Origin of the sequence: Pseudomonas aphyarum (assembly GCF_028657055.1) — a bacterium.
In the GTDB taxonomy this organism is placed as follows: Bacteria; Pseudomonadota; Gammaproteobacteria; order Pseudomonadales; family Pseudomonadaceae; genus Aquipseudomonas; species Aquipseudomonas aphyarum.
On the sequence record NZ_JAMDGS010000001.1, the window covers coordinates 57,672 to 114,147 of the forward strand.

Annotated in this window: 59 protein-coding genes, 1 tRNA gene and 1 pseudogene (1 of these 61 running past the window's edge); 30 read left to right on the top strand and 31 right to left on the bottom strand. The window is 58.6% G+C overall.

The annotated features are described in order from the left end of the window. Positions 1–86 precede the first annotated feature (86 nt). Both M5G18_RS00215 and M5G18_RS00220 read left to right on the top strand, forming a co-directional pair. Positions 87–458, top strand: a complete 372-nt coding sequence (locus M5G18_RS00215; RefSeq protein WP_085604164.1) for a DUF6124 family protein — start codon at positions 87–89, stop codon at positions 456–458. Positions 459–634: 176 nt separating this feature from the next. Further along, positions 635–2,248: a hypothetical protein gene (locus M5G18_RS00220; RefSeq protein WP_273896707.1), complete on the top strand. Its 1,614-nt coding sequence runs from the start codon at positions 635–637 to the stop codon at positions 2,246–2,248. Positions 2,249–2,351: 103 nt separating this feature from the next. Here the strand turns inward: M5G18_RS00220 and M5G18_RS00225 are convergent, their stop codons facing one another. The 13 genes from M5G18_RS00225 to M5G18_RS00285 form a co-directional block, all read right to left on the bottom strand. Further along, positions 2,352–3,329 (bottom strand): LysR family transcriptional regulator, encoded by a 978-nt coding sequence (locus M5G18_RS00225; RefSeq protein WP_273896708.1) that lies wholly within the window; start codon positions 3,327–3,329, stop codon positions 2,352–2,354. 158 nt (positions 3,330–3,487) lie between these two features. Next, positions 3,488–4,435: a peptidylprolyl isomerase gene (locus M5G18_RS00230; protein ID WP_273896709.1), complete on the bottom strand. Its 948-nt coding sequence runs from the start codon at positions 4,433–4,435 to the stop codon at positions 3,488–3,490. After that, positions 4,432–4,899, bottom strand: a complete 468-nt coding sequence (locus tag M5G18_RS00235; protein ID WP_273896710.1) for a YbjN domain-containing protein — start codon at positions 4,897–4,899, stop codon at positions 4,432–4,434. Before M5G18_RS00235 ends, M5G18_RS00230 begins: the two co-directional genes overlap by 4 nt. A 29-nt stretch (positions 4,900–4,928) precedes the next feature. Further along, entirely contained in the window at positions 4,929–5,558 is a 630-nt protein-coding gene (locus tag M5G18_RS00240; protein ID WP_085604179.1) for a DNA repair protein, read from the bottom strand. Between the two features lie 16 nt (positions 5,559–5,574). Then, a complete protein-coding gene (locus M5G18_RS00245) occupies positions 5,575–7,272 on the bottom strand; it encodes a putative porin (protein ID WP_273896711.1) in 1,698 nt (565 codons plus the stop codon). Between the two features lie 39 nt (positions 7,273–7,311). Continuing rightward, the gene (locus M5G18_RS00250; RefSeq protein WP_179695186.1) at positions 7,312–8,016 is read right to left on the bottom strand and encodes an energy transducer TonB family protein; all 705 of its coding nucleotides are present in this window, start codon (positions 8,014–8,016) and stop codon (positions 7,312–7,314) included. Positions 8,017–8,019: 3 nt separating this feature from the next. Beyond that, on the bottom strand, positions 8,020–8,445 hold the full coding sequence (locus M5G18_RS00255; RefSeq protein WP_007955109.1) for an ExbD/TolR family protein: 426 nt from the start codon (positions 8,443–8,445) through the stop codon (positions 8,020–8,022). 11 nt (positions 8,446–8,456) lie between these two features. Then, positions 8,457–10,256: a DUF2341 domain-containing protein gene (locus tag M5G18_RS00260; RefSeq protein ID WP_273896712.1), complete on the bottom strand. Its 1,800-nt coding sequence runs from the start codon at positions 10,254–10,256 to the stop codon at positions 8,457–8,459. A 14-nt stretch (positions 10,257–10,270) separates the two neighbouring features. Further along, a complete protein-coding gene (locus M5G18_RS00265; RefSeq protein WP_273896713.1) occupies positions 10,271–11,866 on the bottom strand; it encodes a ShlB/FhaC/HecB family hemolysin secretion/activation protein in 1,596 nt (531 codons plus the stop codon). Positions 11,867–11,921: 55 nt separating this feature from the next. Beyond that, entirely contained in the window at positions 11,922–12,548 is a 627-nt protein-coding gene (locus M5G18_RS00270) for a transposase (RefSeq protein WP_074690888.1), read from the bottom strand. 295 nt (positions 12,549–12,843) lie between these two features. Next, positions 12,844–14,052, bottom strand: coding sequence for a DSD1 family PLP-dependent enzyme (locus M5G18_RS00275; RefSeq protein WP_273896938.1), 1,209 nt, complete (start codon positions 14,050–14,052; stop codon positions 12,844–12,846). A gap of 74 nt (positions 14,053–14,126) precedes the next feature. Next, positions 14,127–15,455, bottom strand: a complete 1,329-nt coding sequence (locus tag M5G18_RS00280; protein ID WP_273896939.1) for a D-arabinono-1,4-lactone oxidase — start codon at positions 15,453–15,455, stop codon at positions 14,127–14,129. Positions 15,456–15,531: 76 nt separating this feature from the next. Continuing rightward, positions 15,532–15,894 (bottom strand): c-type cytochrome, encoded by a 363-nt coding sequence (locus M5G18_RS00285; RefSeq protein ID WP_273896714.1) that lies wholly within the window; start codon positions 15,892–15,894, stop codon positions 15,532–15,534. A gap of 294 nt (positions 15,895–16,188) precedes the next feature. Here M5G18_RS00285 and M5G18_RS00290 point away from each other — a divergent pair, with 294 nt between their 5' ends. Then, complete coding sequence (locus M5G18_RS00290) at positions 16,189–17,814, top strand: NADP-dependent glyceraldehyde-3-phosphate dehydrogenase (RefSeq protein WP_273896715.1); 1,626 nt, start codon at positions 16,189–16,191, stop codon at positions 17,812–17,814. A gap of 46 nt (positions 17,815–17,860) precedes the next feature. Then, positions 17,861–18,901: an FUSC family protein gene (locus tag M5G18_RS00295; RefSeq protein ID WP_273896940.1), complete on the top strand. Its 1,041-nt coding sequence runs from the start codon at positions 17,861–17,863 to the stop codon at positions 18,899–18,901. A gap of 3 nt (positions 18,902–18,904) precedes the next feature. Here the strand turns inward: M5G18_RS00295 and M5G18_RS00300 are convergent, their stop codons facing one another. Then, positions 18,905–19,798, bottom strand: a complete 894-nt coding sequence (locus M5G18_RS00300) for a DMT family transporter (RefSeq protein WP_273896716.1) — start codon at positions 19,796–19,798, stop codon at positions 18,905–18,907. A 140-nt stretch (positions 19,799–19,938) separates the two neighbouring features. On the opposite strand from M5G18_RS00300, the gene M5G18_RS00305 reads away from it, so the two are divergent. Together M5G18_RS00305 and M5G18_RS00310 are read left to right on the top strand one after the other, a co-directional pair. After that, positions 19,939–20,376: an Lrp/AsnC family transcriptional regulator gene (locus M5G18_RS00305; RefSeq protein ID WP_007955121.1), complete on the top strand. Its 438-nt coding sequence runs from the start codon at positions 19,939–19,941 to the stop codon at positions 20,374–20,376. Positions 20,377–20,415: 39 nt separating this feature from the next. Next, a complete protein-coding gene (locus tag M5G18_RS00310; RefSeq protein WP_273896717.1) occupies positions 20,416–20,742 on the top strand; it encodes a YceK/YidQ family lipoprotein in 327 nt (108 codons plus the stop codon). 72 nt (positions 20,743–20,814) lie between these two features. Here the strand turns inward: M5G18_RS00310 and M5G18_RS00315 are convergent, their stop codons facing one another. Beyond that, positions 20,815–21,486 carry a Bax inhibitor-1/YccA family protein gene (locus M5G18_RS00315; protein ID WP_007955123.1) on the bottom strand — a complete coding sequence of 224 codons (672 nt, stop codon included), beginning with the start codon at positions 21,484–21,486 and terminating at the stop codon, positions 20,815–20,817. A gap of 122 nt (positions 21,487–21,608) precedes the next feature. Here M5G18_RS00315 and M5G18_RS00320 point away from each other — a divergent pair. Further along, positions 21,609–21,696, top strand: a tRNA-Ser gene (locus M5G18_RS00320). Positions 21,697–21,840: 144 nt separating this feature from the next. On the opposite strand, the gene M5G18_RS00325 is transcribed toward M5G18_RS00320, so the two are convergent. Continuing rightward, positions 21,841–22,206: a hypothetical protein gene (locus M5G18_RS00325; protein ID WP_273896718.1), complete on the bottom strand. Its 366-nt coding sequence runs from the start codon at positions 22,204–22,206 to the stop codon at positions 21,841–21,843. A 146-nt stretch (positions 22,207–22,352) separates the two neighbouring features. Here M5G18_RS00325 and sseB point away from each other — a divergent pair, with 146 nt between their 5' ends. Both sseB and M5G18_RS00335 read left to right on the top strand, forming a co-directional pair. Further along, a complete protein-coding gene (gene sseB, locus M5G18_RS00330) occupies positions 22,353–23,153 on the top strand; it encodes an enhanced serine sensitivity protein SseB (RefSeq protein ID WP_273896719.1) in 801 nt (266 codons plus the stop codon). Between the two features lie 145 nt (positions 23,154–23,298). After that, positions 23,299–23,844, top strand: coding sequence for an NADAR family protein (locus M5G18_RS00335; protein WP_273896720.1), 546 nt, complete (start codon positions 23,299–23,301; stop codon positions 23,842–23,844). Between the two features lie 86 nt (positions 23,845–23,930). On the opposite strand, the gene M5G18_RS00340 is transcribed toward M5G18_RS00335, so the two are convergent. After that, positions 23,931–24,371: a hypothetical protein gene (locus M5G18_RS00340; protein WP_064596053.1), complete on the bottom strand. Its 441-nt coding sequence runs from the start codon at positions 24,369–24,371 to the stop codon at positions 23,931–23,933. Between the two features lie 20 nt (positions 24,372–24,391). After that, on the bottom strand, positions 24,392–24,646 hold the full coding sequence (locus tag M5G18_RS00345; protein WP_273896721.1) for a hypothetical protein: 255 nt from the start codon (positions 24,644–24,646) through the stop codon (positions 24,392–24,394). Between the two features lie 70 nt (positions 24,647–24,716). On the opposite strand from M5G18_RS00345, the pseudogene M5G18_RS00350 reads away from it, so the two are divergent. Beyond that, positions 24,717–25,227, top strand: a pseudogene (locus M5G18_RS00350) (TonB-dependent siderophore receptor); the annotation flags it as partial. Between the two features lie 769 nt (positions 25,228–25,996). Here M5G18_RS00350 and M5G18_RS00355 read toward each other — a convergent pair. After that, the gene (locus M5G18_RS00355; protein WP_273896722.1) at positions 25,997–26,908 is read right to left on the bottom strand and encodes a LysR family transcriptional regulator; all 912 of its coding nucleotides are present in this window, start codon (positions 26,906–26,908) and stop codon (positions 25,997–25,999) included. A 66-nt stretch (positions 26,909–26,974) separates the two neighbouring features. Between M5G18_RS00355 and M5G18_RS00360 the strand changes: the two genes are divergently transcribed. Next, positions 26,975–27,592, top strand: coding sequence for a LysE family translocator (locus M5G18_RS00360; protein WP_273896723.1), 618 nt, complete (start codon positions 26,975–26,977; stop codon positions 27,590–27,592). 69 nt (positions 27,593–27,661) lie between these two features. On the opposite strand, the gene M5G18_RS00365 is transcribed toward M5G18_RS00360, so the two are convergent. After that, entirely contained in the window at positions 27,662–28,087 is a 426-nt protein-coding gene (locus M5G18_RS00365) for a cupin domain-containing protein (protein WP_207986066.1), read from the bottom strand. Positions 28,088–28,219: 132 nt separating this feature from the next. After that, a complete protein-coding gene (locus tag M5G18_RS00370; RefSeq protein WP_273896724.1) occupies positions 28,220–29,107 on the bottom strand; it encodes a transcriptional regulator GcvA in 888 nt (295 codons plus the stop codon). Between the two features lie 108 nt (positions 29,108–29,215). On the opposite strand from M5G18_RS00370, the gene gstA reads away from it, so the two are divergent. Next, positions 29,216–29,827 carry a glutathione transferase GstA gene (gene gstA / locus M5G18_RS00375; RefSeq protein ID WP_273896725.1) on the top strand — a complete coding sequence of 204 codons (612 nt, stop codon included), beginning with the start codon at positions 29,216–29,218 and terminating at the stop codon, positions 29,825–29,827. Between the two features lie 23 nt (positions 29,828–29,850). Here the strand turns inward: gstA and M5G18_RS00380 are convergent, their stop codons facing one another. Next, entirely contained in the window at positions 29,851–30,537 is a 687-nt protein-coding gene (locus tag M5G18_RS00380) for an alpha/beta hydrolase (protein ID WP_273896726.1), read from the bottom strand. Positions 30,538–30,714: 177 nt separating this feature from the next. Here M5G18_RS00380 and M5G18_RS00385 point away from each other — a divergent pair, with 177 nt between their 5' ends. After that, positions 30,715–31,311 carry a paraquat-inducible protein A gene (locus tag M5G18_RS00385; RefSeq protein ID WP_134023388.1) on the top strand — a complete coding sequence of 199 codons (597 nt, stop codon included), beginning with the start codon at positions 30,715–30,717 and terminating at the stop codon, positions 31,309–31,311. Continuing rightward, the gene (locus tag M5G18_RS00390) at positions 31,308–31,979 is read left to right on the top strand and encodes a paraquat-inducible protein A (protein ID WP_134023390.1); all 672 of its coding nucleotides are present in this window, start codon (positions 31,308–31,310) and stop codon (positions 31,977–31,979) included. Before M5G18_RS00385 ends, M5G18_RS00390 begins: the two co-directional genes overlap by 4 nt. 1 nt (position 31,980) lies before the next feature. Here the strand turns inward: M5G18_RS00390 and M5G18_RS00395 are convergent, their stop codons facing one another. Beyond that, entirely contained in the window at positions 31,981–32,730 is a 750-nt protein-coding gene (locus M5G18_RS00395; RefSeq protein ID WP_007955220.1) for an SDR family NAD(P)-dependent oxidoreductase, read from the bottom strand. A 164-nt stretch (positions 32,731–32,894) separates the two neighbouring features. Between M5G18_RS00395 and M5G18_RS00400 the strand changes: the two genes are divergently transcribed. Together M5G18_RS00400 and M5G18_RS00405 are read left to right on the top strand one after the other, a co-directional pair. Next, complete coding sequence (locus M5G18_RS00400) at positions 32,895–33,791, top strand: LysR family transcriptional regulator (RefSeq protein ID WP_273896727.1); 897 nt, start codon at positions 32,895–32,897, stop codon at positions 33,789–33,791. Positions 33,792–33,906: 115 nt separating this feature from the next. Further along, positions 33,907–34,899, top strand: coding sequence for a zinc-binding dehydrogenase (locus M5G18_RS00405; RefSeq protein WP_273896728.1), 993 nt, complete (start codon positions 33,907–33,909; stop codon positions 34,897–34,899). Between the two features lie 6 nt (positions 34,900–34,905). Here the strand turns inward: M5G18_RS00405 and M5G18_RS00410 are convergent, their stop codons facing one another. After that, positions 34,906–35,832, bottom strand: coding sequence for a LysR family transcriptional regulator (locus M5G18_RS00410; protein WP_273896730.1), 927 nt, complete (start codon positions 35,830–35,832; stop codon positions 34,906–34,908). Between the two features lie 102 nt (positions 35,833–35,934). Between M5G18_RS00410 and M5G18_RS00415 the strand changes: the two genes are divergently transcribed. From M5G18_RS00415 to phnE, 5 genes are all read left to right on the top strand, one after another. Next, the gene (locus M5G18_RS00415) at positions 35,935–36,774 is read left to right on the top strand and encodes a type 1 glutamine amidotransferase domain-containing protein (RefSeq protein ID WP_273896731.1); all 840 of its coding nucleotides are present in this window, start codon (positions 35,935–35,937) and stop codon (positions 36,772–36,774) included. Positions 36,775–36,882: 108 nt separating this feature from the next. After that, complete coding sequence (locus tag M5G18_RS00420; RefSeq protein WP_273896732.1) at positions 36,883–37,737, top strand: putative selenate ABC transporter substrate-binding protein; 855 nt, start codon at positions 36,883–36,885, stop codon at positions 37,735–37,737. Beyond that, entirely contained in the window at positions 37,734–38,531 is a 798-nt protein-coding gene (locus tag M5G18_RS00425; RefSeq protein ID WP_273896733.1) for a phosphonate ABC transporter ATP-binding protein, read from the top strand. Before M5G18_RS00420 ends, M5G18_RS00425 begins: the two co-directional genes overlap by 4 nt. Next, a complete protein-coding gene (locus M5G18_RS00430) occupies positions 38,525–39,352 on the top strand; it encodes a PhnE/PtxC family ABC transporter permease (protein WP_127797929.1) in 828 nt (275 codons plus the stop codon). Before M5G18_RS00425 ends, M5G18_RS00430 begins: the two co-directional genes overlap by 7 nt. Then, complete coding sequence (gene phnE, locus M5G18_RS00435) at positions 39,349–40,116, top strand: phosphonate ABC transporter, permease protein PhnE (protein WP_273896735.1); 768 nt, start codon at positions 39,349–39,351, stop codon at positions 40,114–40,116. Before M5G18_RS00430 ends, phnE begins: the two co-directional genes overlap by 4 nt. A 738-nt stretch (positions 40,117–40,854) precedes the next feature. Here the strand turns inward: phnE and M5G18_RS00445 are convergent. Together M5G18_RS00445 and M5G18_RS00450 are read right to left on the bottom strand one after the other, a co-directional pair. Beyond that, a complete protein-coding gene (locus tag M5G18_RS00445; protein WP_273896738.1) occupies positions 40,855–41,568 on the bottom strand; it encodes a peptidoglycan recognition protein family protein in 714 nt (237 codons plus the stop codon). 6 nt (positions 41,569–41,574) lie between these two features. Next, positions 41,575–42,108, bottom strand: coding sequence for a PAAR domain-containing protein (locus M5G18_RS00450; RefSeq protein ID WP_273896739.1), 534 nt, complete (start codon positions 42,106–42,108; stop codon positions 41,575–41,577). 336 nt (positions 42,109–42,444) lie between these two features. On the opposite strand from M5G18_RS00450, the gene M5G18_RS00455 reads away from it, so the two are divergent. The 9 genes from M5G18_RS00455 to M5G18_RS00495 all read left to right on the top strand — a co-directional run bounded on the left by M5G18_RS00455 (position 42,445) and on the right by M5G18_RS00495 (position 51,463). Then, the gene (locus M5G18_RS00455; protein ID WP_273896941.1) at positions 42,445–44,103 is read left to right on the top strand and encodes an ATP-dependent nuclease; all 1,659 of its coding nucleotides are present in this window, start codon (positions 42,445–42,447) and stop codon (positions 44,101–44,103) included. Next, the gene (locus tag M5G18_RS00460; protein ID WP_273896741.1) at positions 44,096–45,256 is read left to right on the top strand and encodes a UvrD-helicase domain-containing protein; all 1,161 of its coding nucleotides are present in this window, start codon (positions 44,096–44,098) and stop codon (positions 45,254–45,256) included. The genes M5G18_RS00455 and M5G18_RS00460 overlap by 8 nt, the downstream gene beginning before the upstream one ends. 48 nt (positions 45,257–45,304) lie before the next feature. Further along, entirely contained in the window at positions 45,305–46,621 is a 1,317-nt protein-coding gene (locus M5G18_RS00465) for an RES family NAD+ phosphorylase (protein ID WP_273896742.1), read from the top strand. Positions 46,622–46,855: 234 nt separating this feature from the next. Further along, positions 46,856–47,074: a hypothetical protein gene (locus tag M5G18_RS00470; protein WP_011333849.1), complete on the top strand. Its 219-nt coding sequence runs from the start codon at positions 46,856–46,858 to the stop codon at positions 47,072–47,074. A 222-nt stretch (positions 47,075–47,296) separates the two neighbouring features. After that, on the top strand, positions 47,297–47,653 hold the full coding sequence (locus M5G18_RS00475) for a DUF7079 family protein (RefSeq protein WP_273896744.1): 357 nt from the start codon (positions 47,297–47,299) through the stop codon (positions 47,651–47,653). Between the two features lie 356 nt (positions 47,654–48,009). Beyond that, the gene (locus M5G18_RS00480; protein ID WP_085690572.1) at positions 48,010–48,369 is read left to right on the top strand and encodes a DUF6124 family protein; all 360 of its coding nucleotides are present in this window, start codon (positions 48,010–48,012) and stop codon (positions 48,367–48,369) included. Between the two features lie 231 nt (positions 48,370–48,600). After that, positions 48,601–49,356: an SMI1/KNR4 family protein gene (locus M5G18_RS00485; RefSeq protein WP_273896748.1), complete on the top strand. Its 756-nt coding sequence runs from the start codon at positions 48,601–48,603 to the stop codon at positions 49,354–49,356. Positions 49,357–49,593: 237 nt separating this feature from the next. Next, positions 49,594–50,883, top strand: coding sequence for an OmpP1/FadL family transporter (locus M5G18_RS00490; RefSeq protein WP_273896750.1), 1,290 nt, complete (start codon positions 49,594–49,596; stop codon positions 50,881–50,883). Positions 50,884–50,947: 64 nt separating this feature from the next. After that, positions 50,948–51,463, top strand: a complete 516-nt coding sequence (locus M5G18_RS00495) for a hypothetical protein (RefSeq protein ID WP_273896752.1) — start codon at positions 50,948–50,950, stop codon at positions 51,461–51,463. Positions 51,464–51,509: 46 nt separating this feature from the next. On the opposite strand, the gene M5G18_RS00500 is transcribed toward M5G18_RS00495, so the two are convergent. The 5 genes from M5G18_RS00500 to M5G18_RS00520 form a co-directional block, all read right to left on the bottom strand. Further along, on the bottom strand, positions 51,510–52,019 hold the full coding sequence (locus tag M5G18_RS00500) for a flavin reductase family protein (RefSeq protein WP_273896753.1): 510 nt from the start codon (positions 52,017–52,019) through the stop codon (positions 51,510–51,512). A gap of 103 nt (positions 52,020–52,122) precedes the next feature. Beyond that, on the bottom strand, positions 52,123–53,151 hold the full coding sequence (locus M5G18_RS00505) for a methionine synthase (RefSeq protein ID WP_192564754.1): 1,029 nt from the start codon (positions 53,149–53,151) through the stop codon (positions 52,123–52,125). A gap of 27 nt (positions 53,152–53,178) precedes the next feature. After that, positions 53,179–54,162 (bottom strand): DUF1852 domain-containing protein, encoded by a 984-nt coding sequence (locus tag M5G18_RS00510; RefSeq protein ID WP_273896754.1) that lies wholly within the window; start codon positions 54,160–54,162, stop codon positions 53,179–53,181. Positions 54,163–54,347: 185 nt separating this feature from the next. Next, positions 54,348–56,039: an aspartate-alanine antiporter gene (gene aspT, locus M5G18_RS00515; protein ID WP_273896755.1), complete on the bottom strand. Its 1,692-nt coding sequence runs from the start codon at positions 56,037–56,039 to the stop codon at positions 54,348–54,350. Positions 56,040–56,064: 25 nt separating this feature from the next. After that, on the bottom strand, positions 56,065–56,476 hold the final stretch of the coding sequence (locus tag M5G18_RS00520) for a mechanosensitive ion channel family protein (protein WP_273896756.1). The gene runs 1,199 nt beyond the window's last position; only the last 412 of its 1,611 coding nucleotides appear in the window; its start codon lies beyond the right edge, outside the window; its stop codon occupies positions 56,065–56,067.

Consider the following 56,476-nt stretch of genomic DNA (forward strand, 5'->3'; position numbering starts at 1 on the left):
ATTCCCGGTCGGTCAACCCGCGTACAGCTGCCACCTGTTCGATTGACCGCGAACGGTTGCAGCTCCGTCTATCAAGGAGCTTCACCATGATCAAACCAACACCAAACCCACCCGAAACCGACACCACCTCGCCTTACGAATCCGTGGATTCAAAGACCTTCCACGAAGCCGCCGAACGCGCCCTCGATCACTACTTCAACCCCCTCCTCCCCAGAAAACCGCTGCTCAAACCCAACACCCGCTACCTCATCGCCCCCGGTATCGACAGCGAAGAACTGCTGGCCGACGCCTGCGAAACCCTGACCTCGGCCAAAACCATGGCCACCGACTTCGCCGGGCTGGTGGACGGCTCGCATCGGCATGTGCTGTTGGGCATTGCGCAATTGATCATGCTGGGGGAACTGGCAGTGAACCGGGCGCTGGATAATCTGGAGGTGGCGGCTGAGCCGCGCGTCTGAGTGGTGAAACCAAAACGGCCCTCTGCGGGCCGTTTTTCTATCTGTGGGAAGTGTATGGGCGACTCCGATTGATGACCGTCCGTCTTAAAACCAGCCTCACCTGTCAGATCTGACAGTAGCCGAAATGAATCGCACAGAGTTTTCATGGCACATCAATCCCCTAGGAGCTGCGTGCCATGAACAATCCTGCATCCAGCGGCGGCCCCATCGTCGCCCTGGCACTGACACCACCCTATATTCCAAGCCAGACCTACCCGATCATTCACCCGGTCGCCCAGGTTGGGCTCTCCCGGCTCAACTATTACGCGGACTCGAAGGGACTGTTGGTGTTGTTTGGGCCTTATCTGGGTCAGGTACGCAACGAGACTGGACGGATTTACCTCAATGGCTTGCCTGTGCCGACCCCGGCCAAGACCACAGTGGATACGACCTCACCGCTTGAGTTTCTCGTGCCACCGGGGTTGCTGTCAGACGGAGTAAACAATCTGAAAGTCAGCCTCCAGCGCCAGTCGGGCAACGAGGATTCGTCAGAGCTGTCCGTATTGCATTCCCTCGTTGCCCCTGCCGGTAATGATACGGATCCGAACCCTGGCAATTCATTGCTGAACATTGATGTCACCCCGAAGAGCATCGGCCCGGCCGAGGCTATAGCAGGCGTGAAGCTGACAATGAGTTACCCAGGCATGGCGCTGTATGATCTGCTGACCATCAACTATGGCGGTAAAACCCTTACCCATCAGCTCGTGCCAACTGCGCAGGATCCCAACCCCGAAACCAAACCAGTGGTCTTGACCTTCAACACTGCCGATTTCGCTCACGCCCCCAACAACCCACAGTTCATATTCAAGTACAACGTCATCAGTCAGATAGACGACTTTTCCGGCACGTCATCGAACGGAGTATTCAACCCGCAGGAGTTCTGGTCGAAAGATTGTGTGGTTGATGTGCATCTCGATTGGGCAGTGCTGGTGGAGGCAATCCTTCAGGAAATCCTTGGAGACAACGGTGACGATCCGGCCATTGTTGATCTGGGCAAAATGAATGGCGGGCCGTTGTGGGCGTTGATTCACTTGATCAATACGATTTGGCAGGCGGGGGATCAGATTCATCTAACGTTCGAAGCGTGGCTGAACGGCGTCATGGTCGCCACCCATGACGAGACTTTGCCAATCGGCAATGTACCGGGGCAGTTTTCCTGGCCAATACCCAATGTAAAGGTGGTTGCCAACAGTCAGGTGAGGGTCAAGTTCGAACAGATCAGGGGAGGCAAAGTCATTGGCGTTTCCAGGGAAGCCCAGGCACGAGTAGTTGGAGAGGGTTTGCCGGATATTGAGGATTTTGAATCCACACCCAGTCAGGGAGCCTCCGAGGTTGGGCAATCGGTTTCGACCAATAAAATCAAAGTAACCTTGACGGGAAAAGTTCATCCGAATGACTCGCTGGCCATTGCAAGGTTTACTGATCCCGTTGACGCAAATGGACAGGCGTTTTATGGGTATTTAGCGCAGCCTAATGGGCAAATTACCTCTCTATCTTATGAGGTGGAGCTGATTGGCAGGACTGCCAACAGACTGGTGATCTGGATTGCGGGTGGCAATATTTTTGGTAATGCCGCTCAAATGAATTTGGTTTTCAGGGATACCGCTGGGGCGACGCTTAATATCATTAACCTAACGGTCACCGCCTACCAGCGTCAGCAACAGATCGATACAGGGGTTCTGAACGGTATCAAGTCGATTGCAGTGGTAGTGAATGGTCAGGTAATCATCGATCGGATACAGTTTTTGTAGCCCTCGCATAGCTCTCACTCCAGCGTCCCAAGACAACGGAAAAAACGGGACCAAAAAACGGGACGGATTTATTCAAGCGAATAATCCGTCCTTCTCTATTCAGCTATTCAAACCACTCCCCCCGCTCGCTGAAAGTGCGCCTGATCAACTCAACCAGCACCTGCACCTCCCCCACCATCTCCGACTCACTATTCACCGCCAACCACGCCTGCAACCGCATCGTCTCTTCAAACAACCCCGGCAACGCCACCAACCCGCGATCGAACCGGCTCATGTACATCGGCAGCAAACCGATGCACGCACTGCACCGAATCATCTCCAGCATCAGCTCGTAAGACTGCATCTGAACCACCCCGGCCAACCGCTGTTCGACCAGTTCATTCCACGGCCGGAAGCTGTCGATCTGCCGGTCATGCTGCCATTGCACCAGCATGAAATCGGCGAGGTCGTCCGGGCTTTCTGGCCGCGCGGTAACGCGGGAGTAGCGTTTGGCGATGTGCGGCTGGTATTCCAGTTGCGCCAGGCGCTGTGGTTCGCTGGTGGCGAAGGTCGGGCCCGGATGCGGAGTTTCGCCGTGGGCGAGCCAGAGCACGATGTCGGCGCTGACGGCGCGCAGGGCGAGTTCGCTGTCGAGGGCGATGATTTCCAGGCGCACGCTGGCATTGCGGCGCAGCAGTGCGATGAGGTCGCGGCCGAGGATGTCGTGCAGGATCGATTCGGCGACGGCCAGCCTTATCAGCGGTTGCTCGATCACCGGGAGTTTGCGTTCGTGAGCCAGGGCGATCAGTTGCGCCTGCAATTGCTGGCCTTCGCGGGTCAGGCTGAGGGCGCTGCCCTGAAAGCTGAACAGCGCGCATTGCAGTTGCTGTTCGAGTTGCGCCAGTTGTTTGCGCAGCAGGGTCGAGCGCACGTTGAGGCTGCGGGCGGCCTGCATGAAGCAGCCGCAGCGGGCGCTGACCAGAAAATATTGCGCGACGTCGCCGTCGAGGGTCGCGGCTTGCGCCAGCCAGGGTTCGTCCTTGTCCCGGGGCCAGCGGAAATCGGCGCTGCTCTGTCGTGCTGCGGGTTCGGTGAATGACATCGATGACTCCCTGTCGATCTTTGTTGTTTGCCTTTGCACACATTCCCTGTGGGAGCTGGCTTGCCAGCGATGGCGGAGTATCAGCCACCAGTGATGTTGGAGCTGCCGGCCTCATCGCTGGCAAGCCAGCTCCCACAGGGACTTCAGTGATGCTGAAATCAGCGTTTTTCCTCCAGCACCTTGTTGAGCTCGGCCCCGTCGATGCTCAGCGTCGCGGTGTTGAGCATGCCGTCCAGATACGCCTGGGCGATCTGTTCCTGACGCTGGGCACGCAAGGCCTGGGTCAGTTGATCGCGCAACTCGTCGAGGGTCGCGGTGCGGGCCGGTTGTTGTTCGGTGAGTTTGATCACGTGGAAACCGGCGCTGCTTTGAACAGGATCAGAAACCGCGCCGACTTTGAGCCGCGCCACTGCACCGCGAACTTCCGGCACCAGTTGCTGCAACGGTTGCAGGCCGGTATCGCCGCCGCGTTCGGCCGTGAGGCGATCCTGAGAAAACTCCTTGGCCAGCGCTGCAAACTCCGCTGGGGTCGACTGGGCTTTCTTGCTCAACTCCGTCGCCTGTTTGCGCACGGCCTCAAGATTCTGCGGCTCATTCACCCCGAGGAAAATCTGGCTGACCCGATACAACGCCGGCGTCTGCCAATTGGCCTTACCGGCGTCGTACGCCTGCTGCAACTCGGCAGCGCTCGGATAATCCGCCGGCACTTGGCTCACCGACTGCAAATAGTCGCGGAACACGATCTGTTCGGTGGCCGCACGGGTCTGCCGTACCACATCCGGACGCTGCGCCCAGCCTTGGGCATCGGCCTGTTCCAGCACGGCTTTTTCGGCCAGGCGTGAGCGAATCCAGCGCTCCAGCGCCTCGCGATTGCCGCGCAGTTGCTCGCGAGTTTGCGGTGGAACAGCCGCCAGCAACGCCTGCAATTCCTCCGGCGAAACCTGCTGATTGCCTAATCTGGCCACTGCCGGTCCATTGTTCGCCGAAATCACCGGCGCCGGTTGCTGGGCGGCGACCGGGTCATTACCCGGCCGCACCACCAGCGCCACGGCCACCACCAACAGCGCCACCGCAGCGGCGCTGATTACCATGGCAGGTTTTGTCACAGCGCGACTTCCTCTTGCTCAACCTTTGGAGCCTGGGCGGCAGCGGAGTTCTGAGTGAAGTCACGCAGATAAACGATGAACTCTTGCAGCAGGCGATCCCACAGTTCCAGGTTGCCGCGCAGGTAATCGCTGCTGACGCCTGCGGCCACCACCACGTCCATTTCCATCACCAGAAACTCGCCTTGCAACGACAACCGGGCAAACCGGCGGGTCGCGTTCCACTGCTCGGCCACACCGGCCGGCAACTCGCCCTGCACGCGCAAGGCGCAGCTGAAGGTGAAGTCGACGTAGCTGCCCTGCTCGGCCACCGCCGGGTTGCCGAAACGCACCGCATAACCGATGCCCTGGCTGGCGCTGAGCAACTGGACGATGCCGTTCTGTTCGGTCTGGTTGACGCGGTAACCGGCAGCTTGCAGTACGTCGGTCAGGGATTGCGGGGATACGTGGGAGATCAATTGAGTCATTACTTCTTCCTTGTCCATGAGTCTTTTAATCAGTGCGCGATCGCGGCTTGCGGCGCATCGAATTGAGTCTTGTACAGTTCGTCGCCAAAGCCCTGAGCCAGTTCATCGAACTTGACCCGGGCACTGCCGGCGAAGGGCTGGCGGATCTTCATCACCTCGGCCACATCGATGTTTTCGTAGGCGGTGAGAATCTGCTTGGCAACGCCGTACATCTGCTGATTCTTGACCGAACATTGCTGCACTTGTGTGTCACGTTCAGTCAATTGCGCTTGAAGCTTAGACCGTTCTGCCTCTTTGGCACGGGCCATGACCAACAGCTCGTCATAGGCTTTCTTGAACTTGCCGGTCTGCTCGTTGCTGGCCGCGACTTGCGCCTGGGCCTGGCTGTGCAGGCTTTGCTGCTGCCCGGCCAGTTGCTCGGCGAGGCCTTTGGCCTTGGCCAGTTCGGCGGTCAGTTGCTTGATTTGCGCCTGTGCAGCCTTGGCTTCGTTCTGCGCCGCCAGTTGCGCGGCGCTGGCCTGGGCCTGCTGGCTTTGCAGGGTTTGCAGCTGCTGGGTGGTGCTGCGCAACTGGGTGCGCAGTCGTTCCTCCATGCCTTCGGCGCTCGCCCCGGTGGCGATCAACATCCCGAGCCCAAGCCATAAAAAGCGGATTTTCATAACCCTCTCCCGGCGCTTAGAAGCGCGTGTTGATCTCAAGCTGCATGACGTCGATGTCGAACGGCGCGCCATACACCGCCTCCGAGCTCAGCCAGCGGCCGGTGGCGTAGACGTTCTTCGCCAGACCGTAATTGCCGCCCAGGAAGTAGCCTTTGGCGTTGGTGCCGCCGAGGTGGAAGGACGAATCGTTGAAGCCGTCCGGCAAGGCGTCCGGCTGGATGTACTTGTAGCCGGCGAACAGGTTCCAGTCGCCCTGCTTCTTCAGCTCCAGCGCGTTGCCGAGGGTGAACTGGACCATCCACGCATTGGCGCCGCTTTCGATGTTGCCGTTGCTGTCGAGGTTGTTGACGATCTGCCCCGCCGAACGCTTGCGCATGTCGCCTTCGTCGTAACCGAGGTTGTGGATGTAGTTGCCCTGGCTGCGCAGTTTGAAGTCTTCCGGCAGGTCGGCGTCCCACACCACGTTGAGGTCGAGCAGGTTGAACTCGGAGGCCAGGCCAACGAATTGCGGCTGCGGCGTAGTGCTCGGGTTGAGCGGGTTCGGCGTGATGTCGCGCAGCAGGAACACGCTGTTGCCCTTCTGCATGAATGCCGCGCGGGTGCCGTCGCTGTCGCAGCCCGGTGCGCCGGCCCACGGTTCGCAGGGGCTGGAGCGCTGGCCTTCGATGTCGTCGAAGCGGTAGTAGGCCAGCGCGCCTTTCAAGCGGTTGTTGCTGTTGATCGCCCACTTGGCGCCGATCTGCGCGCCGTACAGCCATTTGTTGTCGCTTTCTTCCTTGTCGAAGCCGTTGCTGGTGGTGGTGTCGTTGGTGTAATCCACAGGGAACGCGCCGACGGTGCCGAACACGCCCCAGTCGCGGCTGAGCTTGTGGTCGAAAATCGCCGCCACGCCGTCGAAGTTCAGGTCGTTGGAATACAGCATGTCGGTGGACATGAACGGGTTGGCGAACCGGCCACCGGTCAGGGTCAGTTCATCCGACGGCTTCCAGGTCAGGTAGCCCTGATCGAGCCAGATGTCTTTTTTCGAGAAGCCGCCGCCGAGGTTCTGGGTGGTCGACACCGGGTTGTTGTCCGAGCCGGTGCCGATGCGGATGCCGGCGGTCCATTCCGGCGAAATCACTGCTTTCATGCCCAGGCGGGCGCGCAGGCGGAACAGGTTTTCGCGGTCTTCGCGGGTGTTGAGCAATGGCGGCAACGCGGTGCTGCTGTTGGGGTTCACGTCGTACGGGCCGTTGTTGTTGAGCTTGGCGAAGTCGACGATTTCGTTGCTGTTGCTGCCCGAGTAGTAGCGCGACTCGTCACGCAGACGGATGTCGCCGTCGAAGCTGATGCGCGACGCCCAGTCCGGAAAGGTGTTGGGCGCGGCCCAGTTTTCCTGTTTGGCGGTGGCCATGACTTCGGCCTTGACCTGATCGCGGATCTGGTCGCGCACTGCGGCCGGCACGTATTGCACCCGTACATCGCCCGGTGCGGCGACCGGCCCGGCGGCCACGGCGGTGGACGCCGCAGCCTGCTTGGCCTGGGCCGCTTCGTTCTGCGCCTGGGCGATCAGTGCGTCGGCCTTGTCCTGTTTCAGAATGCCCTGCTCGACCAGCAAGCGGATCAGATTGATCGTGGCGTTCTCCGAGGGCGCAGGCGCTGCCGCGGCCTGACCGACCAGGGTCGCGATGACCATGCCGACCGCCAGGGACAATCGATTCACGTTGGAAATCATCTGCACACAACTCCTTTTCATACAGCTTTATGAATTCGGTTAACCCGGACGCCGCCCTTGCAGGGACATGCGCACAGGCAAGGTGATGGAGGCCGGTGGCCGCTCGCTCAAAGCAGGCGCATTGCGCAGCGCGGCGAGCACTTGCGTATCGATCTCGGGGTTGCCGCTGGACTTGATCAGTTCGACCCGGGTGATCTCGCCGACGCTGCTCAGCCACACATCGGCCTGCAGCGAAAACGCGAGGTTGCGCAGGTCGGGGTTCTCGCGCAGCAGCTTCTGGAAGGTGAACGCGAGGAACTGGCTGTAGGTGCCGTTGCCCAATCGCCCACCGCCGGAACCGGCCATGCCGCCACCCTTGCCCGCGCCAATGTTGAAGGCGTCGCTGCCGCTCTGGGCGTCGCCGTCCATTTGCATCGGGTTGGCCAGATCGTCCGCCGGCGATGGCGGTGCTTCTTCTTCGGGCTTGACCTCTTGCGGCTCGGGCGTTGGCTCGGGCTCGACGATTTTTTCTTCCACCGGAGTTTCCGGCTCCGGCGGTTTTTCCGGCGGCGGAGGTGGCGGTGGCGGCAACGGAATGATCGTCGGCACCTTCGGTGCTTCCCGGCGGATGCCGCTCATGTCGTTGGCCCACTGCCACAACAGGAACGCCGCAACGGCGCCCAGCAGCAGCCCGGCGCCCCACTTCACATAGCGCAGTGGGGACTTCTTCACCGGCAAAGGCTCGATTGGCAGTTGTGCAGTCATCACTCAGCCCTGCGTCGGTTTGCCGGTAACGAGACCGACCTGGGACAGTTCGAGCCGGCGCAGCAGATCCAGCACTTCGATGACTTTCTGGTACTGCACCGTGGCGTCGCCGCGCACGATCACCGGGAAGTCAGGGTTCTGCGCCTTCTCGATGCGCAGGCGTTCTTCCAGCTCCGGCAACGTCACCGGGTAGGCGTCGAGGAACACCTGGCCGCCGTCGTTGACCGAAATCGCCTTGGTCTTGGCCTCGGACAGCGACACGGCGGCGCTGGCCTTGGGCAGGTTGATCTGGATCCCGGAGACCTGCGCGGTGGCGGTGAGGATGAACATCACCAGCACCACCATCAGCACGTCCACCAGAGGCGTGATGTTGATGCTGTCCACTGCGGCATCTTCGTCATCGTCGTGGGAGGCATTTACGGACGCCATGTCAGTGCTCCTCAGGCCGGTACGGAGTGATTGGCGTGATGACCGCGCTGATGCGCCGCTTCACTGGACTGGCCTTCGCCGTGCATCTCCGCCAGACGGGTGATGAACTCGTCGACGAACACGCGCATGTCAGCGCTGACTTCCTTGTTGCGGGTGATCAGGCGGTTGTAGCCAAACAGTGCCGGGATCGCGACGAACAGGCCCATGGCCGTGGCGAGCAAGGCGGCCGCCATACCCGGCGCGATGGCGTTGATGTTGACGTCGCCGGCCATGGCCGTGCCGAGGAACACCACCATGATCCCCAGCACGGTGCCGAGCAGGCCGATGTACGGGCCGCCGGCGATGGCGTTGGACAGGGTCGAAAGTTTCGAGCTGAGCTGCTGGTTTTCACGGGTGCGCACGCCGTCCATGGAGCAGCGGATCGCTTCGATGGTTGCGGCGGAAACCGACGAGGTATCGGCGCCCTGCTCGCGGCGGGTGCGGATCTCTTTCACCGCCACTTGATACAGGCGCCAGAGCGGCGAGTGCTGCAAACGCTGGGCGAGCTGGGTGTCGTCGGCGAACATTTCCAGGCGGGTGCCGACCTTGGCAAATTGCACGCGGAAGTCTTCGTTGGCGGCGGTGACGCGGCTGAGGGTGCGGTTTTTGCGCAGCATGATGATCCACGACTGGAACATCATCAGCACCAGCACCGCGATGATCACCCAGGCATCCACCGGTACCGCGTTGAGCAGGAAGCCGAGGCTGCCGAAACCGAAGCCTGACTGTTCTTCATCGACGCCATAGGCGACCAGTTTCGATTCGGCGCCCTGGGAAGTGGCGTCGGCCAGCAGCAGCGGCGCCGGACGGGCGACTTTCGACAGGCGCAGTTCGTCGATGGCGCCCACGAACGGCTGGAAAGGACCTTCGTGCAGATCAGCACCGATGGCCATGACCGAGTTGAACGCCGGCATCGCTTGAGCCAGCGTCGCACCCTCGCGACCGTTGATGTACAGCGTCACTTTGGCGCCTTCGGCGGTCAGTGCGACGTGCTGCCATTGGTCCGGATTCAACGGTTGCGTAGCGACGGCGCGCTGGCCATCGATTTCCACAAATGGCACGCCTTGATTCACACCAACCAGCAAGCTGTTGGCGCCTTCGCGGCGGGCCAGAATCAGTTGTTCGCCATTGGCCTGATCCAGACGCAGCCAGGCACTGAAAGTGAACGCGCTGCCGGCGTTGTGCTGCAACGACGGACTGGCCGGCAGCAGCAACGGCTGACCGCTGAACTGCAAGGCCCGCCCGACTACGCCGTCGATGGCGGCGCCGGTCGCGCTCTGCGCGGTGTTGCCGTAAGCGGTGGTGTCTTTGGCCGGGGTGCCGGTGGCGCCGTCGAAGTGATAGAGCGCGGTGTAATTCGGATCGAACGTCAGTTGGCCGTTGCCGGTGGCCGGCGCCTTCTGGTTGCCGTAGTACATCCAGATGTCCTGACGCTGACCGCCCTCGACATTCGGCACGTCTACCCAGATCAGCGCCATGCCCATCAGCGCGTCGAAGCTTTCGATCTGGTGGTTGAGCACGGTCTTGTCGTCGGCGGCGACGAAGCGCAGGTCCGAGCCGTCCTCTTTCACGCCGTCGAAGGTGAAATTACCGGTGTGCAGGCGCACCAGCAACGCGGTGCGGCCCAGGGCCTGATTGATCGCGGCACCTTGCGGCGTGGTGTCGACGGCGATCTGTTTGCGGTAATGCCAGTCGTCCTGCCACCAGGCCTGAGCCGTGGCCGGGAGCACGAAGCCCAGGCAGATCAACAACGAAAGGAAAAGGCGCTGCATGGAGGTGCTCCTTGTTAGAAAGTGGCCTGAAGGTTGAAGTGCAGGCGCGATTCCTGTTTCGAGGTGTTCGGCCCTTCGAGTAGCGGATAGCCCCAGTCGAGGCTGCCGGACAGCCATTTGCTCAGGCTGGCGCGGGTGCCGAGGCCGACACTGGCCAGGGCGTAATTGGCGTCCTGGTCCGGCAATTCGTCGCGCAGGTAAAGTTGCGCGCCTTCGGCGAAGGCGTAGAAGCGCCAGTCCTGCATCCAGCCGCCGACGTACTTGGCCAGCGACGGTGTACGCAGCTCTTCGCTCAGCAGGAAGCCGTCATCGGCGGTGCGTTCGGCCGCCAGATAGCCGCGTACCGAAGTGGCGCCGCCGGCGGAGAATTGTTCGTTGGAAACCAGCGGCCCGGACGCCAGTTGGAACGCGGCTTTGCTCGCGCTCTGCCAGTCGCTGTCGAAGGTCCAGGTGAAGTTGGTATCGCCCTTGAGCACGGCGAAACTCGGGTTGGCGCGGTAGCGTTTGTAGTCGAAGTCTTCGTCGGAGCTGCCGTAACCGAAGATGCTGCGGGTGGCGGCGACCAGGCTCAGACCAAGGCCGAGCTGGCTCTTTTCGCTGTAGCGATAGCCGTTGTAGGCGAAGGTGAACGGCGCGTATTTGAGCGGCACCTTGTCGCTTTCGCCGGACAGGGTCAGGCGTTCGTCGAAGTCCTTGAAGTCGATGCCCGCCGACAGCGAGTTCGACCAGTTGCCGCTGGACGGGATCGTGTAGATCGCCGCTACGCCGTAGGAATGGCCCTTGCCGAGCACGTTGCTGCCGCCGATGGTGGCGACGTTGCTGTCGGACTGGTAACCGGAGAACTGCACGCTCCAGCGCTCGGTCAGCGGCGCGGTGTACGAGCCCGACCAGACCTTGGCGTTGTCGGTTTCCTGCGGCGCGGTAAAGAACGTCAGGTTGACGCTGTGCCCCAACTGCCAAAGGTTGTTGTAGCCGAGGCTGGTGACGGTGCGCAATTTTTCGGTGTCGGCGCTGTAGTCGTTGTTCAGCCCGACGCTGGCGGTCCAAGGGTTCTGGTCTTCGACCTGCAAGTCCACGTCCATGGTGCCGGGGCGCTGGCCTTCGCGCACCAGCGGCATTACCTGCCGGCCTGGGGTCTTGTTGAGTTGCGCCAGTTCGCCCTGGACCTTGGCAAAGTCCGGCACCTCGCCTTCCTTCAGCGCCGGGACGTTGTCGCGGATGTCCAGCGGCGAATAGTGTTTGGCCCCGACCACGCGGATCCGGCCAACTTTGGTTTCGCTGACTTGCAGGTAGACGATGCCGTCGGCCACCGCTTGCTCCGGCAGTTCGACGAACACCGATTGGTAGCCGCGTTCCTGATAGGCCTTCTGCAAGGCATCCCGCGCGCCTTCGATGTCGCTCAAGGCTTTTTGCGGGCCGAGGAAGGGGTAGACCGCTTCTTCGATCGCCCGTGCATCGAGCACGGTGTTGCCGCGCACGAAGTATTCATTGACGTCCACCAGACGCTGCGCCGCTGCGTTCCCGGCCTCATCGGCGAACGCCGGCTGCGCGCCGGCCGTCACCAGCAGCCAGCCCCACAGCGCCAGCCGTGACGTGAAAATCTGATCCACACTACCCCCTGAAATTCGCGATGACCTGTTGGCGCTCATGCGCCATGCGTGTGCGTCAGTTACTGGCGTTCTTGATTGCTGAAGTGCAGGCCCCGGTGTGCTTGCCCAGCCAGGTGTGCAGCAGCGCGAAGTTCAAGGAGAACTCGGGCATTTGCAGCAGCGCGCCGCAGAACACTTCACCGATGATTTTCTGGATGAGCTGCACCGCACGCGGCTCGTTGAGCAGCGTGGCGATGTCGCGACTGAGGACGTTGAAGCTCCAGACTTTCTGGTTCAGGCCCAGGCCGACGAACCAGCGGAACAGCAGGTTGTAATTGAGCTGTTCATAAAGCTGCTGCTCGCTGGGCACCGAATACAGCAGTTGCAGGAGCAGGATGTGCATGACCGTCTGCGGGGCGATCAGCATGCCGGGTTGGGCATTGAGGTCGTGCAGGAGGTCGCGGTGGGCGTCGAGCAGGTCGTCGATCTGCGGGCGCAGCAGCACCAGCGAATGCCCCGGCGGAATGTAGCTGGAGACCTCTTTCAAGGCGCCCTGCCAGTCATCCTGCGACACGATCCAGACCCACGGCGCGCCGTAGCGATACACCGAAACCGGCTTCTTGCGCGCGGCTTCGACGATCTTCGACAGGCGTTGATCGAGTTCCTGCATGCCCACTTTCGAGTAGCGTTCCATAGTCCCCATTGCCTCACTCCCGGCGTCCCGCCTCGGCTTGTGAAAAGCGCCCAAAGGGCCCCTCAAGCGCGTTACATAGGCATGACCGGACTGGCGATGTGCTACCGAACTTTTGTCATAAAAGCTTCATTACAGAATTGGAGTGAGATTGATCGGGCGATGAAGAACTTGTGGGAGCTGCGGTGCGACGATTCGACTTGCCAGCGATGGCGTCAGGTCAGCAACATTTACTTGGCTGACACACCGTCATCGCTGGCAAGCCAGCTCCCACAGGGTTTTGTGTAGTTCCTAAGAAGTCAGCAGATCAGGCGTACACCGGCCAGGTATCGACGATCTTGCCGCCGCGCACCGCCAGCAAATCACCGAATTGCAGAAGAACGGCTTCAGTCTGGGTCGGCCGCAGAAAGACTTGATCCTCCACCGTCAGCCCCACGGCATTCGAACCGTTGACCATCTCCTGATTCGAGCTACGGCCGTAAACGCCATTGCTCTGCAATCCTGGCGGCGACTCAAACTCGGCCATCCAGTTGCCGCCGTAGATAAAAAAGGTCTGGCGCTGGTTGGTGTCCCACCACGAAAACAGCTTCGACTTGTCATCCAGCGCCGGAATATTCACCGCCCCCGTGCTTTTCAATACCGGCGTTGCGATGTACGCAGCCGGCTCGTGTTCGACCAGCGACGGCAGATCGTAATGAGTCGGCTTGAGCATCGCCGTCCCCACCGACACTTCACTGCTCAGGCTTTCGTTTTCATGCATGCGATAACTCGGGCTGCCGGCGGTGTTCAGGCACAAGCCGTCATGCCACAGCGCCGGATATTGCTGCCGGGTGAAATCCACGCAGCGCTGATAAATCACCATCACCTTGGCGAACAGTTCCTCGGGCGAACCGAGAATCCCCGGCACGCCCATGCCCACGAACGGGTCGTAGCCCATGAACCCGGCGAACTCCAGGTGCTGCGGGTTGGCGGCGATCAGCGCGAGCATCTGCCCGAGCACGTTCAAATCGCTGACGCCGCCCCGGTGCAGACCGACATCCAGTTCGATGTTGATCCGCATCCGCGTGCCCAAACCCTGAGCCAGCGCGAGGTATTGCTGCAGGCGTTCGGGGTTGTCGATCAGCCATTGCAGTTGCTTCGTCGGGTCGAACGGGCCTTTGTGGGTTTGATAGAACAGCGCTGCCGAGCGCACCGGCAACGGCTTGCCGAGCAGAATGTCGGACTGCGGGAACGTCACCGCATCGTGATTGAGAAACGGCTGATGAAACGACATCAGCCGCTGCGTCCCTGCCCTCTGACCGATGTAGCTGAGCAGCCCCGGTGACGGCAGGGATTTCTCCACCAGCCGCAACTGCTTGCCCGCGCGTTTGACCGAGCGCATCACCACGTCGATGTTGTGGTCGAGGCGATCCAGGTCGATCAGCAACACCGGGCGCATCGGGCCTTTGGTCTTGAGTTGGTTGTTCAGCGCCCGGAAATATTCGCTGTAAGGCCCGCCGCGATCTCCAGGCCTCAACCATGCGCCAACCCCCACCAGCAAGGCGCCGACACCCAACGCACCGAGCACGAAGTTACGTCGATTGACCGCCATCAGCTCACCCCCAGAATCGACGATAGATGCCCGTTGAGAAACTTGCCGCTCGGGTCCAGCGCCTGGCGTACCTGAATGAATTCCTGCCAGCGCGGATAGAGCGTTTGCAATGTGCGGGCATTGAGCGTGTGCAATTTGCCCCAGTGCGGGCGGCCGTTGTACTTCCAGAAGATCGGCTCGACGGCGGCGAAGAAGTTGTGGTGGTCCATCTGGTAATGCTGGTGGACCGAGATCGAGCAGCTGTCGCGGCCTTCGAACATGCTCAGCGGAATGTCGTCAGCCTTGACGTAGCGATACTCGATGGGAAACCAGGTGCGCAGGTCCTTGTCGCGGATCAGCTTGAGAATCTCGCGCAGGCAGGCCGGGCCGTGTTCGGCGGGCACCGAATATTCCATCTCATTGAAGCGCACGGTGCGCACGTTGGCGTAGATGTCGAACGAGTCGCCGACCCGGTCGTCGAAACTCGCCAGATGCCGCAGGCTGTTGAGCAGCGAACTGCGCAGACCCGGGAAATCGCTGCCGTACTTGTCGATCTTCTCGATCAAGGTCACGAACTCGTTGCCGCCCTCTTCTTCAGGCGGGATCGGCGGCGTGGGCGGGTCGGTGGTTTCGTTGAGGGCGATCGATAAGGCGTAGTCGGAATGGGTGACGACGAGCATTTCCCAGTGCTGGTTTTCGCTTGTGTTCTTGTCCAGGTCTTCCAGCAGTTCTTCGGTCTTGGCGATCCATTGGGTTTCCCGCAGGCGATAGGCCGGGCGGTTTTGCAGGCGGATTTTGGTGGCCACGCCGAGTGCGCCGAGTGACACCCGGGCGGCGTTGAATACTTCGGGATGACGCTGGCTGTCGCAGTCCAGCACCTCGCCGCTGGCGGTCACCAGTTGCATCCCGCAGACGTGGGCCGAGTAGGACTGAAAGGTTTTGCCGGTGCCGTGGGTCGAGGTGGAAATGGCCCCGGCGAGGGTCTGGTAATCGATGTCGGCCATGTTTTGCAGGGCTTGGCCGATGTCTTTGAGCGGCGTGCCCATGCGCGACATCGGCGTGCCGGCGGCGAATTCGGCTTGCAGGGTTTTCGGGTCGTGATCGAGCAGACCGTTGAAGTAGCTCAGGGACAACAATGTGCCGTCGGTGGGCACCAGAGCGCTGAAGGAATGCGCCGAGCCGACCGGACGAATCTTGCCGGGGGCCAGTTGAATGATCGTCGTCAGTTCATCCAGATTTTTCGGCGCCACCCGCGCCGCCGGCAGGCAACTCTGCCCGCCCGACCAGTTGCGCCAGGGAATCAGCCGCGGCGCGCGCATCAACTGACCCAGCGCCGGATTGGAAGCCAGCGCGCTGAACGCGCCGACGATGCTTGCCCGGTGCAACAACTGCCGGCGTGTCAGATCTATCGGCATGCCAGGATCCTTATTGTGGGAGCGGCTGGTCGGCCATGAAGCCGATCAACTGAAGGAATTGTTCTTCCGAGCACTCGACGCACTGGCCCATCGGCGGCATGCCGTTGTAGCCGTTGATGGCATGGTCGAGCAGCGTGTCGGCGCCCTGCTGGATACGCGGCTCCCAGGCCTTGCGGTCACCGGTCAGCGGCGCATTGGCGGCGGGGTTGGCGTGGCAGAGCTGGCAGCTGTTGGCGTAGATCTGCGCCAGCGCCGGGTCGGAAGGCATGGCGCTCCGGGCGATGCCGGATGAGGTCGTGGGTTTGGCGTCTTCGCCACAACCGGCCAGTGCAACGGCCAGCATCAGCAGCCAGGTGAATCGGGATGCCCGCATAAAGATCCTCGCGTGAGGTGCCGCTTATTGTTGTGGTCACACCTTAAGGCAGCGACGGCGGCGGGTTGAGGGCATTGCGGGCCAGTGAAGGGGGCATCCGGGGACAGTCAGGACTCGGCTCGGGACCGGGTGCAAACAACAAACTCTTTGGGAACTGATGTTGCCAGCCCTCTGCTCTGCGCCTTTGCGTGACATTCCCGTGACATTTGCGGGTTTAAATTTCAGTGAATTCAGGCGTATAACCTGTAAAGCCTTTTCCAATCGGCCCGCCGACATCTTCTACGGGGTAGCGACATGACCACAGCAAACATCCTTGGCAACCTGTTCCCTTCTGTCAGCGACATCCCGGAAAAATACCGCCTCGACGGTCAGGTCGAGCAACGCGAATACCTGGTCGATGGCGAGTTGCGCCGCTGGGACGGCCCGCTCGCCACCGTGCGCAGCCCGGTCTATCTGCACGGCGACAATGGCGACGAACAAGTGATCCTCGGGAGCACGCCGCTGCTGGACGCCGACACCGCCCTCACCGCCCTCGACGCCGCCGTCCGCGCCTACGACCGGGGCCAGGGCCTGTGGCCGACCATGCGCGTGGCCGAACGCATCCAGCACGTCGAAGCCTTCCTCGGGCGCATGCGCCAACAGCGCGACGCCGTGGTGAAACTGCTGATGTGGGAAATCGGCAAGAACCTCAAGGACTCGGAAAAAGAGTTCGACCGCACCTGCGACTACATCGTCGACACCATCAATGCGCTGAAAGAACTCGACCGCCGCTCCAGCCGTTTCGAGCTGGAACAGGACACCCTCGGCCAGATCCGCCGCGTACCGCTCGGCGTGGCGCTGTGCATGGGCCCTTACAACTATCCGCTGAACGAGACGTTCACCACGCTGATTCCGGCGCTGATCATGGGCAACACCGTGGTGTTCAAACCGGCCAAGCTCGGCGTACTGCTGATCCGGCCACTGCTTGAAGCCTTCCGCGACAGCTTCCCGACCGGCGTGATCAACGTCATTTACGGCAGCGGCCGCGAGACCGTCAGCGCGCTGATGGCCAGCGGCAAGATCGATATCTTCGCCTTCATCGGCACCAACAAGGCCGCCAGCGACCTGAAGAAACTGCACCCGAAACCGCACCGCTTGCGTGCCGCACTGGGGCTGGATGCGAAGAACCCCGGCATCGTTCTGCCCGAGGTGGATCTGGACAACGCGGTCAACGAAGCAGTCACCGGCTCGCTGTCGTTCAACGGCCAGCGCTGCACCGCGTTGAAAATCCTGTTCGTGCATGAAGATGTGGTGGACAGCTTCATCGAGAAATTCAACTCCAAGCTGGCCAGCCTCAAACCGGGCATGCCGTGGGACAGCGGAGTTTCGCTGACGCCGCTGCCGGAGTCGGGCAAGGTCGATTACCTCCACGGGCTGGTGGCCGACGCGCAGAGCAAAGGCGCCCAGGTGGTCAACCCGAATGGCGGCGAAGCGCGGGCCTCGTTCTTCTACCCGGCGGTGCTGTACCCGGTGACGCCGCAGATGCGCGTGTATCAGGAAGAGCAGTTCGGCCCGGTGGTGCCGATCGTGCCGTACCGTCACCTCGATACCGTGATCGACTACGTGCTGGAATCGGACTTCGGCCAGCAACTGAGTATCTTCGGCACCAACCCGGTGGCGGTCGGCCGACTGGTCGACACCTTCGCCAACCAGGTCGGGCGGATCAACCTCAACGCCCAGTGCCAGCGCGGCCCGGACACGTACCCGTTCAACGGGCGCAAGAACTCCGCCGAGGGCACGCTGTCGGTACACGATGCGCTGAGGGTGTTTTCGATCCGTACGCTGGTGGCAACCAAGTTCCAGGAACCCAACAAGGATCTGATCAGCGAAATCATTCGCGGGCGCGATTCGAACTTCATCGCCACCGACTACATCTTCTGAGGAGGAATCAGCGCTGAGCACTTTCAGCCCCCACCGCTGGCCGCCGCTGTTGCGGCGGATCCTGCGGCCGTTGCTCGACCCGTATCGGCGTTACCGCCATGCACGCACGATTCATGCGGTGCGAGTGGCGTTGGGGTTGCTGGCGACGATCCTGCTGACCACCGGCATCAATCTGCCCCACGGCGAATGGGCGTCGGTGACCATGCTGGTGGTGATCGGCGGTTTGCAGCACCACGGCAACATCGGCAAGAAAGCCGCGGAACGCGCCACCGGCACCTTGATCGGTGCGGGCGTTGGTCTGTTGATAGTGGCGCAACAGGCATGGCTGGGCATGCCATGGCTGACCTATTTTGCGATGGCGGTGGTGTGCGGATTCTTCTCGTATCACGCCATCGGCAAGGGCGGCTACACCGCCCTGCTGTCGGCCATCACCGTTTTTATTGTCGCCGGGCATGGCGACAACCCGATCACCGACGGGCTGTGGCGCGGGGTCGATATCCTGATCGGTATCGCCCTGGCCCTGGCCTTTTCCTTCGCCCTGCCGCTGTATGCGGTGTACTCGTGGCGCTACAACCTGGCCGACGCGCTGCGCGATTGCGCCACCGTGTACGGACGGATCATTGGTGGCCAACCGGTGACCGCCGACGAACACTTGAAATTGATGAGCCGGCTGAACGCGGTAATGGTGCAACTGCGCTCGCTGATGCCGTCGGTGTCCAAGGAAGTCAAAGTCTCGATGACCGAACTGGACGCGATCCAGCGCAACCTGCGCATGTGCATCAGCACCCTGGAAATCCTCGGCAACATCCGCCCGGACGCCAACGACCCCGACGCCATGGCGCACCTGCAAGCGGCGCTCAAGGCTGAGCACCGGCATATTCGCGTGCAATTGATCGGTATGGCCCGAGCGTTGAAGTCCGGCGCGGTCCAGCGGCTGGGACGTCCGGTGGAATTGCCGGACGCCAGCCTCGACACGCCGGTCTACAGCCCGTTGGACGGCTACCGTTTGTTGACCCGGCAACTGGCGGCCAACGTCGGCGAGATGCGCCAGCGCCTGGCGAAGACTGCGCCGCGCTGGAACATCTGAGGTTTACTGCGCGGCCAGACGCCGCGCCTTCAGGCCCCAACCCTGTTGCATGCCGGCAGCGGCCAACAGGATCGCCGCCACGCCGATCCATTGCAGGGTTTGCAGCTGGTGGCCGAAGGCAAACCAGTCAACGAAAATCGCCGCGATCGGGTAGATAAACGACAGCGCGCCGGTCAATGCGGTCGGCAGTTTCTGGATCGCACCATAAAGCAGCACGTACATCAGACCGGTGTGGACGATGCCCAGGGTCACCAGGCTGGCCCAGGCACTCGGCGCCTCGGGCATTGCTGAAAAATGCGCGAACGGCGCGAGCAACAGCACGCCGGTGCAGACCTGGATCAGCGCAATCAGATGCGGCGGTGTGCCGGTCAGGCGCTTGATGATCAAAGCAGCGATGGCGTACAGAAACGCCGCCCCCAGCGCCAGCGCAATCCCCATCAGGTAATCATTACCGCCCTCGCCCGGCCCGCCATGGGCACTGACGATGGCCAGCATCCCCATGAAAGAAATCGCCAGCCAGAACAGCTTCTGCAGGGTGATCTTTTCTCCGAGAAACAGCGCCGCCAACCCCACCAACATGAACGGCTGCACGTTGTACACCGCCGTGCCGATGGCAATCGAGGCCCGTGAATAGGAGGCGAACAGCAGCACCCAGTTGCCGACGATTGCCACCCCGCTGAGCACCGCCAGCAGGAAGGTGGTGCGGGTCAGAATGCCTGGGCGCAGGAACCCGAACGCGGCGCAGATCAGCAGCAAAGTCCCGGCGCCGAACACGCAGCGCCAGAACACCACGTCCAGCACCGGTTGCCCTGACACCAGCACGAACCAGCCGATGGTCCCGGATATCAGCATGGCGGCGGTCATTTCAAATGAGCCGCGACGGATTGTTTTGTCCATCATCAATCTCCTTAATGTGTGGCAAAAGTATGCCAAGCGAGACCGGGGCTTCTCCAGCGCAAAAAGCAGGCTAAACTCGATTTCTGCCTTTTTTATCAAGGGTGGTTTGCGTCATTCGCCTAATGCGGGAGTTTTTTTGTATGACCGACGATATCGACCAGATCCTGATCGGGGCCTTGATGGAGGATTCGCGGCGCTCGCTCAAGGCGCTGGCGCAGATCAGCGGGTTGTCCTCGCCGAGCGTGGCCGAGCGTTTGCGGCGGCTGGAAGAACGCGGAGTGCTCAAGGGCTACACCGTGGAGATCGATCCGAAATGTTTCGGTTACCAGTTGCAGGCGATTGTCCGGGTGCGGCCATTGCCGGGGCAGCTCCAGGAAGTCGAGCGGCAGATCATGTCGATTCCCGAGTTCACCGAGTGCGACAAGGTCACCGGCGAGGACTGCTTTATCGCCCGCCTGCATGTGCGCTCGATGGAACAGCTGGACACCTTGCTCGACCGGTTGAATACCTTGGCAGAAACCAATACAGCGATCGTCAAGAAGACCCCGGTGAAACGTCGATTGCCGCCGATGGCCTGAGCGGCGTAGATTGAGTTTTTCCGGCGAAGGATTGGCGGCATGAAAATTCAGGCAATGATGCTGACGGCGTTGATGCTGGCTGGGTGCGGGACGGTGCAGACCGTGGCATTCAGTGACAAGCATTCCACCGATCAGCTGAAAGCGAACAAATCCTACTGCGGCGCTGTACCGCGTATCTACAGTGGCGTGACTTACGACTTCTGCATGCTGCACGCCGAAAAGCCGGATGACGTCGACGCGTTCAACTACAAGAACGCGACACCGGGTCTGCTGGTCGATGCGGCCGTGTCGGGAGTACTCGATACCTTGCTGTTGCCCTACACGATCTACAAGCAACAGGCCGACGGCAGCATCGAGATCAATTGATCGACTGCTCCCTTTTTCGCAGGCAACAAAAAACCCGCTTTCGCGGGTTTTCTGTTTATAGCGGTGCAGCGATCAGTCGTCGCGGCTCATGATGCCGAAGATCTGCAACAGGCTGACGAACAGGTTGTAGATCGATACATACAGGCTGATGGTCGCCATGATGTAGTTGCGCTCGCCGCCGTGGATGATGGCGCTGGTCTGGAACAGGATGCAGACCGACGAGAACAGCACGAAACCTGCGCTGATCGCCAGTTGCAGGCCGCTGATCTGGAAGAACATGCTCGCCAGCGTCGCGCCCAGCAGGACGAAGAAACCGGCGGTGATGAAGCCACCGAGGAAGCTCATGTCCTTGCGGGTGATCAGCACGTAAGCCGACAGGCCACCGAACACCAGCGCAGTCATCGCGAACGCGGAGCTGACCACTTCAGCGCCGCCCTGCATGCCCAGGTAACGGTTGAGGATCGGGCCGAGCAGGAAACCCATGAAACCGGTCAGGGCAAACGCCGACACCAGGCCCCAGGCGGAATCACGAAGCTTGTTGGTGAGGAAGAACAGCCCGTAGAAACCGATCAGCACCACGAAAATATTCGGGTAGCCGACCCGCATCTGCTGGGCCACGAACGCCATCACACCGCTGAATGCGAGGGTGAGCGCCAGTAGACCGTAAGTGTTGCGCAGGACGCGGCTAACCTCTAGCTGCTCAGCCTGCACGCTGTTGTGAACTGCGTAATCCTGTTCGCGCATGGCGACACTCCTGTTGGTTTGAAACGTTCAGTCGCAAAGATCATAACAGACGCTCTGTAACAAGCCATGCACAGAGTTTGACAGTGTGTTTCATTCAGGTATTATGGCGCCCGCAACGCAACGGAGGTGTGGCCGAGTGGTTTAAGGCAACGGTCTTGAAAACCGTCGACTGTAACAGGTCCATGAGTTCGAATCCCATCGCCTCCGCCATATTTAGTACTTCAAAGCCCTGAATTTTCAGGGCTTTGTCGTTTCTGGCGTTCTGAAAAATCTGCTCCAGCCAAAATGCGCTCCCAAGACAGTTGACTGATCCCGCATATAAAAAAACCCAGCTCTTACGCTGGGTTTTCGCACTCAAGAAATCTGTCGGCTGTTGTGCCAATACAGGTATGCGAGTCCGACAGGAGCAATGAAAATCGCGAACGACCAGCACATGGCCATAGTGAAGCCTTTCACCATGAGCATAAGGATAGCGTTCACGAAGAACACATTCTCACCCATCACGTACCCCACCACACTCTCGTATACGAATCGAGAATAGGGATAAAGCAGCGTGCAGATGATCGACATAACAATCAGACCTGGTTTAGCCATCAGGCCGGTCGAGCTGTGGGCAGCGAGCGACAAAATCAGAATCGCAAACAGCGATCCGAAAATTAGCTGCCGAATGTAGTAGCTGGTTGTCAGCCCGCCAAAAGTCTTCGATAAAAACGACTGCATAAGATCCCTCTAAAACCCTGATTTGGTGGTGGCCACCATAATAACATCACCCTCTATACATTCAGAACTAATGATCCTGTCCTTTCCGTTTTCACAGCCGCGTGAAAAACTGCGCATTCTTTTTGTCTGTTTTGATGGAACTGCCGATGGACATCATGGATACCCAGCAAGAAAACACCCTCGAGAAGTCACTCAGGCTGGCAGCGGATGAACCGGCCAACCGACCTGAGTTTTTCACGACGCTGTTGAATTCCAGCGTCTACGTCCTCGGCGCGACAGGCACTGGCGATGGCCCGGCAAACCTTGAGGCTGGCAGCAACATCAGCATCGCGCATTGGCAAAAGCCCGACGGCAGCGCGGTCATCCCGTTTTTTTCGTCGTTGCAAACGTTACAGAAATCCATAGACAGCGAAGAGTCCTACATAGAGATCCCGGCCCGGTCGCTGTTTGAAATCACACTGGGTACCCCGCTTTTCCTCAATCCGAAGTCTCCTTACGGTAAAGAGTTTTTCCCTGAGGAAGTGCGCCATCTGCTCTCCGATGAGATCGGTCAAAAGCCGGTGCAGCGCACCGTCGAAAAAGACACCCGAGTGCTCCTCGGACAGCCGTCGCAATATCCGTCGAAAATGGTCAACTCGCTCACTCGGTTACTCGCCAAACATCGCAACGTAAAGCGTGCGTTTCTGGTGTTGATGCATGACGCATCGTCTGATCAAAAGCCTCATCTGGTCGTTGGTATCGAAGCGCAAGGCGATATTGAACGGGTCATGCTCGAAGCCGGTAACGTTGCCGGAGACACCGCTCCGGATGGCGAACCCGTGGATCTGTACCGCGTTCAAGAAGGTGATCCGGGCCTTGGCGATTACTTCCTCAAGCAAACCACCCCCTTTTATGAACGGAAGTCGGCAGGCTGGTTGCGTTCATTGTTTGGCTTTGGCAAGGCGTGACGAAGCACAAAGCCGCGCTAACGGTGCAGAGGGTTGTGCCGAGAAAACTGTGACCAGCGAAAACAAGTAAACCCATTGATTGAGTTTTACCCAGGTCCGACTTGATAAACCTCTCACCTCAAATCCGACTGCTGAGGAAGCCGCATTGCAAGATTCAAAGTATCTGGAAGACCTCCGCTCGCGCTTCAACGCTGGAGAGGCGCTTGAATACGCGTTTTTCTGGGGACACCAGCGAAGCAAGCATGGCGTCACGGCTTCGTGTTTCAGCCAGTGGTTTGAAGCCGAATTCGTTATCGACGGGCAACGCTACGCGACTGCCGAGCATTACATGATGGCCGAGAAGGCCGCCCTGTTCGGCGATCAGGACATTCGTGCTCAAGTGCTCCAGGCGCCTACCCCCAATGCAGCGAAAGCACTTGGCCGTAAGGTGCGCGGGTTCAACGAACAAGAATGGCTGCAACACCGATATGCAATCGTCGTCCGGGCCAACCAGGCCAAGTTCGCGCAAAACCCGGAGTTGCATGCATTCCTCAAGGGCACCGGTTCTCGCATCATCGTTGAGGCAAGTCCAGTTGATAGCATCTGGGGCATCGGGCTCGCTCAGGATCACGAAAACGCGAGCAACCCCAATCTGTGGCAAGGCCTGAATCTGCTGGGGTTCGCGCTTATGCAGGTTCGCGACGAAAGCTGATTGGTCAATTGATGGGGCTTCCCGGCTCGCTAGCGCCAGGCGAGCCGGTCGCGGCGTTGAACACCGCGACCGGGTAATCGCGCACCTTACGCGAACGAAGTCTCATGTTCGCTTTCGTGGACGTAAATCCACGAGATTCCCGACGGCGAATCCGGATCGAGGCGCATCAGCGCCGAGTCGACTTTCTTCTTGGTGATCCCGTTCTTGACCAGGTCGAAAACCGTCAGGAAGAAATCACCGGGAAGCGGCGTGATCGAAAGATTGATGATATGCGATTCGGGGCTTCCGGCACGCTTGCCGTGCAGGCCCCAAAGGCGTTCCCAGTAGTTCTCCCGGTCCATGATCTGACCGTCCGTAAGCACTACGCGGAAATCGTTCGCCAGGGCATCGTACAAAGGCTTTATCGCGTCTTCCGACTGGGAAGCCACGCCGCGCGACCACGGAAAAAAGAGGTTGTACCAGCGGTACACCTCGGCTTGGACGAGTGCTGTTTTATCGGTTGTTTCGGTGACTCGGCTGATTGCCATCTGCGTTCTCCTTAACGAGTTCAAAGGCGCGGGTTTCCATAAGGCATCGCCTGAGCGACGCTCCGCGCCTCATTCAAGATCCATCCTGAAATCAACGTCACGGGGCCAGCTTGAATTCGCTTCAATGACTTCAGAATTTCTCCTGTCATTTGGCTGACCCGGCCACAAAAGTAGACGCCAACCTGTTGGTTTGCATTGGAAACTGACAAACGGCTTTTCGGCTGTCTGCGCTGCAAGGGCCGTGCTTGGGCGGTTCCGTAATAACTCCAGCCCATCGCCCTCTCCCGTTGCGCGATTTCACATTTTTTTCACGAATCGCTTTGTCGCTGTAAAAAACCCTGACACTACAGCGACATCTTCACGCCCCAGAGCAACAAGGACACCTCCGGCAACCCGGTCAAACCGATCGTGGGCAAGAACTACGAGGTCGGCATCAAGGGCGAATACCTGGGCGGTGCGCTGAATGCCAGCCTCGCCGTGTTCCGTGTCAATCAGGAAAACCGCGCGGTACAAGTGTTCGTACCGAACTGCCGGCAGTCGTCCTGCTATGAAGCTTCCGGCGAGATCCGCAGCCAGGGTATCGACTTCGAACTGCAAGGCGCGCTCACCGACAACTGGCAGATCGGCGGCTACACCTATGCCCGCACGCACACCATCAAGGATGAGGCGAACCCGCAGAACGTGAACAAGCAGTTCGACACCGACACGCCGGAACACCTGTTCAAACTGACCACCCGCTACAACTTCCAGGGCCCGCTGGAAAAACTGCGCGTGGGCGGCAACATCTCCTGGCAGAGCCGCATGTACAACGACGTCGAGCTGCTCGATGGCGGCAACTACCGCCTCAAGCAAGGCGCCAACCCCGCCAACCTCCCTGCCGCCGGCCGGCTTCAGCGGTCAATCGGAAACGGCATCAACGGCAGCCCCGATCAATACAAACGGCAACAGCACGACCACAAAAACCGCCATCCAGGCATTACCGTAAGCGTCGTGAACTTTGTCACCCAAGCCTTGCTTTGGCGTATCCGTTCCCGTTTGCTCGAGTATCTGCATGTCGTAGCGGTAAACATCGCGCGGATCCCCCTGACGAACCCGACAGCCAAAAGCGCCCACGCTGACGTAGCGCTCACCCGGCAAGTACTGAAGACGTCCTGCGTTTTCAGGCAGGCGGTTCGCTTTGTTGTAGGCAAGTACCCGCTCCTTCATTTCGGCTACCCGCGCATCGGATTCGGCCACGCATTCATCCTTGGTGCCGAACGGGTGACTGATGTATTCGATAAGCTTGGGGCGATGTTTGCTGTCGAGGTACACCTGCAGCACGCCACCCTGCCCGTCGTCACGCTTGAACACGCGCACGCCGAATCCCCACTTGGCGCCCGTATCGTTGACAGCTTTGAACTCTTCATCGGTCAACGGCTGATTCAGGGTGTAGCCATAGGCCTCAGGGCCAATGACCACCGCTTGCGGCTTCGGTGGTGCTGTCGCGCAGCCGGCCATGGACGAGGTGATGATTGAAAGACTCAAGGCGAAGCACAGCAGCTTGTTCATGACTCATCCCTGAGCAATGTAGATCAATGGAATTTCGGGCGAATGACCGGTAAACCGCGCGAAGGCATTCTCAAACCTCACCCCACCGAACGCAACCATTCAACCAGTTCCATCTCAAGGCTGCCGGGCTTGGGAGGTGCGGGACACAGCAGGCAATAATACGAGCCGTCTTCAACAAACCCGGATGGCGCGGCCAATACGCCGCTCTGGAGATCGTCGCGAACCAGATGCCACGGGCCGATGGCCACACCCAGGCCAGCGACGGCCGCCTGAAGGCTGAAATAAAAGTGCTCGAAAGACTGCATCTCCGTCGCGGGAACGGGCTGGCCTTTGGCGCTCGCCCACTCTTGCCACGCTGTGGGGCGGCTGGTTGTTTGCAGCAACGGCGCCGAGGCATGCAGCTGTTTTCCGTCAAACCATTGCGCAACCTTTTCGGGTCGGCAGACGGGGCCGACCTTCTCCGCAAATAACCTTTCAGCGTGATAACCGGGTGGACGAGGAAAGTCGTCGCGCCGAATCGCCAGATCGATCCCCTGCTCGAATGAAAAGGGCCCACCGCCCGCCACCAGATGAATGTCCGGGCCGCGATGTTGCGTCAGGAAGTCGTTCCAGCGCGGGATCAGCCAGCGCATCAACAGCGTGGGTTCGCAGGACAGAACCAGCCGCCGGGTGCGGCGCGCTTCGCTGCGAATCTCGCGCACCGCCTGGTGCATCACCCCGAGCCCTTCACTCACGGCTTTCAACAGACGCCTTCCTGCGTCCGTCAGGAAAACTCTGCGTTGGCGCCGCTCGAACAGATCAACACCCAGATCCTCCTCCAGCAAGCGCACGGCCCGGCTGATCGCGCCGGGCGTCAGGTGCAACTCATCCGCCGCACGGGCGAAGTTTTCGAATCTGCCAGCGGATTCAAAACAGCGCAGCGCAAGCAGCGACGGCAACCGCGCCTCGGAAGACAGTGAGTCAAAGTCACCATTTACGTCAGAAATCATCGTTAGTTCCAGCGCACAGGATCTGTAAACATCGCTTTCTATCACCAACCACCCCAAGGTTCCACCATGAGCGAATGGATAGCTGTAATCACCATCACCCTGCTGGCCTGCATCAGCCCCGGGCCGGATTTCGCCATGGTCTGTCGCAACGGTTTGCTGCTTTCGCGACGCGCCGGCGTTCTTACGGCGGTAGGCATTGGTCTGGGGGTGCTGGTTCATGTCAGCTATACGCTGCTGGGGTTGGGATGGGTGCTGCAACAAACGCCGTGGCTGTTTACGGCGCTGAAGTTGGCGGGCGCTGCGTATCTCATCTATTTGGGGATCAAGATGCTTCGCGCCCAGCCCGACGATCAGCCGCTGGACGCAGCGCCACCGGCCCTGTCGGATCTGGCCGCGCTGCGCACGGGTTTTCTCACCAATGCGCTGAACCCGAAAACATCGATTTTCATCGTCAGTCTGTTCATGGGTGTCGTGCGACCGGACACCGGCCTGACAACGCAAATCGCCTACGGGCTGTTCATCGCAGGGGCGCACGTGGCGTGGTTCAGTCTGGTTGCGCTGTGCTTTTCGGCCGGGAGCGTGCGGGAGAGGCTAATGGCCGCGCGGCAGTGGATTGACCGGGCGTTTGGCGGGTTGCTCGTGAGCTTCGGGGTTTTGCTGACACTCGCTCAGCGTTCTCGCTGAGCAGGCCGCTGGGTATCAGACGCAAAAAGGCCTGCCACATCGGCAGGCCTTCTTCATTCTGGCGGGACGTTACTGCTTGAGAATCAGCAGCGGCTCGCCCTTCTTCACAATGTAAGTCGCCAGCTCCGAGCCCTTTTCGTTGCCGACGTTCTTCGCGATATGCGCCACACCCGCCGGGATGAACAGCGAATCCCCCGCCTTGAGCGTCACCGGCGCCTGGCCTTCCAGCCGATACTCGAACGTGCCGCTGATCACGTAAGCCACTTCCACCCCCGGATGCGCATGGTTGGGCGACGTGACGCCCGGTTCGAAGTCGACGCGAGCCTGGATCACTTCGCGATCCGCAGCACCCAGATCCTGACGAACCAGATCGGTACGGCTCAGGCCCTGCTGCCAGCTTTTCGCCGGGGCGGCGGTTTGGGTGTCAGCCGCGTGGGCGAGGCCGGTCAGCGAAACGAGTACGGCGGCAGCGGTCATCAGAAGTGTGCGGCGCATGGTGTTGCCCTCTTGGAAGTAGTGGTGTGTCGGCGACTACTTTGGGCGAGGCATGTACGCGGGATGTGTCCTGAGGTCGGGGTTTGTTACCTGATTGTGTATGGCGGCAGGATTGATACACGCGCATACAACTCACAGCACTTCTGACAGCCATTGCCTGAATGCCACGATCTTTTTCGACTCGGCATTTTCATGGGGCGTGACAAAGTAGAAACCCGACGTGGACTTCAGCCGCAGATCAAACGGCGCCACCAGTCGCCCGGCGCGCAAATCGTCGTCGACGTAGGTCGAACGTCCGATGCACACGCCCTGCCCGTCAATCGCGGTCTGCACGGCCATCATTGCCAGATCGAAGGTCAGACGCGAGCCTTTGGCCGTGAGCGGTGGCTGGCCTGCCGCGTGCAGCCAGTCGTTCCAGTCATTGGCGGTCAGGCCGCTGACCTGCAGCAAAGGGTGGTGGGCCAGATCCGCCGGCGTCTTCAAAGGCTTGTCGCCGGTCAGCAGTCGCGGGCTGCACACCGGGAAGATCTCGTCGGACATCAGCCAGTCAGCCCGCAGCCCAGGCCATTCGCCGTTCCCGTAACGGATCGCCGCGTCTATCCCGGCCTTACGAAAGTCGACCAGCCTGGTCATGGCACTGATCCGCACATCAATCTCGGGATACGCCTCGCGAAACGACGGCAGACGCGGCAACAACCATTTGGACGCCACCGACACCAGCGTGCTGATCGTCAGGACGCTGTGGTCGTTCGCCTCCAGCAAACGCTCGGTCGAGTGGCGCAACTCCAGAAACGCCGAACGAACGCCGGGAAAATAAGCATTGCCCTCCTCCGTCAGCGCCAACCCGTCCTTCAAGCGCATGAACAGGCGCACGCCAAGTTCATCTTCGAGGCGCCGGATCTGATGGCTGATCGCGGTCTGCGTGACGTTCAGTTCTTCGGCGGCGCGGGTGAAGCTCAGGTGCCGGGCCGCACATTCGAAGGCTCGCAATCCGTTGAGCGATGGTAGTCGGGGGAGCATATGACCTCTTCAGTCCATGAGATTTTGTCATACGCTAGCACTGCATTTGTCCTTTGCGAAGCGGCGCGGCGATAGCGGATTCTGAGGCTCTACCTGCAAGGAGATCCCATGAAACTGTACTTCGCCCCCATGACCTGTTCGCTGTCGCCGCACATTGTGCTGCGCGAGCTGGAGCTGCCGTTCGAGCTGATCCGCGTCAACAACCAGACCAAGCAAACCGCCGACGGCCGGGACTTTCGCCAGATCAATCCGAAAGGCTACGTGGCTGCGCTGATGCTGGACAACGGTGAAGTGCTGACCGAAGGCCCGGCGATTCTGCAGTACCTCGCCGACCTTGTACCCGGTCATTCGCTGGCCCCGGCCAATGGCACCTGGGAACGCTCGCGCCTGCAGGAATACCTGAATTTCATCAGTTCGGAAATTCATGGCGGCAGCGCGCCGTTGTTCAGCAGCGAAATCCCGGAAACCACCAAAACGATCTTCAAGCACAAACTGTTCAAGCGCCTGGACTACCTGAACCGCATCCTCGCCACCCAACCCTTTCTGATGCAGGCGTTCGGTGTAGCGGATGCTTATCTGTTCACGGTGCTGAAGTGGTTGCCGACATTCAGCATCGCCATCGAAGACTGGCCAGCGCTGGCGAACTACATGACGCGCATCGCCGAGCGGCCCAGCGTGCGGGCTGCCATCGCGGAAGAGGATGCCACGCAACCGGTGTGAATCCTCCGGTTGCGTGGCCGTCGTCAGGCTTTGGCGGCCTCGTCGATCAACGCCGCCACTTCCGTCGCGTGAGAAGCCAGCGACGCATGGCTGGCATTCAACGTAATGACCTTTTTTGCATTGAGCCGCGCCGACATGCGCTTCTGGTTGTCCGGGTGAATCATCCGGTCTTCGCTGGAAATCTGATACCAGGACGGTTTGTTCTTCCACGCAGGGTTGTTGATTTCATCGCCGAAAGTGCTGGCCAGCGGTGCCTTCTGCGTGACCGCCATCACCAGCGCTTCATCGGCCGGCAGATCCTGGCAGAAGCTTTCATGGAATTTGTCGGCCTTGAGCCACAGGAGTCCGTCGCTGTCCGGCGCCAGATTCGGCGCGGCAGCCGGCAAATGTTCCTGGGTGATGCCGCCGGGGCTTTCGCCTTGATCCGGGGCGAATGCGGCGATGTAGACCAGACCGACCACGTTCGGCTGATTGCCGGCCTGCGTGATGACCGCCCCGCCATAGGAATGCCCGACCAGCAGCACCGGCCCGTTCACCTGAGCGACCATTTTGCGGGTGCGCTCGGCGTCGTCGGCCAGTGAGGTCAGGGGCATTTCCACCGCCTGAATCGCGCTGTAGCCCTTGCGCGACAGTTCCACAATGACCTTGCCCCAGTGCGCGGCACCGCCCCAGAAACCGTGCACCAGCACAATCGTCGGCTTTTCACTCATGGCCTTTCTCCTGCTGTTCATGAAGGTCGATTTACCAATGGCGCTCAGGAGTATGGAGCGGTTCTGCCGATGCGCCCGCTGGCCAGACCAAAGGTGCGTTTCGGGATATGACAGTTGTTGAATGCCCCAGCGCTTCTATAGTGAAGGGGTTCAAGCCCTTCTCCCGTCGAGCGCCCCATGGCCAGCACCGATCAACTGATCATCTGCGAGCATTGCGACTGCGTGTATGAAAAAGTCACGCTGGCCAAACACCAGAAGACCCTCTGCGTGCGCTGCGGCGGCGTGCTCCAGCGCTACAACGGCCTGAGCGTGGAGCAACGCCTGGCGCTGAGTTTCACGGCGGCGATGCTGTGGCTGTTCGCCAATTTCTACCCGGTGATGAGCATCAGCATGAAGGGTCTGAAAAACAGCGCAACCCTGTGGGATTCGGTGCTGGCCCTGAGTCAGGGGCCGATCACCTTCATGGCGATGGTCGCGGCGATCTCGATCATCATCGCCCCGGCCTTTCAGTTGGTTCTGTTGATCTGGGTCTTGAGCTTCGCCCTCGCCTCGCGCCGTTCGCCGGGGTTCAAACTGTGCATGCGCTGGCTGGAAACGCTGCGGCCGTGGAGCATGCTCGAAGTGTGTTTGCTCGGCGCGATGGTGGCGGTGTTCAAACTGGCGGGCATGCTCGACGTCATTCCCGGCATCGGCCTGTTTGCGCTGGCCGTGCTCAGCCTGTTGCTGATCCGCATCGCCGGGCGCGACGTGCGCGAACTGTGGGACATCCTATGAAACGACCACCGACGGCAACCGAACTCAACCTCTGCCTGTGCCACAGCTGCGGGCTGGCCTGCGACATGACCGGCGAACCGCACCAGTGCCCGCGTTGCGACGCCCCGCTGCACCGGCGCAAAACCAACTCGCTGACCCGCACCTGGGCCTACATGTTCGCCGCGCTGGCGTTTTACGTGCCGGCGAATCTGCTGCCGGTGATGAACACCACCCTGCTCGGCAGCGGCGCCGACAGCACCATCATGAGCGGCGTGCTGGAGTTCTGGGAACACGGCGCGTGGGACATCGCCCTGATCATCTTCGTCGCCAGTATCGCGGTGCCGGGGGTGAAGTTCGTCGCGCTGACCTTGCTGCTGGTCACCGTGCAACGGGACAGTCATTGGGCGCGCAAGGAGCGTTCGAAGCTGTACCGCTTCGTCGAGCTGATCGGCTATTGGTCGATGCTCGACGTGCTGGTGGTTGCGCTGGTGGCTGCACTGGTGAAATTCCAGGCGCTAGGGGATATCGAGCCGCGACCGGGGATTCTGTTTTTCGGTCTGGTGGTCGTGTTTACGATGCTCTCGGCGATGAGTTTCGACCCGCGCGTGATTTGGGATAACGCGCCGGACGAAGAAACGGAAGAACCCCGGCACTCGACTGAACAAGTGCCGGGGCATCAAGCGACTTAAATCAGATCTGCGCAGTACCGCCGTCAACGAACAACTCGATGCCGTTGACGAAGCTGCTGTCGTCCGAGGCCAGGAACAGCGCAGCCTTGGCAATCTCGCTCGGCTCACCCAGACGACCGATCGGCACTATCGACGCCAGTTGATCGAACAGCCCTTGCGTGTGTTCCGCCGGCACCAGCCCTGCCAGACCAGGGGTGCGCACTGGGCCGGGGCTGATGGCGTTGACGCGGATGCGCCGTGGTTTCAGGTCCAGCAACCACGACCGCGCGAAGTTGCGCACCGCCGCTTTGCTCGCGCTGTAGACGCTGAAGTTCTCCGTGCCCTGCACCGAAGTGGTCGACGAGGTCAGCAGAATCGATGCGCCATCGCGCAGCAGCGGCAAGGCCTTCTGCACGGTGAACAGCGTGCCCTTCACGTTGGCGCCGAAAATCCGGTCGAAGTGTTCTTCGGTGATCGAGCCCAGCGGCAGCATGTCCCCGCCGCCAGCGTTGGCGAACAGGATGTCGAGGTGCCCGGCCTTCGCGGCGATCTCGCTGTAGATGCGATCCAGATCGTCCAGCTTTGCCACATCACCCTGAATGCCGATAGCACGCGGGCCAATGGCGGCGACCGCTTTGTCCAGTTCGGCCTGACGACGACCGGTGATGAATACCGTGGCGCCCTGGGCGACGAATTCCTGTGCCGAGGCCAGGCCGATGCCGGTGGTGCCGCCAGTGATCAGTGCGATTTTGCCTTCAAGTCTGTTGCTCATGATGAATCTCCAGTAACCGTTTCGAGGATGGTGACGGGTCGTAGGTGAGCCGTTGAAAGCGACTTTAGGCCGATCGATTGATTTGAAAAATCCGCTAAATCGGTTTTGTTTGTGCACAGACATGCACAATACTCAGCCCTGTCCAATCCACTGAGCCCGAGCCGATGAATCAGTTAATGGCGATCCGCACCTTCGCCCGCGTCGTGGAAAGCGGTTCGTTCACCAAAGCCGCCGACTCGCTGAACCTGCCGAAAACCACGGTCAGCAAACTGATCGGCCAACTGGAAAACCACCTCGGCGTGCGCCTGCTGCAACGCACCACCCGCCGCCTCACCGTCACGGCCGACGGCGCTTCCTACTACCAATTGACCCAACAACTGCTGCATCAACTGGACGACATCGATCAGGGTTTCAGCCAGGCCCAGGGACTGCCGCGCGGCAGAATCCGCGTGGACATCGGCGGCTCGACCGCGACGATGCTGGTGATCCCCGAGCTGCCGAAGTTCTTCGAACGCTATCCGGACATCCAGGTTGATCTCGGCATCAGCGATCGCCCCGTGGACCTGATCAGCGAACGTGTCGACTGCGTGATTCGCGGCGGCCCGTTGACCGAACAAACCCTGGCCGTGCGCCGCCTCGGCGAAGTGTCCTGGACCACCTGCGCCACGCCCGACTATCTGCAACGCCACGGCACCCCGAGCCACCCGCTCGAACTGGCCAGCCATCAGGTGATCGCCTACCGCTCGGCCTCCACCGGACGCATCCTGCCGTCGAACTTCCAGCGCAACGGCGAACGCCATCAGATCGAAGGCAAAGGCCTGATCAGCGTCAACGAGAGCAACGCGCACCTGGCGGCCGGGCTCGCGGGGCTGGGGATCATCCACACCTTCAACTACACGGTGAGGACGGCCATCGAGCGCGGCGAACTGGTGCCGATTCTTGAGGATTGGCGTCCGCCGGCGTACCCGTTTCATGTGCTGTATCCGCCGAACCGGCATTTGAGCAATCGGGTGCGGGTGTTTATTGACTGGCTGGTGGAGCGGTTTGCGCAGGTCGATTGAAGTGCTGCGGGGCATTGCTGATTTTTGCGCAAAACACCTTTGACCCAAGGCCGGTTCTTCTCATGCACGTTGCCACCGATACTGGCGGCCATCGACTGTCATGGGAAATCGCACAATGCAAACCGATTACGCTGCCTGGGTCTGGAAGTCCGGCCAAGGGCTGGATGGCCTGACACTGACCCGCAAACCCCTCATGCAACCCGGCCCCGGGCAAGTGCTGGTGGCCAACCGCGCCATCGCCTTGAACCCGGTGGACTGGAAGATCATCGAGTGGGACCATCCCGCCTGGAGCACCGGCCGCGTTCCGGGTGTCGACGGCATGGGCGTGGTGTTCGCGGCCGGCGCCGGGGTGACACTGCAACCCGGCAGTCGCGTGGCGTATCACCAATCGCTGGCGAGCGATGGCAGCTTCGCCGAGTACTGCTTGCTGGACGCCGCCACCGTGCTGACGGTGCCCGCCGCGCTCGATGATGCGGCCGCAGCGTCACTGCCCTGCCCCGGTTTGACCGCATGGCAAGCCGTGGAAAAAGTCTCCGCGAATGGCGCGGTCGATGTGCTGGTGATCGGTGCCGGCGGCGCAGTCGGCCTGCTGCTGGTGCAACTGGCGGTACAACGCGGATGGCGGGTCTGGGCGACCGCATCCGGCGCGCATCATGCAAAGCTCAAAGCCCTGGGCGCAGTCGGCGTATTCGATTACCGCGAACCGGACTGGAAAACCGCACTCACGGCCAGCCTTGGCGAACGTCGTTTGCACGCCGTGTTCGACACGGTAAGCGGCGCTCACGCAGCGGAAATCGCCGACCTGCTGGGCTACAACGGCCATCTGGTGTGCATTCAGGATCGTCAGGAAAGCGCGCCGCTGCCGGCCTTCACCACCGCGATTTCGTTGCATGAAGTGGCCTTGAACAGCTTCCATGCCCACGCCAGCCTGCATGATCGCCAGACCTTGCGCCGCAACGGCGAACACCTGCTGCAAGCCCTGCTCGACGGCAGCCTGATCGGCCCGGCGTTGCAGATGTTCGACTTCCGCGAACTGCCCCAGGCCTTGCGTGCCTTGAAGGACGGCGCGGGTGGCGGGAAATGGGTGGCGCGATTGCCCAGCGTTTGAAACGCGTCAGTCAAGGCCTTCTCCAGCGCCTTGACTGACCTCCCGGGTCAGACAATCAATCAACGCCCGCGCCGAAGCCGATAGTTGCCGGTGCGGCGGATAGATCACCGAGAACGGTCGGGAGCGCCCGCCCGACTGTTCAAGCAGCCGCACCAGCCGCCCGCTTTCGATCCGCTCGCGGACGATGAAGTCGTAGGTCTGGCAGATGCCCAGGCCCTGCTCCGCCAGCGACACAATCCCCAGCACGTCGTCGGACACCTGAATATTGGCGCTGGGCAACCATTCGCGATCTTCGTCCTGCTCACGGAACAGCCACGGTCCGACGCGGCCGGTGCTGGGCATCACAAATGGCAGGCACGCGTGCCGCTGCAAATCGTCGACACTCTGCGGTGTCCCGGCCCGTTGCAAGTAATCCGGCGCGGCCACCACACACAAACGCGCGTCCTCCAGTTTTCGCCCGATCAGTCCGCTGTCCGGCAACGCGCCCAGCCGAATAGCCAGGTCGTACCCTTCGGCCACCAGATCGACGTTGCGATTGCTGATGCTCAGCTCAACGCGCACTTGCGGATGCTGCCGGGTGAATCGGGCGAGCATGGCCGGCAAACGATAGTGACCGTAAGTGGTCGGCACGCTGAGGCGCACACGGCCGCTGAGCTCACCGTCCTGTCCCTGGATCGTGCGCTCCGCATCATCGATCAGGCCGAATGCCGCCCGCGATTGCTCCAGATACAACACACCGGAATCGGTCAGGCTCAAGCGCCGCGTGGTGCGCCGCAGCAACTGCACGCCCAGACGCGCCTCCAGCCGCGAAATCGCCCGGCTGACCACCGACGGCGTGGTTGCGAGAAACACCGCACCGGCGCTCAGCGAACCCTTTTCCACCACCGTGACGAACACTTCGACGTCAGCCAGATAATCGAATCGGCGACTCATCTTGATCTCCAGAGAACAAATGCTTTGTCTGCGCGCGAGTTTATCGCCCACTGGGGCATCAATACAGTGAGCCACACCTTTCCTCCACTCACTGGACCTTCCATGCACCCGATCACCCGCCTCGCCTTTGCCCTGTCCCTTTCCGCCGCCGCGCTGAACGTCCAAGCCGCCAACGTGCTGGTGGTGCTGTCGGATTCCGACCATCTCGATCTGAAGGACGGCAAGGTGTTCAGCACCGGTTTCTACCTCAACGAACTGATGCAACCGGTCAAGCTGCTGCTCGATGCCGGCCACACCGTGACCTTCGCCACCCCGACCGGCAAGGCGCCGACGCTGGATCGTTCCTCCGACGACAAGATGTATTTCAACAATGACGTGGCAGCCCTGCAGACCCACAAAGCGCTGCTGGAACAACTGAAGATCACCTCGCCCGGCGAATCGCCGGTCATCAGCCTGTCGCGGGTCGAGCAAGTCGGCTACGAGCGATTCGATGCCGTCTACATTCCCGGAGGCCACGCGCCGATGCAGGATCTGTTGCACAGCCAGGCGCTGGGCAAACTGCTGAACAGCTTTCATCAGCAAGGCAAGACCACGGCGCTGGTGTGCCATGGCCCGATTGCGCTCCTGTCGACGCTGGCCGATCCGACCGCGTTCACCCACCAACTGGAAACCGGCAAAACCACGACGGCAAACAACTGGACCTACGCGGGCTATAAGTTCACGGTCATCAGCAATCAGGAAGAAGAGATCGCCAAAGGCCTGTTGAACGGCGGCGCGATGAAGTTCTATCCGCAGACTGCTTTGGAAAAGGCTGGCGGTGTTTTCAGCAGTAACACGGCGCCGTGGGCCAGCCATGTGGTGGTCGATCGCGAACTGGTGACCGGGCAGAACCCTGCGTCTGCCCTGGCAGTCGGCAAGACCCTCATTGACCGCTTGAAGTGAGCCCGGCGCCCTCGCACTTTCGCCGTTTCGTCTAACCTGACTTTGCACCCGACGATGATTCCCCATCGTCGGCGCACTGATCTTGACGCCCACGAAACGGAGAATTCCATGCTCAAGCGAACCCTGGCACTGACCGCTGGTTTGGCCCTGTCCCTGTCCGCCGTGCTGGCGCAAGCCGCGGAGGTGTTGAAGGTCAGCGCGATTCCCGATGAAGCCCCGACCGAGCTGCTGCGCAAGTTCGAACCGTTGGGCAAGTACCTGCAACAGCAATTGGGCATGGACGTGCAGTTCGTCCCCGTGGCGGATTACCCGGCGGTGGTCGAAGCGTTGGCTACCAACCGTCTCGATCTGGCCTGGCTCGGTGGCTTCACCTTCGTCCAGGCGCAGCTGAAAAGCGATCCAAAGGTCATTCCGCTGGTGCAGCGTGAGCAAGACGCGCAGTTCACCAGCAAATTCATCACCGCCGACCCGAACGTCAAGAGCCTCGCCGATCTCAAGGGCAAGACCTTCGCCTTCGGCTCCGTGTCGTCCACCTCCGGCAGCCTGATGCCGCGCTATTTCATGCTCAAGGACGGCATCAAACCGGAAAGTTATTTCAGCCGCGTCGGTTACTCCGGCGCCCACGACGCCACCGTCGCCTGGGTGCAGGCCGGCAAGGTCGACGCCGGTGTGCTGAACGCCAGCGTCTGGCAAAAACTGGTGGACGCCGGCAAGGTCGACACCAACAAGGTCAAGGTCTTCGCCACCACCCCGGCCTACTTCGATTACAACTGGACCGTGCGCGGCACCCTCGACCCGGCGCTGGCGGCGAAGATCAAAAAAGCCTTCCTTGACCTCGACCCGGCCAACCCCGAGCACAAGAAAATCCTCGACCTGCAAGCCGCCAGCCGTTTCATCGAAACCAGCCCGGACAATTACAAAGGCATCGAGGAAGCCGCCCGCGCCGCCGACTTGCTGAAATGACCTTGCGCCTCCAGCAGGGCTCGCTGCGCCACGACAATGGCGTCGACGCCCTGCGCGGCGTGGATCTGCACATCGAGGCCGGCGAGCAGGTGGCGATCATCGGCCCGTCCGGCGCCGGCAAATCCAGCCTGCTGAACCTGCTGGCAACCGCCATTCGGCCCAGCAGCGGCGACATCGAAGTGCTGGGCGAGCGCGCCTGGCATTTGTCCGCCCGCCAACGGCAACGCCTGCGCGCACGCATCGGCCTGGTGCATCAGGCGCCGCCGCTGCCGCCCCGGCAACGGGTGGTGACGGCGGTGCTGGCCGGCAAACTCGGCCAATGGAGCCTGGGCAAAAGCCTGATCAATCTGCTGCATCCGCTCGACGTGCCCGGCGCCCGCGCCGCACTGGCACGACTGGATCTGGCCGACAAACTCTTCAGCCAATGCCAGCAACTGTCCGGCGGGCAATTGCAGCGCGTCGGCATCGCCCGCGTGCTGTATCAGGCGCCGGAGGTGTTGCTGGCCGACGAACCGGTCTCGGCGATGGACCCGGTGCTGGCCGGGCACACGCTGTCGATCCTGTCGCGCCATGCCCGAGAGCACAACGTCACGCTGGTCGCGAGCCTGCACGCGGTGGAACTGGCGCTGTCGCACTTCCCGCGCATCGTCGGTCTGCGCGAGGGGCAAATCCTGTTCGACTGCCCGTCCGCGCAGGTCAGCCGCGACATGCTCGACACCCTCTACGCCAACGAACAACTGCAATCCCCGGCGCCCGCCGTCGCGCCGCTGGTTGTGCAGATTCCGCGATGCTGAGCGCCGACACCCGCGACCCCGCCGCGCTGCCACGGTTGCTGCTGACCGTACTGGCGATTGCCTTGCTGTGGCCCGGCATCCAGCTCAGCGAACTGGATCTGGGCGTGCTGTTTCATGCCGACAGCCAAAGCGAAATGGGCCGCTTCGTGTCGATGTTCTGGCCACCGGAGCATGATCGCGAGTTTCTTCAATTACTCCTCAAAGCCACCCTGCAAACCCTGGCCATCGCCACCGCCGGCATGGCCCTGGCGCTGCTGTTGGCAGTGCCGGCCAGCCTGCTCGCCAGCCGCGCTTTGTCGCTGACCGCCGCCTCCCGCAGCGGCCGCCCGAGCCTGTTAGGCCGACTGCTGCGCTGGCCGGTGCGCGGGCTGCTGATCTTCCTGCGCAGCGTGCCGGAAATCGTCTGGGCGCTGTTGTTCGTGCGCGCCGTCGGCCTCGGCCCGGCGGCGGGCGTGCTGGCCATCGCGATCACCTACAGCGGCATGCTCGGCAAGGTCTACGCCGAAATCTACGAATCCACCGACCAACGCCCGGCCCACGCCCTGCTCCAGGCCGGCAGCGGCCGCCTCGCCAGCTTCGCCTACGGCGTACTGCCCAACGTCGCGGCGGAACTGCTCTCCTACACCGTCTACCGCTGGGAATGCGCCATCCGCGCCTCGGTGGTCATGGGCTTCGTCGGCGCCGGCGGCCTCGGCCAACAGATCGACCTGTCGATCCGCATGTTCGCCGGCGGCGAAGTCGCCAGCATGCTCCTGACCTTCCTCCTCCTCGTCCTCGGTGCCGACCAACTCAGCCGCCTGCTGCGCTGGAGGCTGGCATGAAACGACTGATTAATCCGTTGCTGATTCTCGCCATTGTTGCGGCCGTCGTTGCCTCGTTTGCCTATTTGGGCCTTGATCTTGAAGAACTCGGCAGCCCTACCAGCGTGAAACAGATGGGCTTGTATGTGGCGCGGTTTCTCAGCCCTGACCTCAGCGCTGATTACCTGAATGCCATCTTGCGCGGGTCGATGGAAACGCTGGCCATGTCTGCGCTTGGCACCCTCCTCGCTGCCGTGCTGGGGCTGTTATTGGCGCTTCCCGCCGCTGGCCGGTTTGGCTGGTTCTTTCAGAGTGCCTCTCGCCTGCTGCTCAATGCACTGCGCGCCATTCCCGAACTGGTGTGGGCTGCGTTGATGGTGCTTGCGGCTGGGCTTGGGCCGAATGCCGGGACATTGGCCCTGGCCCTGCACACCACGGGCGTGTTGGGGCGGTTGTTTGCTGAGGCGCTGGAGAACACGCCGCCGGAACCGGCGGATGCGATTCGGTTGCAAGGGGGGAATCCGGTTTTGGCGTTCTGTTACGGCACACTGCCGAATTTGGCGCCGCAGTTGCTGGCGTACTGTTTGTATCGGTGGGAGAACAATATCCGGATGGCGAGCGTGCTGGGGTTTGTTGGCGCTGGGGGGTTGGGGCAGATGTTGTATGTGAGCTTGAGTTTGTTTCAGGAGGCGCAGGCGGGGACGGTGATTTTGGCGATGTTGGTGCTTGTGTGGGGGGTGGATTCGTTGAGTGCTTGGAGTCGGGGGCGGTGGGTTAAGGCTTAGGTTGAATGGTCTTTGAAGTTGCTTAAAACAAATACTCATCGAGGTTCGCATCCGGCCAATAGCAGCCTTCAAATGACGTCTATCAAACTAAGCCACTTAATTACTATGTTTCAACGCAGGTGCTGACATGAACCCGCTTCAGCCGAAGATGTATACGCAGTCGTCAATGCATTCCAATTCTTGCTGCGTGTATCGGGCGCTGCCATATTGTCGTACATCCTCCAATACTCCCCTGATAGGAACTGGTTGCGATGAATCTTCAATCAACTCAATTAAGAGCTGACAATCAGGGGCTATCCCTTTGAGATACTTCCCTACTAGCTCTTTGAGTGCTATTCGAGCTTGCTGATCGGTTAGCATTGTCTCTCCGGAAAAACAGCCCCATTAGCCGCAATCGATAATAGTCGCCAGATGCGCTTCAGAGAAATCTACGGTTTACAGGGACGACTTACGATTACCTTCGCTTGCATTGTTCAAGTTCGCTTTGACTTTGCAATGTCGTATCCAATCCAAGCCGATACTTGCAATAATTAATAACGAGACTTCGCTCCGCCTCGCTTAGCTCACTCAACTTTTTATCATCTGACTCGTACGCGAAAATATTTTCAAATTCCATCTGAAATGTGGGACTCTTCTTAATGAAGAATACTTTTTCCGAATAAGCATCCTCCATCTTTTCGTAAAAGCCTATATAAAGTATGGCGACAATCGTGGTCGATAATATGATTAGCAGCGTTTTCATGATGAAGGCGGTCGCAAAAGTTTGGTTTTAATCCGAAGGTTTCTAACAAGCTCCATGCCGATATTACCAAGGCAAATTTTTCCTTCGCCGGCTTGCATGGGGAATTCACGGTGCCCACCTAACGTTGTCACCCTGAAAACGCTGGTCAGGGCCTGAATCAAGGTCAGAAGGGTATCAATTTGTATAGCAGGGATTTTCTGGTCCATGTTGCCGTTGATGCTCTCGAGGGCTTGCCGAGCAAAAGCGACCATATCGCCACCCTCTTCGGCGGTTGTCAGGTTTTCCAGTAAAACGATACCAATCACACCCGTGTTGTAGTTATGTACGCTTGAACCCTTGAACCGTATGCCACGTCCTTCAAAGACCTTACCCGTACAATCGATGCCGTAGTGATAGCCGATATCATCAAACTTAGCCTGATGTTCACTCTGAATCGCGCGCATTTGTCCTGCACCAGCACCGCAGCCTACACTTCGTCCCGCGTGGTGAAGGGCGATCATCGAGTAGTCCCAGTCATCCACCATTTCACCTTTTGCTTTATGCGCCCCCCATGATGATCGCTCTACAAATTCGCACTTGTTTTTGCTGAGCAGTCTGATGATCGCTTCTCTAGTGGCAGCTCTATCGTTGACGGTGATAATTGTGGGAGCAACTGGCACAGCGGGTTTGACTTCAGTCGCTTTTGCTTCAGTAGTAAATTGTTCAGCCATTCTGGGTCAGTCCGTTAGTTCGTTAAGCGTCCGAGCTGGAGAAGTGAAATCAATACCGATGGAAATATTGGCATCTTTGACTGGAGTCTTGATCTTTGCCATCCCGGCGTTGTCGGTAACACCTGTAATCTTTTGACCATTTACAGTGGCAGTGAAATTTCTTCCGACTAGAGGTTGACCAGTCTCGCTATCAACGATGCTGAAAGTATGCCCATAGGTTTTCTGCAGTAAAAGCGGGAGTGGAGGCGTGAACGGCGCAGGATTATGGGAGTCGCCGATGATCACCGTACCCGAGCCACCAATAACTACGTCGCCGTGTGTGCCGACGGTTCCCACCAGAGCGGCATTCTTGCCATTGATGAACACCGTCGCAGACACTGCCGAGTCCAAAGCGCTGCCGCAGGTGCAAGTGTCGCCTTTCCTTGCAGCTGCGAGGCCGTCAAAAAACACATCGGGAGATCCGGACGCAATGGCTTTGGGCCCGTGCCCAGGCATAGGGCAACTGGTGGGGTCAGTTATTCGTGCAGCTGGCTTTGCCATGTATGACTTCCTGTCTACGATTTTTCCAAGGGCGACTGTATCAGAGTTGCGTCGAACAGTGGCTCAAGGCATCGCTCTGGTTGGCATATCGGCAACCGCTTTGAATCGCTTATGGTTAGACAGAGGTCGTTGAGCGTCAGCTTTCGGCCATAGTGGTTCGTGATGAACGGCCGCTATAAACCTTCGATGATTCCCATGACCCGGATCTGCGGCGTACCGATGTGATTTCCGAAATCGCCAGTTCATGAGACTTGTAGACACCCGCTCAGACACAATGTAGCTTTTTGCCATCCGTGATCATTGATCACCATGGGGTTCGACACAGAGGGAACTGAAGTGCTCATAAAATCTCTTCGCCTGACTAACTTCAAAAAATTCAGCTCTTACGAATTTCTATTCAACGATGACGTGAACGTATTCGTCGGTGACAATAATGCTGGCAAGAGCACAATCCTCGAAGCTCTAGAGATAGTGCTCAATTCCAACCATCGCGGTCGCCCATTCAATAACGAATTCACCCCAGATCTGTTTAACTCCAAATCGGTAGAGCTATTTTTAGCGACCGACATGACACCGGAGAAAATGCCAGAGCTAGTCATTGAGGCGTTCATCGAAGGTATCCCTGAGTATAAGGGCACCAACAACAGTCTTGGGGTGGATGCACAGGGGATAATGGTGCGCGCTTATTTCGACCCTGATTATGACGCCGTTTACCGTGATTACTTAGCCAGTAAAGCACGTATCACCAGCATTCCAATCGAGTTTTACAAAGTCGAATGGCTCGACTTCGCTGGTGGAGTCATCAAGCCCATGAACAAGCAATTCCGGGCCCTTTATATCGACCCAACGCGCATTCATCCAACCGTAGGCAAAAATCAGTACATTCTGAACGTCTTAAACACCGCTCTTGAGAAGGATCAGCTAAACAAGCTGACGTTGAATTATCGTGAAAACCTTCAGTCATTCAACAGCTCCGATGAAGTCAAAGCAATCAATGCAGACCTAGACGCTGACAACAAAATTACAGAAAAAATGCTGTCCATCGCGGCCAACACGATGCCTGCGGGAGCAATCCAGACAGGCCTCCAACTCGAAGTGGACGAGGTGCCATTCCACCTGATTGGCAAAGGTGAACAAAGTAACGTACAAATCAAGCTGGCTATTCATAACAAGTCAAAAGACATCGATTTGGTAATGATGGAGGAACCAGAGAACCACCTCTCTCACATGAGCTTAATCAAACTTGTCACTTATATCGAGGAACAACGGGCGGACAAACAACTGTTTATTACGACACATAGCTCTTACGTGTTGAATAAGCTCAGCATCGATAAAATTTGCCTATTACATAATGGCTATCAAAGATTAGACAAGCTCGCACCTGACGTTGTTAAAACACTAAGGCGTCTTCCTGGATACGACACACTCCGAGTTGCTCTATCTCAGAAAGTAGTACTCGTTGAAGGGCCTTCTGATGAATTGATTTTAAAAAAAATTTACCTTAACTCTCACGGAAGGCTGCCAGAACAGGATGGCATCGATATCATCGTCGTACGCGGTGTGGGTTTTAAAACTTTTATCGAAATAGGTAAAGAGATCGGCACGGCGATTCATGTTCTTCGTGACAACGACGGCGATTATAAGAAAAACATTGTTCCAGCACAGAAAGAGTACGCCGCTCACATAAACATCAAACTGTTCTCCTCGGAGGAGGACGGTGAGTTTTCACTCGAGCCGGCAATGATTGCTGCTAACGCTACCACTGAGGCAGAACTGAACGCTTTCGCAAAAATTGCGCTCTCTAAACAGACGCTGAACAAATATGACCTCGAAGTCTCTCTAGCTGATAAACGTGCCTTTCTCGTGAACTGGTTCAAAAGCGAACCAGGAAATGGAAAAGGTACAAAAAAGGTCGATACTGCAATGCGCCTTTTTGACACTGACGAAGCTTTCAAATACCCAGACTTTTTGAAAGAGGTTCTTAATTTTGCCTAACGAACTCTGCTTAGCGGGTGCAGGGTCCGGAAAGACCCATAAGGTGATCACCGAATCAATTGCGGAAATCATGCGCGGCGGTAAGGTTCTAGTTGTGACCTACACAACTAACAACCAAATCGAGTTGCGTTCTAGATTTGTGAAGGAATATGGAAAAGCCAGCGATCGGTTTGTGGTAAAAGGACTTTACTCCTTTTACCTTGAGGACATGATTCGTCCATATCAGCGTGCAGTATTTCCCGACCGTATTGAAAGCTTTTTTTTCAACGCCGACAATCCGCATTTGAATCAAAAAACTCGCAGACCTCTGCCTGGACGCGCGGAGAAACTAGCCAATGGAAAGGTGAACCCACTCTACTACCTGACATCCTGTAGAACCAAAGCCCATACCGGATTGCTTGCGAAGCTTGCAACGCTCATTGCCAAAAAGACCAAAAATTCGGCCTCTCTCAGACTGAAAGAAATCTACAGTAAGGTGTACTTCGATGAGGTCCAAGACCTGGTTGGATGGGATTACTCTGTGCTAACGCATTTAAATAAAGCGATGCCAGACTCGATATGCTGTGTCGGAGATTTCCGACAGACTATTTATGACACGACCTTTGGCCAAAAGGCACCGCAGAGCGCCATTGATAAAATCAGCGCCTTCACGGCAATGAATTTCGAACTCAAGCCGTTGGCGATGAATCGGCGCTGCATCCAATTAATTTGTGATATCGCAGACCAAGTTCACCTAAACGCATACGAGAAAACCGAATCGGCGGTCGGAATGGTGCCGGATGAATTCAGTCACCATCTGGGGGCGTTTATAGTAAGGCAATCGGAAGTTTCGGATTACATCTCAACCTTCAGCCCGATGGTGCTTCGCTCTAACGTGAGGTCAGGAACAAAATATCTTCCGCGTGAAGCCCGTTGTCACAACTTCGGCAGTAGCAAAGGACTCGGTTTTGATAGGGTGCTCATCATACCCTCGGAAAGCCAGTTGAACTTTGTGTATGGCATAGAAAATCCTTTCGAGTCCAAAGACTCAGAGACCGCTCAAAACAAGCTTTATGTAGCAATAACCCGGGCAAGATACAGTATCGGGTTTGTTGTTGCAGACAAAAAAGCGGATCGTCTCGCTTACCCGGTTTGGAAAAAAACTGTGGCGTGATCAAAAAGCCTCACTGCCAAACGCTGTAGTCCCAAGAGGTATCTGCGTATGAGCTCTAGAGTTTGCTCCTTGTGTGTAACTGATACATACCTGAAAGACTTGATTCATAAAATGGGGGAGTCACAAAGCGAATGCGACTTCTGCGAGCTTCGTTCAACTACGCTTGAACTCGACGAACTGGCTCCACTCTTCGAAAAGATGCTAGAAGATTACTACGAATGTAGTAGCTTAAGTGCGGCAGTGGTGGTTTATGACTACCCTCCAGATGGCGAGATCATTGACGAAATATTTCAAAATTTTATCCTGCCTGAGCCGGCAAAAGAACTTGCGGAATTGGTTTCAGATGGGTGGTTCGACTGGAGTTCGCATGAGCACCGCTTCGGTGAGGATCCGCACTTTATCAGAAGCTCTAGTCTCCCAGTACAACTCAATCGCGAATGGTACGATCTAGATCAGAGTCTTAGAAGTTCTGCTCGACTGGTTAACCCATTTGTGGCTGGAACGCTAGAGAAAATTTTTTCCCCATTGTTTAACAATATAACAACAGCAGCGATTATCACGGCTGGCCCTGACCAATTAATCAATACGTTATTTAGAGCACGCGTTTTTCAGTCTGCTCAGAGAATGAAGATTGAGCTCAGCCACCCGGAGCGCGCACTCGGTCCTCCTCCAAGTAAATTAGCAACGGCAGGCAGAATGAACGCGAAAGGAATTCCCGTTTTCTATGGTGCCACTCACAAACACACTGCCATCTCTGAGGTGCGCCCTCCCGTAGGGAGCTTCGTCGCAACATGTTCCTTCACATTAACAAGAGATCTAAGGCTACTTGATCTAAGGGAACTGTCAGAGGTTGAGCCACCTCCGAATCTCAGCCTGTTTGATCCCGCGACTCGTGAACTTGATGCTCGGTACCGATTTCTTAAGCTACTGGAAGGTAAATTAACTATGCCAATAATGCCAGAGGCTGCAGATGAAGGGTATTTGATCACGCAAGCCATAGCGGACTTTCTTGCCACTCACCCCAAGCTCAATATTGACGGACTGGTTTTTTCATCTAGCCAGACAGATACAGACGGTCCGACAGGTTGTAACATAATATTGTTCACAAAGGCCGCCTCGGTCTGCTTCTCTGCTGAAAGCGAGAAGGGTAGTTCGCACTTTGAGCTCTGGGAGTTTGATGACGAATCGGACAGTTCTTGGATTAGTCCATGCCTTCATGAGTCGTTGCCTCCACAGGAAGACTTGAACCAACCTTTCCAAACTTTACTTCCCGCCCTTCGACTCAATCGTGAATCTCTTGCCATCCATGAAGTTACCGGCGTCAGTTACCGCACTGATGAACACAGCGTTTATCTGCGTAACTAATTGAATCTAATCCGCTTTTAGATAGGTGTTTGGCTTGGAAGTGATTTCAGGCCACCGAGGTGTCTGTCTGCAATGACCGCTATGTGGCCGATAGCGGACACTCGCAACGAAAAGAGGAGACGGCTTTATTTTCAGACGAAGAGCTCACTTCTCAGACCAGTGAAGGCACTGTGATAGCATGCGTCCGCCCCCCGGAGAGGGGGAATTATCCACATCCCGCAAGGAATATGCCCCGTGAAAGACTTCGTCATCAGCGTCAACAACACCGTCCTCTATCTCTCCCTGGCATTCATCTGGCTGGTCGCTATCGTCGCGATTTTCACCAGCGGGTTCTTGCCGGCGCTGGGTATATTCGTGGCCGGCACCCTGTGCTGGTGCATCATTTCCGGCTTCTGGTTCGTCCAGTCGGCGACCTACGAAGAACTGCGCAAGCTGAACGCCAGCAAGAACTGAAACATCAGGGTGGAGCCGTAAGTGCCCCGCCCTACCCTGAGCGCTTGGTTCCGAGCCAAGCGCTCTCGCCCACCGCGAATGGCTCGCATAAATCCCGCACTTTCCGAAATCCTGAAAGTCCCGCCGTTCCCTTTCTGCCAATAAAGCCCAGTACTATCTTTCAAGAAATATCCCCGTCCCTTGTCCTCATCCACTGAGTGGCGAACTAAAGGAGTTTTGGTTTTGGGACATCTTCTGACTGAGCCTCAGCTGACCGACGTCAGAGCTGCACTCTCCTGGCCTTTCAACGATTTTCCGGTCGAATACGATTATGTGGCGGCGGAGGTCAGGGGCATCGCTCCTGACGTTCTCTACGAAATCCTTTATTCAGAGGTCGCGCCGGTGTGCTTCACCAACCTTGTGGCTGCTGTGCCTCCGGTATGGACTGGCTTTGATCCAGACTCGCTCAGGGTAATGATCGAGGAAAGGCTAGCTGCGAGGGAGAACAGTTGGTTTCGCAGGCAGCTTGATAAGGCGTTGGTTCGCTGGCTGCAATACAACTACGGCTACATCTGGAAGGAGATTTCCTCCAGGCTTTGAGCGCTTAAACAGGTCCGTTTAAAGCAACCCGCCGTAACTTCCCCAAGGCTACAACGCCTTGCGTCATTGCCTACGACTACGCCAGAATCCGCCGGCTTGTGCGTCTACGACGCGGGTCTTATCGTTTCCCGGTCACTGAAAAACAGTGATGGGGTTTGGTAGCCCGAGACAAACACAAGATGCAGAGCACACCATCGCGGCGGTCAATCGCCCCGGTTTTATGGTGGCCATGCACAGGGCGTCTTCGGGCGCGCCGGTCTCCTTGTGTCCCGGTCTACCAACCTGCGTATGGCCACCACCCAACGTTTGGTAGCGAGTGGGTGATGGCTCCTGATGACGACACAAGGAGTTTCACCATGATCAAACCAACACCCAACCCTCCCGAAACCGACCCCACCTCCCCCTACGAATCCCCAAACTCCAAAAAACTCCACGACGCCGCCGAGCGCGCGCTGGATCACTACCTCTTCCCCGCCGCCGGGATCATGTCGTCCTTGAACGAGCCCGAGCGGATGTACCTGGCCAATCCGAAGTACAACACCGAATGCTTGCTGGCCAACGCCAGCGAAAATCTGGGAGCGGCCAGTGAGATGCTCAGCAATTTCGCAGCCACGCTCGATCCGTCGCATCGCAAGACGGCGATCGGTATTGCGCAGGTGGTGATGATTGCCGAGCTGGCGGTGAATCAGGCGCTGGATCACGTCGAGGTCGCGTAACCCGGCGATGGCTGTAGGAGCCGTTAGCGGCGGCTTCTATAGCGCGATTTGTTGAGTCTCCCGCTGCTGCAGGAAAAAGCGCGACTCAAGAGGTAATGGAATGCAAAACAGCCCGGGCCGACACCCTCGTTAACTACGAAGGGCGTCGGCCCGGGCTGTTTGCGTTTAAGTGAAAAGATGGCCGAGGTTTGCGACACGGCGCAGCGATGCCAGCAAAGACAAGTCAAACCGATGGGCAAGATCGATTGCCGTAAGCCGCTCTGGCTCAACCTTCATCACACCTTTCACAAATCCCCAACCTACGTTAGCGTGCAGGCTTTTCATGCTGGGAAAGCTTCAATGAAAGCAGTGACGGAACGACTTGAAAAATGGTTGGAAGCCAACATCCCTGAAACACTCGAGGATCTGGCTCCGGGATGTTCGGACGCTGCAATCGCCGAGTTCGAAAGCATTGTAGGCAAGCCTTTCCCGGAGAGTTTGAAGCAACTCTACAAGTGGCGTGACGGGCAACGCGGCGCTGCGAATTCGGGTCCCTTCTATGGTCTTGAATTTCTGTCGCTGGCAAAAGCCAGGGACAATTGGGAGTCCTGGAAAAGCATTATCGATGGATGGTCGCCCGAAGAAATGACCGAGGCGAGTGCCTTCTGCACTTCAGCAACTCCCGATGCTGTCCAGAAACTGTACGCCAGCAAATATTGGATTCCCTTCGCCTACGACTACGGTGGTAACCATCTCGGAGTCGATCTGGACCCGGGAGCGCTTGGCACCGTGGGTCAGGTCATCAACTTTGGCAGTGACGAAGACGACAAATACGTCGTGGCCACCTCCGTTGCCGCGTTTATGGAGTGGCTGGTCGATCAACTCGAAAGCGGTAACTTCATGATCGAGGAGGAGGATGATGGCTCGCGAAGCTTGAACACCAAGACGCCTGAGATGTTTCATTTTCTGGACGCGGTTCCCGTTCTGTTCGGGGCGCAATCGGCTTGACGCTTAAATGGGGACTCGAATAAGTCAGTCCCCATTTCCAGGCGGGCGTGGCGTTCAGGAAGAATTCTTGAACCCTACTGACTTCACAAAATCGCCACTTGAAAGTCACCACTCGTCGTTTCTCTGCCGGAACCTCCAATCACTACTAGTGTTTATCTGACTTCAAGACAACCGCGAAGAAACCGGTAGTCGCAGTTCAGACATTCAATGTGTTGATGATTTCGCAGAGGACGCGCCATGACCGTAAGCCGATACGCTTGCCGACTCAGTGTTTCTGTCCTGGCCGTGGGCTTGCTGAGCAGCAATGCTCAGGCCGGCGGCATTCTTATCTATGAAGCAGGCCAGGAAGGTAATGGCCTGGCCAATGCCGGGGCCGCTGCCCTGGCGACCGATCCCAGTGTATTGATGAGCAACCCCGCCGGGCTCACCGAACTCAAAGGCACACAAATCAGCGCCAACGGGCAGTTGATTCTGGGTGACATCCGCTTCTCCCGCGACAGCAACAACCAGTTCGATGGCAATGAGGGCGGCAATGCCTTGCAGTATCTGCCGGGTGCCAGTTTCTTCGTCAGCCACCAGATCGATGAACGCTCGGCCGTCGGTTTTGGCATGTATGGCAACTTTGGGCTGGCCCTGGATTACGACGACGATTGGGCAGGTCGATATTTCAATCAGGAGGCCGCCGTCATTGGCGTGTCCTTTCAGCCGACACTGGCGCACAAGTTCACCGATGACCTGTCGATCGGCATCGGCCCGCGCATCATGTACGCCTATTACCGGAATGAAACAGCGATCAACAACAACCTGCTCGGATTGCGCGACAGTCCCGACGGCCAGCTCGAATATAAGGACACCGACGTCGGCGCCGGCATCAACCTCGGCCTGCTTTATCGCTTGAGCGAACGCACGCAGATCGGCCTGGCCTACACGAGCAAGATCGATCTGGAGTTCAAGGACAGCCCGAGCGTGCGCAAGGTCGACAACCCGATCATCAACGCCGCGCTGCGGCGTCTGGACGTCGACTCGCTGGAACTGGACATGTCGGTACCGCAAACCGTTCTGCTCAGCATCGCCCACGACCTGAGTCCGCAATGGAAACTGCTGGGCAGTCTCGGTTGGCAGGACTGGAGCCAGTTCGGCGAAATCGGCGTGGGGGTCGACGCCAATGCGGCCGACGTCACCCGCACCGCCGACCGCAAATACAAGGACACCTGGCACGCTTCGATGGGCGCGCAATACCAGATGACGCCACGCCTGCGCTGGAGCATGGGGCTGGGGTATGACAGCTCGGCGGTGGATGACAAGGATCGCACTGTCGACAACCCCATGGGCGAGGCCTGGCGTGTGGCGACAGGCGTCAATTACCAGATCGATGAGGGGCTGGATGTCCATGCGGCCTACACCCTTGTCTGGCTCGGCGATATGGACGTCGAGCAGACCAAGTCCCGCTCCGGCGAAACTCTGTCCGGCACCTACCGAAACGCCGCGCTGCACATCCTCGGTGGCGGCGCGACGTGGCGTTTTTGAGCCTTCAATGCCGAAGCACTTTTGTCTCGGCTAACCGATTTCCTGACTTCCAAAGGACGCCGATATGAGCCCGGTGATAAACAAAATCAAACATGAGTTCATGAAGGCGCTTCCACCCACGATCTTCTTTTTCGTGATCTTGCATATCGTTGCTTTGATTCGTTCGCTCATGATCAAAGGGTCGGGGGTCGATCTTCCGGTTTCAGCCTCTGTTCTGATCGCGTCGCTCATACTCGGAAAGTCGGTATTGGTCGCGGACATGCTGCCCTTCATCAACCGTTTTCCCGATAAGCCGCTGATCTGGAATGTCACCTGGAAAACGCTCATGTATAACCTGGTCGCGCTGATCGTCCATTATCTGGAGCGGTTATACGACTACTGGAAGGAAGCCCCGAGCCTCATGGATGCGAACAACCTGCTGTGGTCTTCGATGAACTGGCCCCGGTTCTGGGCGGTGCAAATCCTGCTCATCACGCTGATATTCATGTATTGCGTGATCGCAGAGCTGGCGCGTGTCATTGGACGTGATCGGCTGAAGGTGATGTTCGTGGGGCCGCTTCCACCCTCCGAGAGAATCTGAGCCGCGGCCTCCGGTTGCTTAAAAGAAAAGCAGCAACCGTAAAAACTCAAACCACGCCATGGGCGGCGATGTTGCAGTACTGCCCTTTGAAATACAGCAGTGGCTGGCTAGCAACCGCTTCTTGCAGGTTTAACGCTTTCACTTCACCAATCACGATCAGGTGATCACCGGCGGCGTGTTCGGCGTGGATTTCGCAATCCAGCCAGTGCAGGCTGCCGGCGATAACGGGATTACCCAGCGGCGATGCCTGCCATTCGACGCCTTGCCACTTGTCCGTGCCTTTGCGCGCGAACTGATTGGAAATCCCCACTTGCTCACCGGAAAGGATATTGACCGCGAACCGGCCTGCCTGGCGAATCCTGGGATAGCTGGCTGAGCTGGACATGACGCTGAATGACACCAGCGGCGGGCTCATCGACACGCTGTAGAACGACTGACAAGTGAAGCCGACCGGTTCGCCATCGATATGGGATGTAATCACCGTGATGCCTGATGCGTAGTGCCCGAGCGCTTCGCGAAAGCTCAATGGCTCGATAGCATTACTGGGGAATGACATACAAAATCCTGAATGTTGGGTGCAACTCGCAAGTACCAGGGAGGGCGTGAAGCCGTTGGATGGTTTCCCGATCTACCGCTTCAACCCCTCCTTCAGCCCGGCATTAGTTCGAGAGTTCTCTGCGAACGATTTCTGCGCCTGCACTCAGGGCACTCAGCTTGCCTCTCGCTACTTGGCGAGGTAATGGAGCCATCCCGCAGTTGGTGCACGGATAGAGCTTGTCGGCATCGACAAACTGCAGTGCCTTGCGCAGGGTATTGGCGACTTCCTCCGGGGTCTCGATGGTATGGGACGCCACATCAATGGCACCCACCATCACTTTCTTCCCGCGAATGAGTTCGATCAGATCCATCGGGACATGAGAGTTGTGGCATTCCAGCGAGACGATATCGATGCTGGACTTTTGCAGCTTGGGGAACGCTTCTTCGTATTGGCGCCACTCCGAGCCCAGAGTCTTTTTCCAGTCGGTATTGGCCTTGATGCCGTAGCCATAGCAGATGTGCACGGCCGTTTCGCATTTAAGCCCTTCAATGGCCCGTTCCAGCGTGGCGACGCCCCACTCGTTCACTTCATCGAAGAACACGTTAAAGGCTGGCTCATCAAACTGAATGATGTCGACACCGGCCGCCTCCAGTTCCCTGGCTTCCTGGTTGAGAATCGTGGCGAATTCCCAGGCCAGTTTTTCGCGGCTTTTATAGTGACTGTCGTAGAGCGTATCGATCATGGTCATTGGGCCCGGCAGAGCCCATTTGATGGGTTGGTCTGTTTGCTGACGCAAGAATTTTGCATCTTCAACGAATACCGGTTTTTTGCGAGCAACCGCCCCCACGACCGTCGGCACGCTCGCATCGTAGCGATCTCGAATCCTGACGGTTTCACGCTTTTCGAAGTCGACGCCGTCGAGGTGTTCAATAAAGGTCGTGACGAAATGCTGGCGGGTCTGCTCGCCATCACTGACGATATCGATGCCTGCCCGTTGTTGTTCTTGCAGCGATAACCGCAAAGCATCCTGTTTGCCTTCGACCAATTCCTCATCCTGCAATTTCCAGGGCGACCAAAGTGTTTCAGGCTGCGCAAGCCAGGAAGGTTTAGGCAAGCTGCCAGCAGTCGAAGTGGGTAACAGTTTTTTCATAACGATTTGCCTTGTATTTTTGATGAGTCAAAGAGCGTAGTTGGCCGACCACTGTTCAAGAACAGCCTGGTAGGGTTTGATGAAGTGCTCTTCGACGAACTTTCCTTGTTCAATAGCCAGTCGGCTACGTTCCTCTCGGTCATAAACAATTCGGGTAAGTGAATAATCTTCGTGCTTCAAGCTTGGCTGATAGGACTTCCCTGCGGCAGAGTTCGCATTGTAGATCTCGGGCCGGTAGATCTTCTGAAAAGTGTCCATCGTGCTGATGGTGCTGATCAGTTCAAGATTGGTGTAATCCGCCAGCAAGTCGCCGGAAAAATAAAAAGCCAAAGGCGCTACGCTGTTCGACGGCATGAAGTAGCGAACTTTCAGCCCCATTTTGCTGAAGTACTCATCCGTCAAAGAGTATTCATCCTGCTGGTATTCAACACCCAACACCGGATGCTGGTTTTCAGTTCGATGGTAGGTTCGGCTGCTGGAAACGCTCAGGCATATCACTGGCAGCTTGCTGAAATTTTCTCTGTAAGCGCTTGAATTCAGGAAGCACTTGAACAGCTTTCCGTGCAGATCGCCAAAATCGGCTGGCGTGCTGAATCCGGCCTGCCCCTTGTTATGCCCCAGCAACACAACGCTGAAATCATAATCCCGGACATAGGAAGAAAAGTTATTCCCTACGACTCCTTCGAAGCGCTCGTTGGTCTTTCGATCAACAACACTGGTCTTCAGCACCTCAATCAGGGGAATTGAATGACCGCTGCGTTGCGCATCAACGTTCATTTCAACGGAAATGATTTCAAGTTCAACGCCATATCGATCACCTTGAGGATTATCCCAATGCGCCAGAGCATTGAAGCGGTTGTCAATCATCTTCAAGGTGTTGCGCAAGTTCTCCCGACGACTCTCACCCCGAGCCAGGTTGGCGAAATTCGTGGTAATGCGGGTATTTTCAGAGGGGTGATAATGTTCGTCGAAACGAATGCGCTTGATAGCAAACTCAAAATCTTTGTTCATACAGTCCAGCACCTTGGTCCTTGAAATAAAACCTGAGTCCATTGATTGATGCTTTTCAATTTTCTTTCTGGTTTTACTTGGCAGCCTTTAATTAAGGTGCATTCTAGGCCGGGCCATTGACTGACTGAAAATGAATTGATTTCACTGAATCGTTAGCCCTGTTCACGATGCAATCCAGGAACAATCTAACCCCCGACCGCAAAGATGATAATGGGCCCACAAACAGCCAACAGCACGTTGGATACCGCATAACAAACCGTGAAGCCGATCACCGGTGTATTGCTGCCGGACTGCTCGATGATCTTGTTCATCGACGCGGCTTCGGTCTGCGCGCCCGCCAGACCGCCGAACAGCACCATCGGGTGCAGACGCAGTATGTAGCGACCGAAATACAGCGCCACCAGAGGCGGCAGAATGGTCACCACCGCTCCGGAAATCAGCAGTGACACGCCTTGTTCCTTCATCGCCTCAAAGGCCGCAGGCCCCGCCAGCAAACCGATGACCGCGCCGAAGGCTGTCAGGCCGAATTCGGAAAACGCCCATTGCGCAGCAGGTGGCAGCGCACCGACTTCCGGGTGACGTGAGTTGTACCAACCGATCGCCAACGCCACTACCAGCACCCCACCGCCGATGCCCAACTCCACGGGAATCATGCCGATGTGCGTGGACAGCAGCCCCAACAATGCCCCCAGAACCATGCCCAGGGTGTGCATCGCAATGTCGCTTTTATAACCCTGCTTGCGAATCCGCCCCAGGCGCTGCGCCAACGCTTCGACGCTGGCGGTGCGCCCCGTCACGCGGATCACGTCGCCTCGGCGCAGGACGGTATTGGGCAGCAGCGGCAACTCATAGCCTTGCCGGCTGATGGTGTTGAGAAAACAGCCCAGCCTCTGAGTATTTTTCAGTTGAGCCCGGGCTTCGTGCAGGGTCTTGCCGGCGAATTCTTTCGAGGTCAGGACGATGTCCGCCTCGCGGGTTGGAAACGACAACGACTGCGGATGATCGATTTCCGGGCCGATCCAGTGGCTGAGCGTGCCGACCGCCTCACGCAACGCATACACCCCGACGATATCGCCCTCCATGAGCACGAAGCTTTCATCGCGCTCGATGATCCGCCCGCCCCTCACCACGCGCTCGATGCTGAGGGCGTCATGCAGCTTTTCAAGATCGGCGATGGACTGTCCGCAGGCCTGGCCGACCGCTGCAACCTGATGGGCGCGCACGACAATGCGTGTGTAGGAAACGGTGATCGCGTCCTCGTCTTTCTCGATCCCCAGCTCCAGTTCCAGCTCCCGTGCCGAGGCCTTGAGGTCGACCCCGAGCAACCGTGGCGCAATGCTGCCGACGAAGACAATCAGGCCAATGGTGCCGAACAGGTAGGTGATCGCATACGCAATGGCCATGTGGCTGTTGAGCGTGGCCTTGGCGGCGCTGTCGATCGGCAGTTGGTTGAGCGCGCTGGTGGCGGTGCCCATGATCGCGGTGTCGGTCAACGCGCCGGCGCCGAGCCCGGCGGTGAAGCCGGCGTCGAAACCGTAGATCGCGTTCATCAACAGGATCGAGCCCAATGCCGTGGCACACAGCACCACGGAAAGCACCACCAGTTTCAGCGTGCCTCGGTTGAGGCTGCCGAAAAACTCCGGCCCGCTCTTGAACCCGACGGCGTAAATGAACAGCACGAAGAAGATCGACTTCAACCCCGCCGGGACTTCCACGCCGATCTGCCCGATCAGCAAGCCCATCAACAATGCGCCTGCCACAGAGCCGAGGTGGAAGCTGCCAATGTGCAGGCGACCGATGAACACACCAGAGGCAATGGCCAGAAACACAGCGATCTCGGGATCGGTGCGCAGGGCGTTAAGGAAAAATTCGAGCATCTGACGGACTCCCGCTCAACGCCGCTCAAGTATCTTTCGGTTCTTTGGCCGGAGCCGCGAACCAGTTGTCTTTGGGCACTCGTTTTTCTTGCTCGGGATCGCCCAGATAATGCGGCGACATGATCTGCACGCCGTACTCGTTGAACACATCCTGAATGTTCGCGTGCAGCATGCTCAGCAGCTCCGCGCGCGGTCGCGGCAAACTGGGAATGGCCTGGGCCACCAGACGATACTCGGGGTAGAAATCGGACAGTGCGGTCTGGAACACCTGCGCCGGTGGCTCCTGCAGGACACCGGGCGTGCGCCGGGCCGCCTCCAGCAACATCGCTTCCACCTGACGCCACGGGGTGTCGTAGCCGATGGTCACGACCGTATCGACCACATAACCCGCCCCTTGCACGGTGCGCGAATAGTTTTTGGTGACGGTGCCGGTAATC

Coding starts and splice junctions, on each gene's coding strand:
- M5G18_RS00215 (WP_085604164.1), top strand. CDS start 87: ATGATCAAACCAACACCAAACCCACCCGAAACCGACACCACCTCGCCT.
- M5G18_RS00220 (WP_273896707.1), top strand. CDS start 635: ATGAACAATCCTGCATCCAGCGGCGGCCCCATCGTCGCCCTGGCACTG.
- M5G18_RS00225 (WP_273896708.1), bottom strand. CDS start 3,329: ATGTCATTCACCGAACCCGCAGCACGACAGAGCAGCGCCGATTTCCGC.
- M5G18_RS00235 (WP_273896710.1), bottom strand. CDS start 4,899: ATGACTCAATTGATCTCCCACGTATCCCCGCAATCCCTGACCGACGTA.
- M5G18_RS00240 (WP_085604179.1), bottom strand. CDS start 5,558: ATGAAAATCCGCTTTTTATGGCTTGGGCTCGGGATGTTGATCGCCACC.
- M5G18_RS00245 (WP_273896711.1), bottom strand. CDS start 7,272: ATGATTTCCAACGTGAATCGATTGTCCCTGGCGGTCGGCATGGTCATC.
- M5G18_RS00250 (WP_179695186.1), bottom strand. CDS start 8,016: ATGACTGCACAACTGCCAATCGAGCCTTTGCCGGTGAAGAAGTCCCCA.
- M5G18_RS00255 (WP_007955109.1), bottom strand. CDS start 8,445: ATGGCGTCCGTAAATGCCTCCCACGACGATGACGAAGATGCCGCAGTG.
- M5G18_RS00260 (WP_273896712.1), bottom strand. CDS start 10,256: ATGCAGCGCCTTTTCCTTTCGTTGTTGATCTGCCTGGGCTTCGTGCTC.
- M5G18_RS00270 (WP_074690888.1), bottom strand. CDS start 12,548: ATGGGGACTATGGAACGCTACTCGAAAGTGGGCATGCAGGAACTCGAT.
- M5G18_RS00285 (WP_273896714.1), bottom strand. CDS start 15,894: ATGCGGGCATCCCGATTCACCTGGCTGCTGATGCTGGCCGTTGCACTG.
- M5G18_RS00290 (WP_273896715.1), top strand. CDS start 16,189: ATGACCACAGCAAACATCCTTGGCAACCTGTTCCCTTCTGTCAGCGAC.
- M5G18_RS00300 (WP_273896716.1), bottom strand. CDS start 19,798: ATGGACAAAACAATCCGTCGCGGCTCATTTGAAATGACCGCCGCCATG.
- M5G18_RS00305 (WP_007955121.1), top strand. CDS start 19,939: ATGACCGACGATATCGACCAGATCCTGATCGGGGCCTTGATGGAGGAT.
- M5G18_RS00310 (WP_273896717.1), top strand. CDS start 20,416: ATGAAAATTCAGGCAATGATGCTGACGGCGTTGATGCTGGCTGGGTGC.
- M5G18_RS00315 (WP_007955123.1), bottom strand. CDS start 21,486: ATGCGCGAACAGGATTACGCAGTTCACAACAGCGTGCAGGCTGAGCAG.
- M5G18_RS00325 (WP_273896718.1), bottom strand. CDS start 22,206: ATGCAGTCGTTTTTATCGAAGACTTTTGGCGGGCTGACAACCAGCTAC.
- sseB (WP_273896719.1), top strand. CDS start 22,353: ATGGACATCATGGATACCCAGCAAGAAAACACCCTCGAGAAGTCACTC.
- M5G18_RS00340 (WP_064596053.1), bottom strand. CDS start 24,371: ATGGCAATCAGCCGAGTCACCGAAACAACCGATAAAACAGCACTCGTC.
- M5G18_RS00345 (WP_273896721.1), bottom strand. CDS start 24,646: ATGGGCTGGAGTTATTACGGAACCGCCCAAGCACGGCCCTTGCAGCGC.
- M5G18_RS00355 (WP_273896722.1), bottom strand. CDS start 26,908: ATGATTTCTGACGTAAATGGTGACTTTGACTCACTGTCTTCCGAGGCG.
- M5G18_RS00360 (WP_273896723.1), top strand. CDS start 26,975: ATGAGCGAATGGATAGCTGTAATCACCATCACCCTGCTGGCCTGCATC.
- M5G18_RS00365 (WP_207986066.1), bottom strand. CDS start 28,087: ATGCGCCGCACACTTCTGATGACCGCTGCCGCCGTACTCGTTTCGCTG.
- M5G18_RS00370 (WP_273896724.1), bottom strand. CDS start 29,107: ATGCTCCCCCGACTACCATCGCTCAACGGATTGCGAGCCTTCGAATGT.
- gstA (WP_273896725.1), top strand. CDS start 29,216: ATGAAACTGTACTTCGCCCCCATGACCTGTTCGCTGTCGCCGCACATT.
- M5G18_RS00380 (WP_273896726.1), bottom strand. CDS start 30,537: ATGAGTGAAAAGCCGACGATTGTGCTGGTGCACGGTTTCTGGGGCGGT.
- M5G18_RS00385 (WP_134023388.1), top strand. CDS start 30,715: ATGGCCAGCACCGATCAACTGATCATCTGCGAGCATTGCGACTGCGTG.
- M5G18_RS00390 (WP_134023390.1), top strand. CDS start 31,308: ATGAAACGACCACCGACGGCAACCGAACTCAACCTCTGCCTGTGCCAC.
- M5G18_RS00395 (WP_007955220.1), bottom strand. CDS start 32,730: ATGAGCAACAGACTTGAAGGCAAAATCGCACTGATCACTGGCGGCACC.
- M5G18_RS00400 (WP_273896727.1), top strand. CDS start 32,895: ATGAATCAGTTAATGGCGATCCGCACCTTCGCCCGCGTCGTGGAAAGC.
- M5G18_RS00405 (WP_273896728.1), top strand. CDS start 33,907: ATGCAAACCGATTACGCTGCCTGGGTCTGGAAGTCCGGCCAAGGGCTG.
- M5G18_RS00410 (WP_273896730.1), bottom strand. CDS start 35,832: ATGAGTCGCCGATTCGATTATCTGGCTGACGTCGAAGTGTTCGTCACG.
- M5G18_RS00415 (WP_273896731.1), top strand. CDS start 35,935: ATGCACCCGATCACCCGCCTCGCCTTTGCCCTGTCCCTTTCCGCCGCC.
- M5G18_RS00420 (WP_273896732.1), top strand. CDS start 36,883: ATGCTCAAGCGAACCCTGGCACTGACCGCTGGTTTGGCCCTGTCCCTG.
- M5G18_RS00425 (WP_273896733.1), top strand. CDS start 37,734: ATGACCTTGCGCCTCCAGCAGGGCTCGCTGCGCCACGACAATGGCGTC.
- M5G18_RS00430 (WP_127797929.1), top strand. CDS start 38,525: ATGCTGAGCGCCGACACCCGCGACCCCGCCGCGCTGCCACGGTTGCTG.
- phnE (WP_273896735.1), top strand. CDS start 39,349: ATGAAACGACTGATTAATCCGTTGCTGATTCTCGCCATTGTTGCGGCC.
- M5G18_RS00445 (WP_273896738.1), bottom strand. CDS start 41,568: ATGGCTGAACAATTTACTACTGAAGCAAAAGCGACTGAAGTCAAACCC.
- M5G18_RS00450 (WP_273896739.1), bottom strand. CDS start 42,108: ATGGCAAAGCCAGCTGCACGAATAACTGACCCCACCAGTTGCCCTATG.
- M5G18_RS00465 (WP_273896742.1), top strand. CDS start 45,305: ATGAGCTCTAGAGTTTGCTCCTTGTGTGTAACTGATACATACCTGAAA.
- M5G18_RS00480 (WP_085690572.1), top strand. CDS start 48,010: ATGATCAAACCAACACCCAACCCTCCCGAAACCGACCCCACCTCCCCC.
- M5G18_RS00485 (WP_273896748.1), top strand. CDS start 48,601: ATGGGCAAGATCGATTGCCGTAAGCCGCTCTGGCTCAACCTTCATCAC.
- M5G18_RS00490 (WP_273896750.1), top strand. CDS start 49,594: ATGACCGTAAGCCGATACGCTTGCCGACTCAGTGTTTCTGTCCTGGCC.
- M5G18_RS00495 (WP_273896752.1), top strand. CDS start 50,948: ATGAGCCCGGTGATAAACAAAATCAAACATGAGTTCATGAAGGCGCTT.
- M5G18_RS00500 (WP_273896753.1), bottom strand. CDS start 52,019: ATGTCATTCCCCAGTAATGCTATCGAGCCATTGAGCTTTCGCGAAGCG.
- M5G18_RS00505 (WP_192564754.1), bottom strand. CDS start 53,151: ATGAAAAAACTGTTACCCACTTCGACTGCTGGCAGCTTGCCTAAACCT.
- M5G18_RS00510 (WP_273896754.1), bottom strand. CDS start 54,162: ATGAACAAAGATTTTGAGTTTGCTATCAAGCGCATTCGTTTCGACGAA.
- aspT (WP_273896755.1), bottom strand. CDS start 56,039: ATGCTCGAATTTTTCCTTAACGCCCTGCGCACCGATCCCGAGATCGCT.